The sequence below is a fragment of the Paenibacillus antibioticophila genome, assembly GCF_000455265.1.
GTDB lineage: Bacteria > Bacillota > Bacilli > Paenibacillales > Paenibacillaceae > Fontibacillus > Fontibacillus antibioticophila.
Genome location: NZ_HG005143.1, coordinates 151,608 through 209,278, shown reverse-complemented (window position 1 = coordinate 209,278; position 57,671 = coordinate 151,608). Strand labels below are relative to the sequence as shown.

The window sequence follows — 57,671 nt, the reverse complement described above, 5'->3', positions numbered from 1 at the left end:
ATGCATGGCGCAGAAGCTTTATACAATTAAGTATCCTGAGATGATATTGCTATACTCGTTTAGAGAAGTCGTGATAACATTAATCCATATTGCTATGTATGGCTGGGAAAAGGAAGAAGCTATATTATATGATTTTATGTCTCATCATTTCGGCGAACATTTAATAAATGCCAATGAAGAGAACAGGCATATTTGGTTTTTGTTAGAGCTGTACTTACAGCATAAAAATAAAACAATCATGGGAACTAATAAAGGGTTGTATTTAACGGTTAGAAGGAAGCTAAAAGAAGCGAATTTACGATTTGGCTCAATCCCGGAAGACCTGGACATCTATGATGAAGTGTTGAAGCATTGGACGACTGATCATATAGAGGAAATAGAACAATTAATTTCAAAAATGTCCCGGTTTCATTCTGTGTTAGCTTCTGAAATTGGACAGCTAGGTGAATTTGGCGATTTTAGATACGGATTTTATCCTTTTGAAATCCTATTCCTACTTCATGTTAGGAGAAAACAAGGATTACCAGTGCCTAATAAGCTGGACAATTTACTAATGAATACTCCAGAAGCTAAAGTGATGTTTGGAGATCGAGAGCCATATCCTGCATGGGACCCGGTGCTTAAACAGATTGATCAATTTTATCGTAAAAACTACCCTGAATATATTCCTAACAAGCATGGGGAGTTGTTTCAATAAAAGGGAGGAAACTGCAAGGCAGATCCTAGGATAGCGCAGCTTATATTCCCCTAAAATCCCAAACGAGGTGTAAGGTATGCAATCAAGCGAAGCATTTCATGCTGTTTGTGAACGGATTTCTTCAAAGTATACAAGTAACGGTTGGAAGTATGCAAAATCTAGGCACTGGCTTATCAAGAAAGATAAAAATCTAACATATAAGATTTATTTCTATACGAACTGGAATAATGTGTCTGATAGGAATGTAGGTTTTTACGGAGAAAGTGCTATTATTTTGAATAAATCAAAAAATAAAATCTTTCATATCAATACTCATGAATGCAATATCCCGGAGGGCAAACTTTACTGGAATGTTGCAGACCAGGAAAGCTGGAGTCGAGCCATAGCAGAGTTTACTGCTTGGTTAGATGAGGTATTTATGCCCATTGTTCATGAATGCACAAACAATCTGGAGAACTTTATTCGTCAAGTTGTTGCAGAAGGCTTTTATCCTTTAGGTGGGTATAAAATAGATATTCATTTTATTTTACTGTATGGTTCAAGGGAATTAGCGGAAGAGGCAACGAAAAGATTGTATGAGAGTCTGGAAGAACCAATCAAGCATGAATTCAAAAAGAATTATGAAAGTATGATACAGGGCAACGATCCAGTCAGTGCCTATGGTAGAAACATGATGAGAAATTACTCCAACTTTAGGACAATAATTGAAAATAAAATAATTGTAAATTTATAGTTCCAGATAGCTGTTAAATGGAAGACGAGAACATATAAATTTTAGGCAAGAAGGAGGAGTAGTGTGAGTACTATTGGAAACAAAATTTCTGCTATTAAAAAAATGCGATTTTTAGATCATGAAGATTATGAGATCGAAGACATCGTGAGATTATTAAATGAAGTAGGAGAGTCAGCAGATAATAACTCCATCATTGCATTGTGTGAACTTTTCCATGATGAGATATTTGAACCAGCAATTATCAGCGATTTAATGGAAACTATATTCTATATTGCTCAACGCCATGGGATCAGGGAAGGGTTATTGAAAGTCATTGAAGGAATGGAAACCATGAAGCCACATGCGCAAAAGTGTATGGAGAGACTGTTTAAGAGTATTATTGACTCAAGGAATTTAAGACAACCCTTTATAGATATACTTAGTCTGATCTCACCGCCCAAAAAAGAAGAAGTAGTCCAATTATTGAAAAATATTATTGAAAAACAATCAAAAGATTATCAAGATAAGCATAAAGCTTTTATTGATAATATGGAACAGAAGATTCACTATTTAAGGAAATTTGATACAAGTGCTAATTTAATAACCATTAAGGACCTAGATGAAAGTAAACAAAAATCGATACCAGATTCTTGGCATAGACTTTTTAGGGAGCAAGACATTAGAGTAAGAATCGATATGCTTCTGGAGATTTGGAAAAAATATGTTGGAAGGGAACTGAGCAATTTAATATTATATTTGACTGAAAATATTGATGATATTGAATTATTGGAAATAGAAGATAGTGATTCAAAAAGATATTCAATTCTATATACTATAAAAAAACCAAACGGTGGGGTAACCTACTATGAAGGGCGAAACCCACAAGAAGAATTTCATAACGATGAATTGGAGCGGAATTGGGATAAAATCCCTATAACCATTCAACAATTTTATGAAAATGTACATAATGGATTTTATTATTATGCAAGTGTATCGATGGGGTTAGTACCCTTGGAATTTGTAACTTTTTTAGGTGATGATGATTTGGATTGGAGTATTCTTGACGATCTTAAAGAACCTATTCAAATCGATTTAAACACCTCGTTTGGATTTTTTAGTAACGGAATGGGTTCTTATATAGCTATTGATTACAACAACTGTAATAATGGGAATGCAACTTTTTGGTCAGCAAAATTGCAGCCTGGATATAATATTCATTTTTGGGATCACGTTGATGAATGGATTGTTATTGGCTTTGAGTAATACGTAGAATTGCACAATGCGAGTTCCATTCGTATTGTGTTTTTTTCTCCCTTCTGATCTTTTATGATGGCAAAGCAACTCCCGATAAGTGCTAAATATCCAAAAATATAGGTTTGGAGGTAGTTAAAATATGCATGGATTACCAAAAATTATTGGCATCTCTATGTTTCCTAGTGTTGATTTGCAAGAGATAGCTGTAATAAACAATTTATTAAATATTTTTGAAACAAAAGATTATTTTAAACCAACCTTATGGGGAAATAGTGAGATGGTAAAACTGGACTACGACCGGGCTGAGATTAAGGAAAGGATAACTATGCAACAACCAAGGTTTTCGGAGTTGTACCTTCAGCGAACAGATTCAATAGAATATTCGGGGAGCTTTGATTTAATTTCAAGTTTTAGAGCTTATTTTGGCTTTGATTTTAAAAATACCCCCAAGAAGCTTTGGCCTGAAATCTATGAACTATCAGAAGTTATCGCGAGTATTATTAAGCCACGCTATGGAATTACTCACGGCTTTTGGCCAGTTTCTACACCATGGCAATCTGAACGTGATCGCATACACAAATGGATGAATTTTTGCTCTCAACCTGTTCCGGTTAACTTTGGGCCATCTGGTCCATTGGGAATGGGAACTCGAACTTATTTTAGTGGAGATATACTTGATTTGTTTCATAAAGAGACATTCTTAAATATACCTGCTGACGTTACAGAAACTGATTGGGGAGGTATTCGAGTTGATCTTGTAGCTAAGCCTTGGGAGGCAGATGTTAATGAGTTACTTGATCGCTGGATTTGTGTAATGGATTACATGGAGCAGTACGATGTATTTGCTATTCCCAACTTTAGTGAAAGTAAAAGATCAGTTTCATTTAATGCAAATAAAGCGTGGGAAAAATATTTAAAGAATTTACAAAGATTGAGACAGGGGGAGGAGTGAATGGCTGGTCAAGGAAGCGAAAGAGATGAAATACTCTTGAAAATATCACTTTCTATACATGAGAAAAATATTATCAAATCAATGGATATTTCAGAAATAGATCTTACTTTTGCCGATCTTTCTGAACTTATAGCTGATCAAATGATAGCTATCGGGGTCAAATTAAGAGCATCCTCTATGATGAGAACGTCCTTTCGTGATTGTAACTTCAGTTCGGCTGACTTTCAAAGTTGCAATTTGGAAAATGCTGATTTTGCAGATTGCTATTTTAGAGACACAGATTTCACTAAATCAATTATGAGATTTGCTAAAATTAAAATCAGTTTTTGTGATAGAGCGTGCTTTGATCAGGTTGATTTAACAGATGGGGACTTATATGACTCCATTTTTAATGGAAGTACATTTCGAAATGCAAATTTAACAGGAATCAATGCGAAATATGCATCCTTTAGAGATGTCGATCTTAGTGGGGCAAATCTTACTAATGGAAATTTTGAAAATGTAAGCTTTATTAATGCAAAGTTGGATGATGTGATTTGGGCAGGTGCAAATATAACGGGGGCTAGTTTTGATGAAGGGGTGCTGGAAAAGATCCAAGCTGAATTGTAGTCTAAATAAGCATTGTAATATGAAGCGCAACATCTATTGGCAATGAATAATTATTGCGGGAGGCATTACTCACTTGAAATTAGGTACCGGATACATAACCAAAAACAAGCTGTACATCATTTCAGCTTGTCACGATTTTTTCAGGCTTTATTATTATTGGCATCTCGGAAAATATTAAGGGACCAGCCATTCCGCGAATCCAGTTTGATTTCAATCTGAACGAAGAACAGCTAGGCAGCTTATTGTCCTTGAATGCACTCGGTTATCTTATTGCGTGTTCCTTTACAGCTATCCTGGTACGAAAATGGGGGATCAAGGCGACAAGTATCATGTCCTTCGCCTCCATGCTGCTCTCCGGGGTTTTCATTTTCTTGTCCCACACCTATCCGCTATTTGCAGGCTCCTATTTCCTCATGTATATCGGTAACGGTATGCTTGAGATTGCTCTGGCTATTTTGGGTGCTAGAATTTTTGTCAAAAATGTAGGTGCGATGATGAACCTGTCGCACTTCTTCTATGGGATCAGTTCGACCGTTGCGCCTTTGCTGGCTACCGGTGTCATGTCCGTCCAAGTCTTTGGACATACGCTGGATTGGAGGGGCATGTACCTGGTGATGCTCTCCTTATCCTTGCTTCCCATCCTTAGTGCATTGTACAGTAAGTTTCCGGGAGACGATTTGCCACTGGAGAGCCGAACCCCGTTCAAGGAGCTGACACGTGACCCGGCATTATGGTGGATGGTGCTCATCCTGTCCTTTGGCGTAGTATCCGAGCTTGTGGTTGGGGGCTGGCTGGTCAATTTTCTGGAGAAGGCGTACCATTGGGATACCGTCAAAGCATCTGGCCTATTATCGATCTTCTTCCTGCTATTCTCGGTAGGGCGGCTTGTGCTCGGCCCAGTGACGGACAAAATTGGCTTTACCCTGTCTCTGATTATATTCTCCGGTTTCTCGGCGGTATGCACATTTATCGCGATTGCCGGAGGGGAACGGTGGTCCTTCCTGTTTGCCGCCTCGGGGCTGGGCATCGCTATGATTTATCCAACGGTCATGGCCTTTATTGCCAAGCGCTATCCGCGAGGGAGCGACACGGCCATCACCTTTACCGTTACTTTGATGGGACTTGGTAGTGTGATTGGGAATTATCTGATTGGTTTTGTGATTGAGACGGTGAAGAAAATATATGGAGAAGCGACACAGATCGGTCTCTTGCGCGGGCTGCAGGCGGGTTATGCTTTTATTGGACTGTGCGCCCTTCTTTGTACGCTTTGCGGCTTTATTTTATATTGTTATCTCAAAAGACGCGGGGAACTGATTTAATCAAGCGGGATAGGAGGCGGCTTCTTGTATCGTATTGCGATTTGCGATGATGAAGAGCGGCAGCGGGAGCAGGTCCGGCAATTGCTGCTGGCCCTATCGGTCAAGAGCGGAATTGATTTTGAAGTCACGGCATTTGAGGCTGGCGAGCAATTGATCGAGTATTATGAGCGTGGTGGTGAACCGTTCCATATTTTTATTCTGGATATTGAAATGAATGGACGGAATGGAATAGAGACGGCCCGGAGACTGCGGGAGATGAAGCGGCAGAGTGAGCAGATCATCTTCCTGACCAGCTATCCGGAGTACATGCTGGAGAGCTTCGATGTCATCACGTTTCAGTATCTGATCAAGCCGGTGGAGCCTGAGGTATTTGAAGAGAAAATGTTGAAGGTATGCCGTTTCTTTCAGGAAAGTGAATCAGATATTCTGATTATCAAATCTGCGCATGAAGAAATTGTGCTTAGACAAGATGACATTATTGCCATTGAAGTCGTGAAGAGCTTAACGGTCAAGAATAAACTCAAATTCACGACCACACATGCCGTTTACGAAGGCAAGGGACTCATTTCTGGCTATGCCTCGGCGCTCAAGGCGGAACGTTTCCTGCAAATCCACCGCTCCATTTTGATTAATTTATTGCATGTGCATAAGTTTTCAGGGGGACAGGTGGTGATGTCGAACGGCATGCAGTTACCGATCGGCAGGTCCAAGATGAAGGAAGTCAAGGATGCCTGTACAAAATTTATGGTCTTGAAGGCGGAGTGAAGATGGACGGTATGCTGCTTTTTCTTAATTTGAGTGTGGTGCTGGTTATGGCCGTGCAGGTGAACTTCTACTTTAACTCCGTGTTTGGCAAGGAAAAGAGTAAACCGACGAAGAAATGGTTTGTTCTTCTCTTTCTTCTGCTGAATTTTTGGTATATGAGCGCCTACTTTACACCACTGTTGTCCTCCTTGATCGCCCTATTCGTCATCTTCTGTCTGGCGATGGGGTATGAAGTGGAGATGCGAATGAGGGTGATCTTCTCGGTGCTGTACGCTGTGCTGATCTCCCTCATTAACTTACTCTGTATGTATTTGCTCAATCCTTCGACCTCTGTGGCTCTGGACAATTGGGCGATCGTGCCGGAACGGGAAGAGATGTTGGTTGCCAAGATGAGTATTTTGCTGAGCTGTATGATCATGTTTGCCGTCGTCCAGATTATCCGGTTCGTTGCCAAACGCCGCAGCTTCCCCCTTCATTCACGCTATTACCTGATGTTTCTAAGCGTGCCCATCATCAGCATCTATCAAGTGAACGTGCTGTCTGTCTACAGCGAGAAGAACATGCATTACCTCATCTCGATCATTGGTTCCATTGTGCTGAATGTGCTGGTGGTTTATATACTGGACACCGTGATTGCCAGGTTTCAATTGTTGCATGAGAATGCCGGGCTCCAGCAGCAGATGGACTATCAGGATGCCAACTACGAGAAGACGGTGCATAGCTTCAAGAAGATCAAAAGCATCATCCATGATACCAACAAGCAGTTGCTTTATGTCGCTGAATGCATTGATCAGGGGCAGGTGGACGAGGCGAACCGACATATCCGGGTCATCCTGAATAAGGTGGAGCATGCCTACCACCGAGTGAACACCGGGAATCTGGTCGTCGATGCATTGGTGACGAATGCGCTGAATATTGGTCAGGAGAACGGTATTCGCGTGGACACGGAGCTTCGCTTGCATGATCGGGAGCTTGGCATTGAACGTTATGATCTCTGCGTCGTACTGGGGAATCTGCTTGATAATGCCGTAGAGGCTTCTAAGAAGGTAAGGGTCGCGCAGGATCGGCATATCCGGATCCAGATTCGTTCCAACAAATCTGCACTTTTGATTTGCGTCCGCAATTATGTAGACCGTGAGGTGGGCGATCTGAGTACCCAGAAGGCAAGCTCCGGTTATCACGGCTTTGGCTTGGTCAATATTGAGCGAATTTGTGAGAAATACGGCGGGCATATGACGATTGAATCTGCTAATCACACGTTTGACAACATGGTGATGATCCCTTTTTCAACCCAAGACTCCTCAGCCTAAAAGTGCTGTTCAGGGGTCTTTTTTTTCGTTTCGGGGTGTTTCCGTACTTCTCTTAGGAATCCATCCGTATAATCAGATTCAAGCTAAGGAATTTGGTTGGAGAAGAGAGGAGATCATCGTATGAATACATTAAAAAAGCTAGGCGCAGCTGCGATTGCAGCTCTGATGCTCGTTCTGCCGGCAGCTGGAGTTGGTGCAGCAGATCCTAAGGATGCCGGACTGGCTGAGCGCAAAGCGCGGGAAGCCGCCGAAGTGCTCGTTCGGGATTATGGCGTGAATAGCGTGCAATATGCGATTCGGGATCAAGGAAAGGTTGTGTTGTCGGGGGGACTTGGAGTCACCGCCGATGGGAAGCGGGAGGCCGTCTCCAAGGATACCATGTTCGGAATTGGTTCCGTAAGCAAGGTATACTCCACCGCAGCCGTACTCAAGTTGGCTGAGGCAGGGAAAGTGGATATTGACCGTCCGCTCACGGACTACATTCCTGATTTTCAAATGGCGGATGAACGCTACAAGCAAATCACAACCCGGATGCTCATGAATCATTCGGCCGGATTGTACGGGAGCCATTATAAGAACAGTATGCTGATGGCGGATAATGACTCGCAAACCTATGATACATTGTTGGAAAATCTGCGGAATGAGCGGCTGAAATCCGATCCGGGAGAGTATTCCGTCTATGCGAATGATGGATTTCAGTTGCTGCAGCTTCTGGTGGAACGGGTAAGCGGATTACGCTATAACGAATATCTGGACCGCTATATCAGCGCGCCCCTTGGGTTAACCTTCACCAAGACACCGCTGGATACATTCAATCGGGCCTCGCTGAGCCCAGGGCGGTTCCCTGGAATTGCCGGGGATCTACCGCATGAGAATCCAAATATACTGGGAACGGGCGGTATTTACTCTACTGCAGAAGAAGTAACTCTGTTCTCGGAGGTACTGACAGGTAAGCGTCCTGAGCTAATGACTGCTGCTTCTGCGTTGGCCATGCAAGCCAAAGAGTACCGCAAGGGCGTCTGGGTTGAAGACAAGACCAATACGTATGGCTACGGCCTGGGATGGGATTCCGTGGATCTTAGTCCATTTGACCAATACGGCATTAAGGCAGTGACCAAGGGGGGAGACACGATTATCTATCATTCGGCATTGGTTTCCTTGCCGGAAGAAGGCATGTCTATCGCGTTGCTGACCTCGGGAGGTTCTTCGATCTTCAACACGTTGGCGGCATCCAATATTATGCTGGCGTACTTGCAGGAGACGGGGCGAATTGCTGAAGTGCTGCCTCCGCCAACCTTCGAAGCGCCTGTGAAAGTAGATATGCCAAGCGAACTGCTTGAGTTCTCTGGTCTATACGGAACGGTAGGTTCAACCCTTAAGGTGAGCATAAAAGACGGTGAAATTGCTATGCCTGGATTATTAAGCGGCATGATTCCCGAACAGAACTATGTATATACAGGTGATGGAGAATTCACTAGTGAAGATGGCCGCACCTTGATTAGCTTTGATGAACAAACTAACGGACATACGTATATTCGTACCCGGGCCAACCTGGAATTTCCGGGGCTTGGCCAGACGCTTATGGCTTACTATGAATATCAAAAGCTGGGCGAGAACGTCCTGAGCCCCGAGGTATCCAAGGTGTGGCAGCAAAGAGACGGAAAAACGTATTATGCATTGGACGAGAAAATCAATTCCCTCTTTTATCTTGCCCCTCCATCCATCCTGTGGAAGCCAATCGTACTGGATGAGGGAGGCAGCTATGCCAATGGAACAAAGATCAAGGATGCCAATCATGCTGTTAATATCGCTGAAATCCCGGTGATGAACGGCCGCGATGCCTTTGATCTTAGCTTCCGGCAGCAAGACGGAGTAGAGTACCTGCTGGCAGATGCCCGCACTTACGTAAGTGAAGCGGCAGTGGGCGCCATTTATGGCGGGACGGCCTCCAGAGTCACGATTCCTGAATCGGGTTATGTGCGGTGGTTTAAGGTGGGTAGTGAGGCTGCTGGGAAAATGATGAGTGTACAGCTTCCGGCTGGCGGGGGATTCGCCGTCTATACGGCAGACGGAGCACTTGTGGAGTTCTCGGTAGCCAGTGGCAATCGGGCCGCGCTTCTGCCGGAGAATGGCGTTATCGTGTTCGGTGGTCAGGCGGGAGATGTGTTCGAGATCAAGTTGGCCAATAAATAGGGAAACATATCTTAGGCTGGCGGAACCATAGAAAGCAGCAAGTCCTGCGGGAGAGCCTCCTCCTCTCGCAGGACTCGTTTTTATATCCTATTAGACTGAGCAGCTTAATTAAACCAACGCACATCTCAGTTATAAATGAGTGTTACCTTGATATAAATAGCAGTTAAATTATACTTAGAGTGCTGTTATGAGATAATCTGGAAGGTGATTGATGTGGATACCCAGGCTTTTTTAGATAAAATCGTTACTCTTTTCAAAGATGAACTTAGGGAGAACTTGTTAGGGATTTATTTGCATGGATCACTAGCCATGGGGTGTTTTAATCCCATTAAAAGTGATATCGATTTTTTAATTGTGGTTAAAGAAAAGCTGATGCCAGCAAATAACTCCAGGATTGCACAAATAGCGTTGTCTTTGCATGACGAAATGTCTAAAGGGTCTAATGAGCGCGGAATAGAATTTACCATCATTTTGGAAAATTACTTAACGTCTTTTGTTTATCCGACACCTTTTGAGTTTCATTACTCTGATTATCACAGGGAGAAATATCGTGCAGATGAGAATTATCTTTGCGGGGGATTTGAAGATGAAGACCTGGCTTCTCAGATTGTTGTTGCATATGAGAGAGGGATAGCTCTATATGGAAAACCATTAAGCGAGCTTTATGAGCCGATTGACAGTAAATACTACCTTGCCTCCATTTTACAGGATGTGGAGGGATGTGCTGAGGAGATTGCTGACAATCCTCCTGCATATCTAACTCCTATGTACCTCACCTTAAATCTTTGCAGAGTTTTGTATTTCATAAAAGAAGGGAAGGTATCATCCAAACAAGAGGGCGGAGATTGGGGATTAAACGCTTTGCCCCAGGCATTTCACCCGCTGATTAGACAATGCCTGCATGAATATACCGGGACAGGCTGCGGAGAGACAGAACATAGTATTGTTGATCTACAGTCTCTGTTAGCATTTGCTGACTACATGATACGGGAAATAAATCAAAATTTATCATTACGCTAATAGAAGCCTTGCTTTTTTGTCGCTTGAGGTGTAAAGTGATAGTAACGAAGGGAAGTGAGCTCGATTGAAAAAGAATACGCTTAGTTCACTGAATTGGTTGCGCATTGCCCGCTTTACCCATCAAAGCAATTTGTTGTCCAATGAATTCCTGAAGCCATTTCATATCACTGCCGCTCAATTTGATGTATTGAATCAGATTGCCAGTTATCAGCCCATCATGCAGAGTCAATTAGCGATGAAGGCAACGGTGACGGAGGGCGGAATGTCCCGTATGCTCCAGCGGCTTGAGCAAGAGGGATATATCCAGCGTAAGCAAGAATGGAAGACGAAATGGATTTATCTCACGCCTAAAGGAGAAGATAAGATGAAGGAAGTCTTTGAGCACCAGCTTGCCTTTCAAACGTCGTTATTCAATGAATGCTTGACTGAGGAAGAGCAGAAATCACTATATAAGCTGATGTCTAAGCTGCAGAAGCATACGGAAAGTAAAATGGACACTTAGCATTGCATTGCCGGAGGCAAGCTAAGCTGCACATTTTTTTAACCCTATCACTTGACTAGTAAACCGAAACCGAGGAGGAGTAATCCATGTTTAAAATTCCAGGACATCATCACATTTCTATGATTACCAAAAACGCCAATCAAAATAGCCGCTTCTACCGGGATGTGCTTGGCTTGCGGCGCGTGAAAGTAACCGTAAACCAGGATGAGCCCTCAATGTATCACTTATTTTATGGAGATAAAACGGGAAGCCCGGGTACTGAACTATCCTTCTTTGAAATTCCACCGGTAGGGAATACTTATCGTGGCACCAATGCCATCACGAAGATCGGGCTGCTCGTACCCTCCGAAGCTAGTCTGTTGTATTGGAAAGCGCGCTTTGAGGAGTTGGGTGTGGAGCACGGAGAGATCACGACTTATGCCAATCACCCCGCTTTACTCTTTGAAGATTCAGAAGGGCTGCGAATGGCGCTAATCGTCTCTCATGGCACGAAGGTTGCGCACTGGCAGACCTGGGAGAAGTCAGAGGTCCCTGCCGAGCATCAGATTCAAGGGATGGGTCCGGTGGAAATCACGGTTCGGAGACTGGATAAGCTGGCGAGCACACTTACGGACATGTTTGGTTATACAGAGGTCAGCCGGACGGATGATGAAGCCATCCTTCAATCCATCAAAGGTGAGGCCTTTGGAGAAATCGTCGTGAAATATCTGGACGGTCCTTCGGAAAAGCCCGGTCGTGGCAGCATTCATCATCTGGCCATTCGCGTGAAGAACGACGAGGAGCTGATCTACTGGGAAGAGCAAGTGCGGGCACGCGGCTTCCATTCATCCGGCATTGTGGACCGCTTCTATTTTAAGAGCCTGTATTTCCGGGAATCGAACGGGATTCTATTTGAAATTGCAACCGATGAACCCGGCTTTACCGTGGATGGGGATGTAGACACACTTGGTGAAAAGCTGGATTTGCCGCCTTTTTTGGAAGAGCGCAGAGCAGAAATTGAAAATAACCTGATCCCGCTTGAGGATTAATAGGAGGAGAATATAATGAACCATCTTAAAGGAGTACACCACGTAACGGCTATTACCAGCAGCGCAGAAAAAAATTATGAATTTTTCACCTATGTATTAGGCATGCGGCTAATCAAGAAGACCGTGAATCAGGATGATATTCAGACGTACCATTTATTCTTTGCCGATGATAAAGGCAGCGCGGGAACGGACATGACATTCTTTGATTTCCCTGGCATTCCAAAGGGCACGCATGGAACCAACGAGATTTCGAAGACCTCCTTCCGCGTACCAAGCGATGCAGCGCTAACGTACTGGATGCAGCGCTTCGATCGGCTCAAGGTCAATCACAACGGGATCAAAGAGCAGTTTGGGAAAAAAGTGCTCGCGTTCACCGATTTCGATGACCAGCATTATCAGTTGATTTCTGATGAGCACAATACCGGCGTGGAATCCGGAACACCATGGCAGAAGGGCCCTGTTCCTTTGGAAAACGCGATTACCGGCTTGGGACCGGTCTTTGTCCGAATTGCAAACTTTGATGACTTTAAAGAAGTCCTGGAGAAGGTCTTGTTGTTCCGAGAAACCGCTAAGGAAGGGTCCTATCATTTGTTCGAGGTCGGGGAGGGCGGCAATGGGGCTTCGGTGATCGTAGAGCACAACACGTTCCTGCCTCCGGCGCGTCAAGGCTACGGCACGGTGCACCATGCGGCATTCCGGGTAGAGGATCGCTCCGTATTGAATGAATGGATTGAGCGAATGAGCAGCTTTGGCTTCCCGACCTCCGGGTATGTCAACCGCCACTTCTTTGAGTCTTTATATGCCAGAGTCGCACCGCAAATTCTGTTTGAATTCGCCACGGACGGGCCCGGATTTATGGGGGATGAGCCTTATGAAACCTTGGGCGAAAAATTATCGCTGCCACCCTTCCTGGAGCCCAAGCGCGCGCAAATCGAGAAATTGGTTCGTCCAATTGATACGGTAAGAAGCACCAAGGAGTTCATGAAGGAGTGATCCGCCGAAAACATTTGAAATTATCGGTTAGATTTAGTATGAATGACCGGCAGCATGAGGTAGACCATTTTATGGTATCTTAGTTATAAGAATCTGCGAATAGGAAGCAGAAAAAAATACAAGCTTGAGGTTCAGGGGAAGGTTGCAATGGCCAATATAAGTGATATTGCAAAGCTTGCGGGGGTATCCGTATCTACCGTATCAAGGGTTCTGAATCACAATCCTTACGTATCTGAAGCGAAGCGGATAGCCGTGCAGCGGGTGATCGACGAACTGGATTATACGCCAAACCGCTTGGCAGTCGATCTAATCCGCCAGGAAACGAGAACGATCGGCGTTATCATGCCATACAACAACAATCAGGCCTTTGATCAACTGCTTCACGGGGTACTTAATCGGTCGGTGGAGCAGGGTTACTCCGTGATGGTTCTGCCTACAAGGTACGATCCGGCTCAAGAGCTCAGCTGCTTGGCCATGCTCAAAAATAAACAGCTGGACGGCATTATTATCACCTCGCGTTCGAACGACTGGGATGCGATTATCCCCTACACGAAATATGGCGCAATCGTCGTATGTGAATATACCGATCACCCGGAGCTCGGCTGCGCTTATATGGATCGATATGCCTCCTTCGTGGACGCTTTTCAATTGCTAAGGAGCAGAGGACACGAACGAGTCGCATTTACGACGGCAAGAGGAACAGAGAGCAATAGTACGCAGCTGATCATCAGGGCTTATCATCATGTATTTGGTGATCTGCCGCCGGCGTATCATGTTACGGATTGTTACAGCATGGATGACGGGGAGAGAGCAGCCCGGCTATTGCTCGAATCTGATCTTAGGCCGACTGCTGTATATGCAAATGGCGATGAGGTTGCGGCAGGGATCTATCGATATGCATCGAGCCTTGGCTTGCGGGTGCCGGAAGATCTGGCGATCATGGGCCAAGAGAATCAGCCTGTCGGGATCGGATTACACCTGTCTACGGTTGATCATCAGCTGATACAGGTCGGTGAACAAGCCTTTGATCTATTGATCGGGAAATCCAAGGATAAGGTGGAGATTCCATACCGTATTATTACGCGGCAATCGATCTAGCTATTGACTTGAAATGCATTTCATACTTTAGCATGGAGATATTCTCTAATCACCAATCATGCTAAAGGAGGAACATTCATGTACACTGCCTGCATCTTTGACATTGACGGCACGCTGATCCATACGGAGCAAGCTGTGTTGGGATCTCTGCAGAAGCTTCTGAAGCAAAATTATGATCTGGAAATGAGCCAGCAAGATCTTGCCTTTGTTCTCGGGATTCCAGGGGCCGTCTCCCTGCGCCGGCTTGGGATTGAGTACATTGATCTTGCCAATAAAAGATGGAATGATCTGATGGAAGAGTATCGACATACGGTACATGTTTACGAAGGTGTCCGGCAGTTGCTCACTGATCTTAGAGAGCAATCGGCCCTTACCGGAGTAGTAACGTCGAAGACCTACCAGGAATTTTTGGACGACTTCGTCCCCTTTGGTCTCGTACACGATTTGACCTATGCTATCTGTGCGGATGATACGAATCTGCATAAGCCGCATCCTGAGCCATTGCTTAAGTTTCTCGAGATGTCGGGTGCGAGGGCGGAAGCGTCCATCTATATCGGAGATACGATTTACGATTATGAATGTGCGAGAGATGCCGGTGTAGATTTTGGGTTAGCATTGTGGGGGTGCAGGCAGCCCGACGCTATTCCGGCGAAGTATAAATTTGAACATCCGAGCGACATTCTTCCCCTGATAGAACGCCATTAATGAGTGAGCTTTTGTTCAGATACTTATATGACACAGTCCCGATGATCCTTTGATGAGATCACCGGGACTGTGTTTATTTCCCTAATTCCCTTTCAACAGCCGTCAAGGCTTCCGCGATGACCTGATGCATGTCGTAATACTTGTAGCCGCCCAATCTGCCGCCAAAAATAACGTCGGATTCCTGATCAGCCAACGCCTTGTACTGCTTGTATATCTCATTGTTCTTCTCGTCGTTAATCGGGTAATAAGGCTCCAGACCGGGCTTCCATTCGGTCGGATACTCCTCTGTGATCACCGTGCCGGCCTGGGTGCCGAATTCAAAATGCTTATGCTCAATAACCCGGGTGTAAGGCGTCTCCCGATCGGTATAATTCACCACGGCATTGCCCTGATAGTTGTCGGTCTGGCTCAACACCTTGGTCTCAAATTGCAGGCTTCGGTATTCAAGTACGCCGTATCTGTAATCGTAATACTGATCGATCATCCCCGTGAAGACAACCTTCTTCGCCGACTTCACAAGCTCCTCGCGCTGCTCGAAGAAATCAACCTGCAGACGGACTTCAGTTCCTTCAAGCATTTTGTCTACGATGACGTTATAGCCGCCCTTTGGTATGCCCTGATACTGATCGTTAAAATAGTTGTTATCATAGGTGAAGCGAACCGGCAGCCGCTTGATGATGAAGGCTGGCAGATCTCTGGCAGAGCGTCCCCACTGCTTCTCGGTGTATCCCTTAATCAGCTTCTCATAAATATCCGTGCCGACCAGCGAGATCGCCTGTTCCTCCACATTTTGAGGGTCCTTAATGCCGGCGGCCTGTCTTTGCTCCTCAATCCGTTGCTTTGCCTCCTCCGGACGAACCACTCCCCAGAGCTGGTGGAAGGTGTTCATATTGAAGGGGAGATTGTAGAGCTCCCCCCGGTAATTGGCCAAGGGGGCATTGGTGTAGCGGTTGAATTCAGCGAACTGATGGACATAGTCCCAGATCAGTTTGCTATTGGTATGGAAAATATGGGCGCCATATTTATGAACATGGATTCCTTCGATGTGCTCGGTGTGGACATTGCCTCCGGTATGCTCTCTCTTGTCGATCACCAGGCAGCGTTTGCCCCGCTGGCGTGCTTCATAAGCGAATACAGCGCCAAACAGGCCCGCACCGACAATCAAATAATCGTACATGGTGTAATCTCCTTCTCTTAACTTCCGCTCATAAAGGCGAACGCTTCTGCTTCCTGCTTATTTTTTTAGCGCTTCCAGCATATCTTTGATATGGTGATACATAAGCTGTCTTGCCTGTTCACTGTGCCGTTCTTCTATTGCAATAGCAATCAGGACATGGTAGTTGGAAGCCTTTGTTCTCATATGAGGCAGTGTGTTTGTATACTTGCGGCCTTCAGAGAGCAGCGGGAATATGGACTCCATCATCCGGAATAAGACAGGCTGTTGGGCAGACTCTGCAATTAGGCGGTGAAAGGCAAGGTCGGTATCCAGAAAAGGACCTCCCTCCTCCATTTGCAGCACCATATTATCAGCAAGCTCTCTTAATTGTTTAACCTCGGGGAGTGTGGCCCTTTCCGCACTTAATGCCGCTAGAGCAGGTTCGATAAGGATCCTTGCTTCGAGCAGCTTAACTAGCGAAATATCTCCAAGCTCCTTCAGGTTTGCAGTCGGATCCTCCAGTAACAAGGGGTCGTTCCTCACGTACATTCCCCGGCCATGCTCAATACTGATGTTTCCCTGGCTTTCCAGGGTTCGCAAGGCCTCTCTCACTGTAGAGACACCTACCCCCAGCTCTTTCGAAAGCTGTTGAAGAGTCGGAATGCGGGAGCCGGGGGGCCATTCCCCGCCAATGATCTTCTCTTTGATCTGATCTATTGTAGCTGTAAAGGCTGTCTTCTTCATCTCATCCATTTCCCCTGTTTGGTCTACTCTGTCATGTTCATTTTAGCATAACCTATTCGGTTTCTCCTCATAGAAATAAAGATTGACACACAAAACCAAAGGTAATATCATTACCTCAAAAAGATCATATCTATTATGGGAATAACTCATGAAATGTGTGTATTTTCTTATTTTCATTAAGTATTGATCATATCTATAGGAAATTAAACATGGAGAACAAAACAAAGATATGATCTATAACTAAAAGGAGGGATAAAGGTGGAGGTAGTAACCTTTGGCGAATCCATGGTGCTGTTCAGCTCGGATAAGAACCTGCCGCTGGAGTATGTTCACCAATTTAACAAGCAAATGGCCGGGGCCGAATCCAACGTTGCGATCGGGTTGGCCAAATTGGGACATCGCGTGGGATGGTTCAGCAAGCTGGGGGATGATCCTTTCGGCCGTTATGTGCTTCACCAAATTAGGGGATATGGCATCGATATATCAAGATGCCGGCATACCGGCGATGCTCCTACGGGCGTTTACTTTAAGGAGCAACGCACCAAGGGGAAGACACAGGTCTATTATTACCGGCGTCATTCTGCGGCAAGTATGATGCACCCGGATGAGCTGGATGAAGCGTATCTGGCGGGGTTTAAAATTTTGCATATTACAGGAATTACTCCTGCGCTGAGCCCGGATTGCCTGGCACTCACGCGCAAGGCCGTTGCATCAGCCAAGAAGCTTGGCTTGAAAATCGTTTTTGATCCCAATGTACGCTGGAAGCTCTGGGACAGTGAGGAAGCGGCCAAAGAAGTATTGCTGGAGCTGGCTGGCTCGGCAGACTACATCCTGCCCGGATTGGACGAGGGTGAGCTGTTGACAGGCTGCACGCAGCCTGAGGATATTGCCTCAGCTTTGTTAAAGCCAGGGGTAGCGGGCGTTGTCGTGAAGCTTGGCAGCAAAGGGGCGTACTTCCAGTCGGAGCAGGATAGCGGTTATATGGCCCCTTTTCCGGCAGAGGAGGTGGACCCCGTAGGAGCAGGAGATGCGTTTGCTGCGGGCTTCATCAGCGGGCTTCTGCATGGAGAAACACTTGAACAGGCCGTTCGCAGAGCCAGTGCCATGGGAGCGATCGCAGTAAGTGTTAATGGTGATGTGGAAGGACTCCCCAATGAAGCGGAGCTGCTGAATATGATGAAGGGTGATCAAGACTATCAAAACGTAAAACGATAGGAGTGTGGGGGAAGTGACGAAGCAAGAGCAATTGGACAAATTGATGAATTCAGGCATCGTAGCCGTTGTGCGAAGACCGCCGAGCGATAAGGTGCAGCTTATTACCGATGCGCTGGTAGCCGGCGGAGTGGAAGCATTGGAGATTACGGTGGATTCCGAGGGAGTCTTCGAGCTTATTCCTTTGCTGAAAGAGAAATACGGCGGGCAGGTGCTGGTCGGTGCCGGTACCGTAATGAATGCGAGAGTAGCAGAAAAGGCGCTTCAAGCAGGAGCGGATTTTATCTTCTCGCCGATCCTGGATGAAGCGACGATTAAAATAACAAATCGCTATGGACGTATCTCCATTCCAGGCGTGATGACCCCTACCGAAATTGCCAAGGGCTATGAATGGGGGGCGGACGTACTGAAGATTTTCCCGGGAGCAACACTAGGTGCCAGCTATATCAAGGAGGTCTCGGCACCGCTGGCGGGAATTCCGATGATGCCGACGGGCGGCGTGACGCTGGACAATGTAGCCGAATTTATTCACGCAGGGGCAGTGGCCGTAGGCCTGGGCAGCTCTCTGCTGAACAAGGCGGCGATTGCAGAAGAGAGATACGAAGATATTACGGAATTGGCTCAAAGGTTCAAAGCAGCAATTACAAGGGCTAGAGGATAAGGAGAGAATTATATGAAAATTACGAATTACAAGACATTTATCGTTCCGCCGCGCTGGTTGTTTCTCAAAATTGAGACGGATGAGGGAATTGTAGGCTGGGGCGAGCCGGTTATTGAAGGCAAGGCCCATACGGTTCAAGCCGCTGTAGACGAATTGATGGACTTCCTCATCGGCAAGGACCCGCTTCGCATTGAGGATCATTGGCAGGTCATGTACCGCGGAGGCTTTTATCGCGGAGGCCCGATTTTGATGAGTGCGATTGCAGGAATCGATCAGGCGCTATGGGATATCAAGGGCAAATACTTTAACGCCCCTGTATACCAATTGCTTGGAGGGGCCTGCAGAGATTCGATGCGCGTCTATTCCTGGATCGGGGGAGACCGACCTACAGAAGTAGGGCTGGCTGCACTAGAGAAGAAGAACGCAGGCTTCACAGCCATCAAGATGAATGCTAGCGAAGAGATGCAATATATTGATACCCATGACAAGGTGGACAAGGTTGTTGAGAGAGTAGCTGCAATCCGAAGCGCTGTGGGACCGGATTTCGGAATCGGCGTTGATTTTCATGGCCGCATCCATAAGCCGATGGCAAAGGTACTGGCCAAGGAGCTTGATTCGTTCCGTCTGATGTTCATTGAAGAGCCCGTGCTCCCTGAGAATAATGAAGCCCTTCGCGAAATCGCGAAGCATACCAGCACACCGATCGCTACAGGAGAAAGAATGTTCTCGCGCTGGAACTTTAAATCGCTTCTGCAGGACGGTTATGTAGATATCATTCAGCCTGATTTGTCTCATGCGGGCGGAATCACAGAATGCAAGAAAATTTTTGCCATGGCCGAAGCCTTCGATGTAGGGGTTGCCCCTCACTGTCCGCTCGGACCGATTGCGCTGGCGGCTTGCCTTCAGGTGGATGCCACGGCGCACAATGCTGTCATTCAGGAGCAAAGTCTCGGCATCCATTACAATCAGGGCAATGATCTGCTGGATTATATCGTCGATCCGAATGTATTTGCATACAATGATGGCTATGTCCAAATTCCCCAAGGACCTGGGCTTGGCATCACCGTGAATGAAGAGTATGTGATCCAGATGGCGCTTGAAGCTCCGCATCGTTGGAGAAATCCGATCTGGCGTCATCGTGACGGTTCTGTGGCCGAGTGGTAATTTCCACTTATCATCGATTTCAAACAAAATAACCCTTAATTCAAACAAGAATCAGGTTGAAAGCCTTTTCACATCCAGTAGAATGAATGTGTAACAGACTAAGCTGAATGATGAGTGAGGAGCATGATGATGATCGATCTGCCTAAGTACTGGGAAGACTTGAACGTGCTGCATAAGAACAGAGAGGCTGCGAGAGCTTACTACATTCCTTTTGCGGACGAAAAATCGGCACTGCAGCAGCAAAGAGGGCGCTCTCCTTTTTATAGAACCCTGAACGGGAATTGGAAGTTTAAATATCACGAGTCGGTTCAACAGGTTGAGGACGGGTTTTATGATGCAGATGCGGATGTGAGCGGGTGGGAGGATCTGCTGGTTCCATCCTGCTGGCAGGTTAATGGATATGATCAGCTGCATTATACGAATGTGAATTACCCTTTTCCTTGTGATCCGCCATATGTACCCAATGCGAACCCGGCGGGGCTGTATGTCCGAGAGTTTAACTTGTCCAAGGATTGGGAAGGAAAACAAAAGTACATCGTCTTCGAAGGCGTGAACTCCTGCTTCTATCTGTGGATCAATGGCACATGGGTTGGTTATAGTCAGGGCAGCCGTGTCACGGCCGAATTCGATATTTCGCCTTATGTTCAGGCCGGCAGGAACAAAATCGCTGTGATGGTGCTGAAATGGTGTGATGGCTCCTATATCGAGGATCAGGATATTTGGAGATTCTCGGGGATTTTCCGGGATGTCTATTTACTCGCAAGAAGCCCGCAGCATGTTCGGGACATATTTAATCGTACGGAATTGAACGCCGGACTGGATCATGCAACGGTGACCTGTGAGCTGGAGTCGATCGGGCATATTGAAGCTCAAGTCAAGCTGACGGATGCCGGAGGACAAATCATAACAAGCGGAGCATGCCAGGTAGACGGTACGGGCAGCCTCGTGCTTGAGGTCGAACGGCCCCAGCTGTGGTCCGCTGAAGCGCCTAATCTGTATCACTTGACTATTTCGGCGGGGGAAGAGGTCTTCTGCTTCTCGGTCGGATTCAGAAAAATAGAGATTACGGACGGCGTATTTTATATCAACCAGGTTCCGGTGAAGCTCAAAGGGGTTAACCGGCATGATTCTCATCCGGTATTAGGGCAGACGGTTCCGATCAATCATATGATTGCCGATTTGAAGCTGATGAAGCAGCATAACATCAACACGATCAGAGCCTCCCATTATCCCAATGATCCGAGATTTTTGCAGCTGTGCAACGAATACGGCTTCTATGTCATCGATGAGGCAGACCTGGAGTGTCACGGCGTGTTCCATGCTGTCGGAGATTTTAACATGCTGACCCGTCTTTCCGAGTGGAAGCCCGCTTTTGTGGAGCGTGCGATCCGTATGGTTGAACGGGACAAGAACCATCCGTCCGTCATTATCTGGTCCATGGGCAATGAATCCGGCTATGACGAGAACCATATGGCCATGGCCAGGTGGACGAAATCGCGCGACGCTTCCCGACCAGTGCACTATGAAGGCTCGGATCCGCGGCATTTCGGAAGCCCGGATGTCGAGGTGCTGGACATGGAGAGCCGGATGTACTCCTCTCCAGCCTACATTGAAGAGTATGCCAAGAACGAGAACAGCACGAAGCCGATGTTCATGTGTGAATACAGTCATGCGATGGGCAACGGTCCCGGCGATCTGAAGGAATATTGGGACGTCATTTATAAATATCCGAAGCTGATGGGCGGCTGTGTATGGGAATGGTCCGACCACGGTATTTTGACGGCCACGGAGGACGGTATTCCATACTACGCTTATGGCGGTGATTTTGGAGATGAGCCTAATGACGGAAACTTCTGTATCGATGGATTGGTGTCCCCGGATCGAATTCCGCATACAGGTCTGCTGGAGCTGAAAAAAATTATCGCGCCTGTTTCCTTTGAAGCGGTAGATTTGGCCAAAGGCATGATTAAGATCAACAACCTATATGATTTTATAGACCTATCACATCTAAGACTCTTTTGGAAGGTTGAAGAGGAAGGCATGCTTGTGGAGCAGGGGTATCTTGAATTGGGTGATATTAAGGCCCACACCTCAGAGAACGTGGAAATACCGTACCACTTCCCGCAGGCTGCGGCGGCACCGTATATATTGACCTTGTCCTGCAGATTGAAGGAGGATCAGCGGTTTGTACCGGCTGGACATGAAGTGACCTTCGAGCAGTTTGAGCTCCCGGTGGCACGGCTTGCGAAGGAAGCTGCGGCCCTCAGAAACAACGACATCGAGATGATGAAGCAGAAGGATCAGCTTATCATTGAAGGCTTTGATTTCAGGCATGTCTTTGATACGTACAAAGGCACGTTTGTCTCCTTGACCAAGCATGGGGTAGAGATGCTGAACAAACCGCTCGGCTTTAATATTTGGCGTGCCCCGATCGATAATGACCGGAAGGTCAAACGGCAATGGTACGAAGAGGGTTATGACCGGGCAACGATGCATGTGTATAAGGCAGAAGTCACCGAGCAGGACGAGACCAAAATAGCGATCAGCGTAGAATTCTCTCTTGGCGCCTATATTAAGCCCCCATTATTGCATGGGACTGCTTCCTGGAGCGTGGCTGGAGATGGCCAGGTGGACTTAAAGGTGGATGTGCGCGTACGTGAAGACCTGATCTTCCTGCCGCGCTTCGGGCTGCAGGTCACGATGCCGCCCGGGACCGAGGAAGTGGAGTATTTCGGTAATGGCCCTCATGAGAGCTATATCGACAAGAATCACAGCACCAGAAAAGGAAGGTATTTGGCTATGGTCGATAGCTTGTTCGTACCGTATGTCATGCCTCAGGAGAACGGCTCCCATGACGGGACGGAATGGGTGAGCGTAACCAATGAGCAAGGCATGGGCTTGAAATTTACGGGGCTGCAGCCGTTCTCGTTCAATGCCTCCCATTTTACGCCGGAGGATCTGACTGAGGCGCAGCATACGTACGAATTGAAGCCGCGGAAGGAAACCATTGTTCATGTCGATTATAAAATGAGCGGCGTAGGTTCCAATTCCTGCGGACCGGAGCTTCTGGATATTTACCGTCTGGACGAGAAGGAATTCTCCTTTGAAATCGCAATAGCTCCAGTGTTCAAGGAAGATGAATAAACGAACGGATCAGGTGTCTCCATGATTTCATGGGGACACCATTTGTTCAAATTAGCGAGTACTTTTGATATACTGGTTAAAAAAAATTGGCGGCTCTATTCGCAGCAAGAAGGTACAAGAATGAAGAACTTTTGGAGAAGATTACAGCTACTTAGAAATAACGGGAGCGTGCGTACCAAGCTGCTGCTTGCCTTTTTCATCGCAGCCGTATTGCCTGTGGGAGCACTAAGCTACTTCTCGTTTCATAAGTCCTCCGAGGTCGTGAATACGCAGTTCGGCAGTTACGGAATGTACGCGGTGGAGCAGTTGAAAATTCATATCGATAACGATCTTCGGCAGATGGATCAAATTACCGGCAATATATTAACGTATCTAATAGCTTCCTCCATTTATATTGAGGATGAGCCGCCTGCAACTTATACCCGATTCGTTGAAGAGCGGGACTTTCAAAATTACTTGAACTCATTAGGCAATAACCTGTATAAAGTGGCCGTGGTAACTCCTTCCGGAAGAATCATAGGCAACGACCTGATCGTCAGCGAGAAGCTGGCGAATTCGCCATTCTGGACCACCATCTCTGCCTATGAGCAAAGACACGTGTCCATCCACATTCCAGATTATTATTCAGTACAGAACGATGAATATGTGATCAGTCTGATGATGCCCTTAAAGAATGCATTCGGCTTACCCCATGGCAGCAAAATATTAATCGATATGAAAGCGGATACAGTGATCGAGGTCATTAAGTCGTTCGAAAAAGATACCCGCTCCCATTTGCAGATCATGGACCCGTCAGGGCAAACGCTGCTTCAGACCTCGACAGACTATGATCACCACGATGATGACATCGTCTGGTCCCGTTCCTTGGAAATGGAAGATTGGATTGTGGAAGCCAGAATCAAATATGCGGATTTTTATGAATCCTCCACAGTGATTTTACAATATTCCATTCTTATTTCAGCCCTGGCTATTTTGCTAGGTATCGCTATGGCGAGCTTTTTTTCATTCCGCTTTACAATGCCAATCAAGAAATTAGCTCATTCCATGCGCAGATTCGGGGAAGGCGATCTATTGATCCGAACTCCGGTCATGTCGAAGGATGAGCTGGGCTTTTTAAGCGAGAGCTTTAATAAAATGACGGAACGGCTTATTGCTTCGATGCATGAAATCACTCGTACCGAAAAGCTTAAGAGTGAGGCTGAATTACAAATTCTTCATTACCAGATTAATCCGCATTTATTGTTCAATACGCTAAATTCGATCCAATGGAAGGCCAAGCTGGCGCATCAGCCGGAAATCCATAAAATGCTGCAGCATTTGATTGTGGTGCTTGAGGGGAGCTTCAATTTTAAGCAGACACTGGTTCCATTAGAAAAAGAGCTTGATATCGCCTATCATTTTATTGAAATTCAGCGATATCGCTATGACGATGCCTTTACTTTTGATTTGGAAGTGGAGCCCGGGCTGGAGGAATGTTTTATTCCGCGTATGGTGTTTCAGCCTTTGCTTGAGAATATTTTCTTCCACGGGTTCCGTGATGGACAAGGAAGGATTAAGATGAAGGTGTATTCGGAGAAAAATAAGCTGTATATGGTGCTGGAGGACGACGGGATCGGCGTGAAGCCGGAGCATTTGGCATATATAGCGTCGGGCCGCAAGATTCCCGGCAAGCAAGGCGGACTGGGCCTTAGGAATGTGGATGAACGAATTAAACAGCACTATGGCGATAGCTATGGTCTCTCGATAGAATCTGACAGAAATAAGGGAACGAAGGTGACTTTATCATGGTTAAAGACAACAGTGGACATGCATCTTTAATTCAAGTGCTCATCGTGGATGACGAGCAGCTGGTACGTAAAGGTCTTCGTATGACAACGGATTGGGAGAAGCATGGCATGGTGGTGGTTGACGATGCGCCTAACGGCAGCGTGGGCTGGCAGAAGTTTGTGGAGTACCGTCCGCAACTGGTGATCACGGATATTGTTATGCCGGAGATGGATGGGATTGAACTGGCCAAAAAAATTAAAGAAGAGGCGCCGGATACGGCAATTCTATTATTAAGCTGCCATCGAGATTTCGTGTATGCGAAGAGTGGAATTCAGATCGGTGTCCATGATTATATCGTAAAGACAGACATGGATGATGAGCATATGGAGCTTGCTCTTGAGCGGATTCGTCAGCAATTTGATCAACGGGTACTCGCTCGCCAGACTGCCGCATGGGCAGGAGATTCCCCTTCTTCAGAAATGAAAAGCGACGGAGAGGAAGCACTGGGCACATGGCTGCATCAAAACGACTACACGGCCAAGCAACAATTACTCCAGAAGCTCAGAGCCGAATGGCATTGGATGCTCAAGAAGTGCTATATCCTGTTTTTGTATTTTCCTGAAGAAGAAGGGGGAGGCATGCAATCCCTTCGAAATTCATGGAAACATATTATGGCTGCTGGCGCTGGCCAAATCGATTTTTTGCAGATCGGTGACCGCACTGCTATAGTGGTCGCGCATCAGTCCTGTTTATCGCTCGTTCAATCCTCATTGGTAGAGATGCAGCTGAAGCATAGCGGACTGGCGTGGAGACAAAGCACGGTAATCAACGGTGAGGACGAATGGCTCCGTCAGGCCGAAGCCTTGTTCCGGTTATGGGGAATTGAAGCTAGCTTGGTGCTGCTGCAGGATACCCATAAGGAGGACATTATTAGAGCGATCGATTACATCGATCAACATCTGCAGGACGACCTGCGTGCGGCGGATGTGGCCTCGCAAATCGGCGTGAGCCGCAGCTATTTCAGCACGATTTTTAAGGAGGCTACAGGAAGCAGCATCATTTCCTTTATTTCTGAGCGCAGGCTGGAAAAGGCCAAGGAGCTGCTAAGCGCAACTACGATCCGTACAGAGGAAGTGGCTGAGAAGGTCGGCATTCAGGACGTCAAATATTTCTCCAAATGGTTTAAGAAAAGAGCCGAGCTTACGCCTGGCCAGTACAGAATTCAAACAAAATGACGCCGGATTCCAACAAAAATACTCCAATGCCCTGCCTTTTTGGGCATTTTTTTATTTATCGGAAAAGAGGACACTAATATAAAACATATGTCAGTATGAAAGCCCTTTCAGACATTTTAAGATACTAGTGAAAGAAGCGGTACACATCTAAGGAGGGTTACTAATAATGAGAAAGAAAAGTATAGCCTATTTGCTTATTGCTTGCTTAATGATTTCTTTGCTGGCTACGGCTTGCTCAGGCAATAAGAACAACAATTCCTCGGCGGCGGGACAAGGCAATGGCGACGAGAAGGTCAAGCTGGTAGTGTGGACCTGGGAAACGGCCAAGGATGGACTTGACCTGAATATGGAAGCGTTTCAGGCGAAATATCCGAACATTGAGGTTGAATTTCAGAATATGAAATCCACGGATTTGTATTCCAAATACTTGATCACCTCGAACACGGGAGATGCCGTGCCGGATATCATTACCGTAGAATCCACCAACCTGGCGCAAATTGTACAGATTGATTCCTTGCTGGATATTACGGATAAAGTAGCGCCTTACAAAGACAAGATGAGCCCATACAAGTGGGAGGATGCGACGAAGGACGGCAAAACCTACGCTATGCCATGGGATAGCGGCCCGGTCGTCATGTTTTACCGGAATGACTTGTTTGCTCAAGCAGGACTTCCAACCGATCCGGTTGAGGTATCCCAGACGATCCAGACCTGGGAAGATTATTACGAGGCTGCCAAGCTGGTGAAGGAAAAGACCGGTGCATTCATGTACGGAGACTCCAAAACGAACTCCAGCAACCGGGTATTTGAATCCATGATGTGGCAGCGCGGGCTGTGGTATTTTGACGACCAAGGAAAGGTAGCCGTGGATTCCCCGGAAATTCAAGAAATCGCGGATTACTTGATTAAGATGCAACAGGAAAATCTCGTGTACGATGCCCGTGCCAATACAGACCAATGGGGCAACGGAATCCGTGACGGACAGGTTGCAACCGTGGTAGGCGGATCATGGCATGACGCCATTATTGAAAATCAATATTCTCCGTCCGACAGCGGAAAATGGTCCGTAGCCATGATGCCGAAGTGGTCCAAGGACGACAAGTATTCGGGCGCCAACCAAGGCGGCTCCAACCTGGCTATTAACAAAAATTCCAAGCATCCGGAAGAAGCATGGCAGTTCATCGAATTTATGCTGGGCAGTGAAGAGAACCAGGTGAAAATGATGTCCGATGCAGGCCTGTTCCCGGCGATGATGATCGATAATAACCCGGCTATTGATGAGCCTTCAACCTACTTTAACAACCAAGCGATCCGCAAGGTTTATGCTGAGTCCCTGGCAAATACCTATCCGCTCGCCTATACTTCCGATTTCCCAATGGCTAACAAGCTGATGACTGATGTATGGGCCAAGGTATTCCTTAACAATTCAAGCCTTGAGCAGGCATTAAAGGAAATGGCGGACGAGCTTCGCAGCAAAACAAAAAGAGAATAGCGCATATTTCTGATAGGATTGGAGGGGACGATATGACATCCAGATTAAATAAGCAGTTGAAAATAGCTCCCTATATTTACATCTCGCCTTATTTCATCCTGTTCTTCGTCTTCTCCCTTTATCCCATTCTTTATTCCATCTACATCAGCTTTACGGACTGGAATGGGTCAGGCGAGAAGACGTTCATAGGCTTTGAGAATTATGTCCAATTGTTCGGGGACAAAAATTTCTGGTTATCCTTGTGGAACAGCTCGATCATCTTTTTAATGTATGTGCCCTTGATGCTGTTCCTCGGACTTATATTTGCATCGATGCTGAATTCCAACTGGATGGTAGGCAAAGGCTTTTTCCGGATGGCCTTGTTTGTTCCGAACTTTGTATCTGTCGTAGCGGTATCCTTCGTGTTCGTTCTGTTATTGAATACGCAAAATGGGCTTTTCAACAGCGTGCTTCGAAATATCGGACTCATCGATAATCCGATTCCATGGCTTGAATCGCCGTGGTGGGCCAGAATCTCGGTGTCGATCATGGTGCTCTACCGTTGGCTTGGCTACAATATGCTGCTATTAATGACGGGATTGCAAAATATTTCAAAGGATCTTTACGAGGCGGCTTACGTGGATGGAGCGACAAAGATTAAAAGTTTCTTCTTCATAACGATTCCGCTGGTGAAAAAAATGCTGTTGTTCTGCACGGTACTGTCCACCATTGGAACCTTTTCCTTGTTCACGGAGCCGTTCATTTTAACACAGGGCGGACCGCTCAATTCTACTTTAACTCCCGTTCTGATGCTGTATACGGAAAGCTTCCAAAACTTTAACTTCGGTTACGCGTCGTCGATTGCCGTCTGCTTCTTTATTCTGATGATGACAGTCTCGTTAATCCAGATGCGCGTATTCGATGATAAGGAATAGGAGGTGGGAGTGAGATGGAAAAAGCGATGAAATTGCAGCGTGTGAAGCATCACGAGGGGAAGCGCGGAATCCTGTCCGTAACCACCTTTATTATCATGACCCTGGTCTCTCTTGCGACTATGTTTCCCTTGTTCTGGCTATTCAGCTCTTCGCTCAAGGATATCAGCGAGATTTTCGTCAATCCGCCGATGTGGGTACCCAAGGTATTTCATTGGGAGAACTTCACAGAGCTATTTGTTAACCGCAAGTTCGGCATCATTACCTGGAACAGCTTCTTGCTCGCAACCACTTCGACGGTAATTGCCCTCGTTTTCTGCAGCTTGGCCGGTTTCGCATTTGCCAAATATCATTTCAAGGGGAAGAACTTCCTGTTCATTATGGTCCTGGCTTCCCTCATGATCCCGCATGAAGCGACCATGGTTCCTTTGTTCTCCATATATAAAGGAATGGGTCTGATTGATAATATTTGGGGCGTCATCCTGCCGGATTTAGCGAACGCATTTGGCATCTTCTTTATGCGCCAGTACTGTTCGGCACTTCCGGAAGAGATGCTGGAGGCGGCCCGCATGGACGGCTGCACCGAATTTAAGCTGTTCCGGCGGATCGTATTGCCTAACCTGAAGTCCGGCTTTGCCGGATTGGGGATTATCCTGTTCGTCAAGCAATGGAATAACTTCCTGTGGCCATCGGTCATTCTCCGTTCCCAGGAGAACATGACCTTGTCCGTTGCGCTTAAAGCGCTGGAGGATAGCAACAATACGCCATATCATCTGATTATGGCCGGTTCGGTGATCAGTGTCGTACCGCTGCTGATTATCGTCCTGATCTTCCAGAAGCAATTAATCGCAGGGATGATTGAAGGCGCCGTAAAAGGCTGATTGCCAGCCTATGGGATAGGTGCTTCAATTGCTCGCACAGCAGCATCATTTATTTGAACAGCGGCCTTGGTCCTTCATGTTGGACTAAGGCCGTTTTGTATTGTCCCGCTGGCGGCTGCGCACATACCGTCCCGGCGGCATCCCCTCCGACTTCGTGAATTGCTTCGTAAAGGAATAAATATCGCCATAGCCGAGACTTAAGGCAACGTGCTTAATGGTGAGCCCGGAGAGCAGCATCATTTTGGCCTGCTTCATCAGTTGTCCGGTGTGGTAGCGCTGGGGGGAGATCCCGGTGATCCGCTTGAACAGCTTCCTGAAATTTTCGTAACCCATATTTACTGCAGCTGCTGCTTCCTTTATCTCAAAATGGATATCGGTAGACCCGCTGATGAGCTGACAGGCCTTAGCTATTATCGCTTCATGGGGATCGCTTGGCGGGCTTTGGACGCTGTTATGCAGGCGGATCAGTAGCTCCTGGGCACTCATCAAAAGATAGGGCAGGCTTGCCTCGGTCGCCTCCTTAAGGGAGTCAAGCAACCCCGCGAATTCATGAACAAATTCGCTAGGATGCAGTGTCGTCACTTGCACCTCTTTGTCGGTCCTGAGAAGTCCCAACGATGTCAAGTAGTCATACACCGGATACCCGATGCTGATGTAGAACTCAATCCAGGCTCCATCCGGTTCGATTTCGGTAGAGTGCATGCGTTCGGGAAACCGTTGAACCAGATCGCCTGCTTGCATGGGCGTCACGGTGCCGTCCTCGGATAGGTAACGTCCGCTTCCTTGCAGGATCAAAATACAGCTGTAGTACCCGATTTTGAAATCATACTGGGAACGTTCCGCCGTTCTTTTCCGCATAAAGCCGCAGGATAAAATGCCTTGATCAAAATTGTCGCCGATGCACCGGTAGACGACATCGTTCTCCTTGATCTCTTCGTAATTCACAGAGGATCACTCCTACCAAAATGGATAAATGAAATACCATTACTGACATTTCAAGACACAGTATACCCTTATATTATTAGGGTGTGGGACATTGAATCAACACCAATTAGAACAAGGAGTGTGATTCCAGGAAATGAAGCTGAATCGAGAGTGGGAGAACCCGCAAATTACGCAAGTGAACCGGACGCCCATGCACGAGCCTTATGGAGTATACGAGTCCGTCGAGCAGGCCTTGCGCGGGGATCGCAGAGAGTCCAAATACGTAAAATGCTTGAACGGATCCTGGAAGTTTAAGCTGTACCCTTCTCCGGATCGGGTAACCGATGAATTCTATAGTCCGGAGTATGACGTGTCCGGTTGGGATTCGATTTCCGTTCCGTCAAATTGGGAGCTGTCAGGCTATGGCACACCTGTCTATACGAATATTTTGTATCCCTTCGGCAAGAAGGGGGAGAACTCCCGTCATGAAATCCGGCTAAAGAAGGATGAGTTCGTCCTGAATCCGCCCTTTGTTCCAGAGGATGATAATCTTACCGGATGCTATGTCCGGAGCTTTGACCTACCCGAGGACTTTATTGGCCGTGACGTCTTTATAGACTTCAGCGGCGTGGAATCTTGCTTCTATCTGTGGATTAACGGGAAATGGGCAGGCTTTTCGCAGGACAGCAAGCTGAATGCCGCCTTCGAAATTACGGATTACCTCCAACAGGGACACAACCGGGTAGCTGTCCAGGTGATGCGCTTCGGAGCCGGTACGTATCTGGAGGATCAGGACTACTGGCATCTGTCCGGGATCTTTAGGGATGTGTCGATTTATGCCAAGCCGCGCATGCGCATCCAGGATTACAAGATCGAGACGCTTTTTTCGGGAAATTATGAGCATGCGGAATTAGTTATAAAGGTCTATCCTAACAACCAGGCGGACCGCTACGGGGAAGCATATGCGCGCCTCTCGCTTTACGACGCCGATTTCATACTGGTTACGCAGTTTGAAACGCCGAAATTCGGAGACTGTGGATTCTACCTGCAAGAGAAATACGTGGCGAAGGTCCAGCAAGCTATTTCTAAGCCCCATTTGTGGAGCGACGAGACGCCCTATCTTTATAAATTGGTGCTGGAAATGATCGGCCCAGATGGCAACATCGTTGATATCGAGAGCGCAAATGTTGGCTTCCGCGAGGTTCAAATCGACAACAACGGGGTTCTCAAGATCAATGGTAAGCGCCTCCTGATCCGGGGCGTGAACCTGCATGCTTTTTGCCCGGAAACCGGACGTACGGTGTCAACCGACTATATGCGCGAGCAGATCAAGCTGATGAAATCGCTGAATATCAATGCTGTCCGAACGAGTCATTATCCTCATGCAATCGAATGGTACGACCTCTGCGACGAGCTGGGTGTCTATTTGGTGGATGAGACGAATCTCGAAACCCATGGCATCGGCGGTCAATTGAGCGAATCGCCGGTGTGGACTCATGCTTACATGGAGCGGGCGACCCGGATGGTGCTTCGGGACAAGAATCATCCGTCGATTATTTTGTGGTCCCTCGGCAATGAATCAGGATATGGGGCGAATCATGCGGCCATGTACGGCTGGATCAAGGAATATGACAAGACCCGATACGTCCAGTATGAATCTGGAAATCCGCCGGCCAATGTCTCGGATATCATCGCGCCGATGTATCCTCCCAAGGATTGGATTCTGGATATCATGGCTAACAGCGAGGACTTGAGACCCTTCATCATGTGCGAATACGCGTATGCAAAGAGCAACAGCAACGGGAACTTCAAGGAATTCTGGGATCTCATTCATAAGTTTCCTCGCTTCCAGGGAGGATTTATTTGGGATTTTCAGGACAAAGCACTTGTTAAAACGGCTCAAGACGGCAGCATGAAATATGTCTATGGCGGAGCTTTTGGCGAAGAAATTGTGGACCCGGCGCTGGATATGTGCCTGAACGGCATTGTTTTTCCGGACTTGACGCCGAAGCCTGCAGCTTATGAAATCAGGAATGTGCATTCGCCGCTCCTGATCGATGATTTCGAGTCGCCATATGATCCTCAAGGCACAAAAAAGTATCGGCTATTCAACCATTACACGCATCGGGACCTCAGGCATCTGAATATCCGTTGGGAATTGGTATGCGACGGGGCGGTTGTTGATAGCGGGCTCTTCCCTAAATTCAACACGCCGCCCGGGACAACAGAATGGATTGAACCGCCTTATGATGACTCCAAAGTGAACGGGGAAGCATTTCTTAACTTTTATGCGTTCCTGGACGAAGACACGTTTTATGCGGATAGGGGCTCCCGTATTTATGCCTGCCAGTTTGAGATCAAGGATTCGGTCCGGCGTCTTCATAACGGAGAGATTGAGCAGGGCAGCTTGACCTATGAGGAGACGGAGCAGCAAGTGCTGATTCACAATGAACATCTGGAGGTCGCCTTCTCGAAATACTCGGCAGAATTCACCGCAGTGCGTTATAAGAAGCGGAGTTACTTCACGGGCGGTGCCAATCAGTTTTATCGTCCACCTACAGGGATCGATGCCGGAATCCATCTGGAGTCTCCCAACTATGCAGATGAATGGAGAGCAATCGGGCTTCATCATCGGCAAAAAGAAATCCAGCATATCCGGGTGTATGCAGCATCCGCTTGCGTAATTATCGAAGTGCGCAGTCTTTACCATGGCTGCATTGAAGCAATAACAAGCTATGCGGTGGGCGGGAAAGGGATTGAGATTACCAATACCGTGGTGAATAATGCCAAGATCGATTCAATTCCGCGAATCGGTCTGAGCTTCGCATTTTCAAAGGACTGGAATCAGATTCAATGGTATGGGCGCGGCCCGTGGGAGAACTACGCGGACCGCAAGACGTCAGCGCTGATCGGGCTTTATGAGAGCAAGGTCGAGCAGCAGCATGTTCCTTATATTCTTCCGGTGGAATGCGGCGGCAAGGAAGATGTGCGTTATTTGTATGTATCCGCGTTGGATGGCCGGAAGGTTAAAGTAGCCGCGGCGGGTCATTTCCATTTCGATATTCATCGGCACAGTGTAGATCAGATTGACAGTGCGTCTTATGCGGAGGAGTTGGGCCTCTCCGATAGGGTGTACTTGAATCTCGATCACAAGCATGCCGGTCTGGGCGGGGATAACGGTTGGACGAAGACAATTCATGACGAATACAAAATTAAGAGAGGCATCTATACGTACAAAATGACGCTGGAGTTTTTGTAGCAAGGTCACGATTCATGTATTGAGCAGCTTCTTTCAGCGAGAAGAGGGTGTCTCAAAAGTAAAATTCAGTCACCCTTAATAACAAAATAGAGTGATATTCATATAAACATATAGAAACCAAGGGGATTTCTCATGCTTAGTCCCCTTGGTTTCTTGCGTCCACTGCGGCTTTTTTGATTAAATTATGAGCGAGGGAAAGCCAACCGACCTCCAAACTTACTTTTGGCAAGCCTCGAAGCTTTTTAGTCACCCACATCGGCAATTATAGTGACATTCTGCATTAAAATCGCCGCACGAGCCCTCCCATCGGCAATTTTAGTGACATCCTGCATTAAAATCGCCGCACGAGCCCTCCCATCAGCAATTATAGTGACATTCTGCATTATAATCTCCGCGCGAGCCCCCCATCGGCAATTATAGTGATATTCTGCATTAAAATCGGCGCACGAGCCCTCCCATCAGCAATTATAGTGACATTCTGCATTATAATCACCGCACGAGCCCCCCATCAGCAATTATAGTGACATTCTGCATTATAATCTCCGCGCGAGCCCCCCCATCAGCAATTTTAGTGACATTCTGCATTAAAATCGCCGCGCGAGCCCTCCCATCGGCAATTATAGTGACATTCTGCATTAAAATCGCCGCACGAGCCCCCACATCAGCAATTATAGTGACATTCTGCATTAAAATCGCCGCACGAGCCCTCCATCAGCAATTATAGTGACATTCTGCATTATAATCTCCGCGCGAGCCCTCCCATCAGCAATTATAGTGACATTCAGCATTAAAATCTTTGCCCCGCTCACAATCTAATAAAAGTAGAATTATATCCAATACCTGTCTCCTTATGCCTGCATATTACCGGACTTATAATATGTATGCGGTTACAAAAAACCGAGGATTCAATAAATAGGGGGAGGCAAAGTATGAAAAGTATGAAACGTGTATTAGCCGGAATTTCAGCAATCCTCATGATGACATCGGTGCTTGCGGCGTGCGGAGGGAACTCCAACAATGCGTCCAGCCCGAATTCCACTCCAGCCCCATCGACGAACAACGCGGCCGAGACGCCGTCCAACACGAGCGGCGAGAAGGTTACCATTAATCTCTGGAGCTTTACGGACGAAATTCCGAACATGACGACAAAATATTTGGAGGTCCATCCGGAAGCGAATGTAGAGTTCAAGACTACGATCATTGCAACAACGGACGGTGCTTATCAGCCGGCGCTTGACCAGGCGCTTGCTGCCGGCGGCAAGGATGCTCCGGACATTTACGCAGCTGAAGCCGCGTTCGTCCTGAAATATACCCAGGGCGATGCATCCGACTATGCCGCGAACTATGCGGACCTTAGTCTGGATGACCAAAAAGTGAAGGATGCAGGCATCGCACAGTATTCCGTGGATATCGGCAGCAAAGACGGTCAATTAAAGGCTCTTGGCTACCAGGCTACTGGCGGAGCCTTTATCTATCGCCGCTCGATTGCCAAGGATGTGTTCGGTACGGACGATCCGGCAACGGTGAAGAGCGAGGTTGGCCCAGGCTGGGATAAATTCTACGCAGCAGCCGCCAAGCTCAAAGCCAAAGGCTACGGCATTGTATCCGGTGACGGCGATATCTGGCATGCTATCGAGAACAGTTCGGAAAAGGGCTGGATCGTTGATGGCAAGCTTCATATTGATCCGAAACGCGAAGAGTTCCTTGATCTCTCCAAGAAGCTGAAGGATAACGGATACCACAATGATACGCAAGACTGGACGGAAGCCTGGTATGCGGATATGTCCGGCTCCGGCGCCCAGCCGATCTTCGGATTCTTCGGTCCGGCATGGCTGATTAACTATGTTATGAACGGCCAAGTGAAAGACACGGACGGTGACTGGGCTGTTACCGAGTCGCCGACAGGCTTCTTCTGGGGCGGTACCTGGCTCCTCGCTCACAAAGACGTGACGAAGGACGAAGCCAAGAAGCAGGCGGTTGCCGATTTCATCAACTGGGTAACGCTTGATTCCTCCGAGACCGGCCTTCAGTATTTCTGGGCAAACGGTACGATGAAGGATGGCGAGCAAGGCACGAAGGACAGCGTTGCCTCCTCCGTAGTGATGAGCAATTCCAATGGTGAGGTTCCGCTGCTCGGCGGACAAAACATGTTTGACGTTTTCGTACCGGCCAATGCGAACGCTTCCGGTAAGAACCTGACGCAATATGATGAGACGATCAACAGATTGTGGCGGGATCAAGTACGCGAGTACACTGCAGGCAACAAGAGCCGCGACGATGCGATCGCCACCTTCAAGCAGCAGGTTAAGGACCAGCTTGATATCGACAGCGAATAATTAGGAATAGAAGGGGCGGGGGGAGCTACCCCGCCTCTTCATATCAACAATTGGGGTGAGAGCATGCGCCGCAAAGGTGTGAACTACTCGAAGTACGGCTATATTTTTACCTTTCCGTTCGTCTTGGCATTTTTGATTTTTTCGTTATACCCAATCCTATATACCGCAGTCATCGGGTTTACCGATATGAAGGGACTAATTCCAAAGCCGATTCATATTCTGGATAACCCGTTTCAAAATTTCAAGGATCTTATCTTTGAAAATGCGTCCTTTAAAAAATCCCTGTTAAACACGGGGCTTCTCTGGATTGTCAACTTCGTTCCTCAGATTACACTCGCGCTGCTGCTTACGGCATGGTTCACGAATAAGCGGCTCAATATCAAGGGGCAAGGCGCGTTTAAGGTACTGCTATATATGCCGAACATTATTACGGCCAGTACAATCGCCATTCTGTTCAGCACGATGTTCGCCTATCCGATGGGGCCGATCAACAGCTTAGTTCAAATGCTGGGCTTGTCTGACGCACCGATCTTCTTCCTCCAGGATAAGACGACCGCACGGGGAATTGTGGCGTTCATCCAGTTCTGGATGTGGTACGGCAATACCATGATCATTCTCGTTGCAGGCGTGATGGGAATTAACCCGGCACTTTTCGAATCCGCAGCGATTGACGGAGCTAACGGGTGGCAGACCTTCTTCCGGATTACCTTGCCGAGTCTCCGCACGATTCTGCTGTTCACCCTGATTACGTCGATGATCGGCGGTCTGACCATGTTCGATATTCCGCAGCTGTTCCTTCTGGGTGGACCGGATGACGCCACATTGACAACGTCGATGTTCATCTACGGGCAGGCCTTCAAGGGAAGTTACCTGTACAACCGCGCAGCAGCGGCAAGTATGATCCTGTTCCTGATTGCTGCAGCGCTGTCCGCTGTTCTGTTTTACGTGATGCGGGACCGCGATGCGGCGCAAGTGAAGAAGGCGGAGAAACTGTACAAAAAATCGCTCAAAGCAACAGCAGTAGAGAGAGAGGTGTAACACATGGATAAACAACTGAAAAGCGAAGGAGCCTTCGGTCTGAAATTCAGCCGGACGATCATCTATATCATCTGTATCCTGTTGTCGCTCCTCAGTATTCTTCCTTTCTGGATTATGTTCGTCAACGCTACGCGTTCCACGGCTGAAATCCAGAGCGGACTCTCCCTGCTGCCTTCGACCCATTTTATGAATAACCTTCAAGTATTGCTTGATAAGAGCTTCGATCCGATTCAAGGCTTTATGAATTCCTTCATTATCTCGGGTTCGGCAACCATTCTGACGGTATATTTCTCGTCACTGGCGGCTTACGGATTGGTGACCTATGACTGGAAGCTGCGCAAGCCGTTCTTTACGTTCATCATGTGCGTCATGATGATTCCTTCTCAGGCAAGCGCGATCGGCTTCTATCAATTCATGTACAAACTGGGCTGGACGAACAGCTTCCTTCCGCTGATTCTGCCCGCCATTGCGGCGCCGGCGGTTGTGTTCTTCATGCGGCAATACCTGCTGGCTACACTGTCATTGGAGATCGTGGAGGCATCCCGGGTGGACGGCTCCAGCGAGTTCAAGACGTTTAACCGGATCATCCTGCCATTGATGACGCCGGCGGTTGCAACGCAGGCGATCTTTGCTTTTGTAGCGAACTGGAACAACCTGTTCATGCCATTGATTCTCCTCACCCAGAAGGAAAAATACACCATGCCGATCATGGTAAGCTTGCTGCGCGGCGATATCTACAAGACGGAGTTCGGCTCGATCTACATGGGGCTGGCCCTGACGGCCTTGCCGCTGTTCGTGGTTTATTTCCTGCTGTCCCGGTATATCATTGCAGGCGTTGCGCTTGGGGGCGTTAAGGAGTAGCGCGATTGCACATGATTGTTGTTAGTGCTGGGAGTTTAGTTGTCCTTATGCAGCTATGTTGCGAGTTTTATTGAGATCATGAGAGATAGGTGTATTTTATACATCTGAATGATCCAAGTCATGGAATTGCTGCGGTACAATGAATAAACCTTGTTAGGGGCTGCCTCGCGGTAGCCCCTTTTGCCTTGACTGGAAATCTAATCCATGGTCGTAGTAAAATATAGCGAATAGGAGTGATAGCTATGAACAATACGAAATGGTGGCAGACCGCCGTCATCTATCAGGTTTATCCCCGGAGCTTTCAAGATAGCGATGGTGACGGCATCGGCGATCTTCGGGGAATGATTAACCGATTGGACTATTTGGAGCAGCTTGGCATTACGGCGATATGGCTCAGTCCGGTATACAAGTCGCCCAACGACGATAACGGCTACGATATTAGCGATTACCGGGATATTATGACCGAATTCGGAACGATGGCCGACATGGACGAGCTCATTGAAAAGGCCAAGCTTCGGAACATCCGGATCATCATGGACCTGGTCGTGAACCATACCTCGGATGAGCATCCCTGGTTCATCGAGGCCCGTCAAGGAAAGGACAATCCGTACCGAGACTACTATATTTGGCGCGATCCGGTAAACGGCGGGGTTCCCAATTCGCTGCGCTCTTCGTTCAGCGGCTCGGCCTGGGAGTTCGATGAAGCGAGCGGCCAATATTTCCTGCATTTATTCAGCCGCAGGCAGCCCGACCTGAACTGGGAGAACCCCAAGGTTCGGCAAGAGGTCTGGGACATGATGAATTTCTGGCTGGATAAAGGCGTCGGCGGCTTCCGCATGGATGTCATCGATCTGGTCGGCAAGATCCCCGATCAGGAGATTACAGGAAATGGGCCGAAGCTTCATGAATACCTGCAGGAGATGCATCGGGAGACGTTCGGCAAGCATGATGTCCTGACGGTCGGAGAGACCTGGGGAGCAACGCCGGAGGTGGCGAAGCTCTACTCCAATCCGGATCGGAAGGAGCTGTCGATGGTGTTCCAGTTCGAGCATATCGGCCTGGATCAGCAGGAAGGAAAGGACAAGTGGGACTTGAAGCCTCTGTCCGTCAACGAATTGAAGCAGGTGCTGGCCAAGTGGCAGGTTGAGCTCGGGAACGAAGGCTGGAACAGCCTGTTCTGGAACAACCATGATCTGCCGAGAATCGTATCCCGGTGGGGCGATGACGGCAAATACCGGGTAGAGAGCGCGAAGATGTTCGCGATTCTGCTGCATTTGATGAAGGGCACGCCTTATATTTATCAGGGCGAAGAGATCGGTATGACGAATTATCCGATTAAAGATATCAGCGAGGCGCAGGACATTGAGACGGTCAATATGTATCATGAGCGTCTTGCCCAAGGCTATGCCAAGGAGGACATTATCGCTTCGATTAATACCAAGGGGAGAGATAATGCGCGAACCCCGATGCAGTGGGATGCGACGCCGAACGCCGGATTTACCAGCGGACAGCCTTGGCTGCACGTGAATCCCAATTATGCGGAGATCAATGTGGAAGCGAATCTTGCGGACCCGGATTCAGTCTTTCATTGTTACCGTAAATTGATTGAGCTGCGGAAAAATAACCCGATCGTGGTATGGGGTGAATTTGAACTGGTGAAGGACGTTCCCGAGGAAGTGTTCATGTACTTCCGCCGCTATAAAGGCGAGACCTGGCTGGTTACCGCTAACTTTAGTCCCGCACCGCTCACGCTGGAAATGCCGGAGATCGGCTCGGTCAGTGAATTCATTATCGGCAACTATGCGCGAGATGCCGCAGATTTTCAACAGCTGCGGTTGCAGCCTTATGAAGCGTTTGTAACGAAGCTTGCTTAAATACGGAACCGGACAATTCAGGAGAACGTGCTGAATTGCCCGGTTTTTTAGTCGGGTTTGGCATATCGAGTTAGCATTGTGGTTGTTATTTCTTGATGTAATCCGAGTACCTGTCGAGAAACTCCAGGGAATTCATATCATCTCTAAGGTGATGCCGCACCAGGGCGTCGATCTCCTCTGTATTTTTGTTCGCAATATGCTCCAGCATGAATTGATGCTCGCCCCAAATCTGTAGCAGCTTCCCTCTTTCCAGCATGTGCAGCTTGCGATACCGGACATAATGCACGTTGGACTGCTGGATTAAATCCCATAGAAACTCTCGGCCCGCCAATCGGAACATAGAGCTGTGAAATTGATCGTCCAGAGCCAGAAAGAGGTCAATCTTCTCTTCATCCTTGGCGCATGCCTTCTGCTTGTCCAGAATCTTCTTCAATTCCTGGAGGTCCTTAAGCGAGAGCTGGGAGCATAAGTCCTTCATGATTTCCTTTTCCAGCGCGCTTCGCAAGTAAATCATCTGCTCGACGGATTCCAGATCAATATAAGAGACAAAGTTTCCCCTCTTGGCATAGACATCAATATAGGATTCCAGCGACAATTGCTTCAGCACATCGCGCAGCGGTGTTCTTGATAGCTGGAACTGCTCCGCCAAGACGGTTTCACTCAGGATTGCACCGGGTTTTATTTTTAGCGACAGAATATCGTTCTTTAGCTGCTTCAGGATTTCTTCCTTCGTATACATTCCGCTCCTACCTTTGTATGGATTGAATTGAATACTAGTATACAACTACTTTCAGTTTGAGCAAAGCCTCTAAACCGATGTTAGCTTAAATCGCTGAAAATAAGTGTTAATTTATGCAATTGACAAATGAATGGAACTGCCATATGATCAAGAAAAACTTGTATACAAGATAATCAAATTCACTTTGGGAGGGCTCCGGTATGAACATGACTTGGAGATGGTATGGACAAGATAATGACAACATTACGCTGGATCACATTCGGCAAATTCCAGGGGTGACCGGGATTGTATGGTCCTTGCACGAAAAAGTCGCCGGTGAAGTATGGGAGATGGAGCGAATCCGGGAAGTCGCTGATCAGATTACCGGCAAAGGCTTCAGCACCGCGGTCGTGGAGAGCGTCAACGTTCATGATGATATTAAAATCGGGCTGCCTTCCCGCGATAAATATATCGATATTTATATTGACACCATCCGCAAGCTGGCGACGGTAGGCGTCAAGGTGATCTGCTATAACTTTATGCCTGTATTTGACTGGACGAGAACAGAGCTTTATAAGGAGCTGCCGGACGGATCCAACGCTCTGTTCTATGAAAAGGCTGCTATTTCAGAGAATCCTCGCCAGATGGTCGACAGAATTCTTCAAGGTGCGGGCAGCTTCACCATGCCGGGGTGGGAGCCGGAGCGGTTGGCGAAGCTGGATGAACTATTTGCTGCTTATGCGGATGTGACGGAAGAGAAGCTCTTCGATAATCTGAAATATTTCCTGGAACGGATTATTCCTGTTTGCGAGGAAGTAGATATTAAGATGGCGATTCATCCGGATGATCCGGCTTGGCCGATTTTCGGTTTGCCGCGGATTATCCGCAGCCGGGATACCATCCGCCGCATGCTGGATATGGTGGACAGTCCCTATAATGGTCTGACCTTTTGCACAGGCTCGCTCGGCACGAATCCGGAGAATGATCTCCCGGCCATGATTCGCGAATTCCATGATCGAATTCATTTTGCCCACATCCGCAATGTGAAGGTATTCGATAACGGAGATTTCATCGAGGTTTCGCATCGGGGAAAGGACGGCAGTGTGGATATAGCCGAAGTTGTCAGAGCCTACCACGAGAATGGATTTAAAGGATATGTCCGTCCGGATCACGGTCGTCATCTGTGGGGCGAGGAGAAGAATTGCCGTCCTGGCTACGGGTTGTATGACCGGGCTTTAGGGATTATGTATTTGCTTGGCGTTTGGGATAGCCTGGACAATGTGACCTCCAAAGGGGTGGAGTAAATGCTGCAACTCAACCGGACAGGGCTTGCGGACAGGGCAGCTTGGGAGGCAGCCGGCATCGAATTGCCGCAATTTGATCTTGAGGCCGTCGCGGATCGGACGCGGGCTAAGCCGCAATGGGTGCATTTCGGTGCGGGCAATATTTTTCGTGCCTTTGTAGCCAATGCCCATCAGAAGCTGCTGAATACCGGACGGGCGGATACCGGGATTATTACGGTAAAGACTTACGACTTTGAAAAGGCCGATAAGCTTAACAAGCTGTATGACAATCTGACGCTGCTGGTTCTGATGAATGCGAAGGGCGAGTTCCGGAAAAGTGTGGTTGGAAGCGTCGCGGAAGCGCTTGTAGCGAATAAAGCACGGCCGGAGGATGATCGCCGGCTGATTGAGATCTTCGAGAACCCGAGCCTGCAGATGGTCAGCTTTACGATTACAGAGAAGGGGTATGCCTTGACCGGACCTGACGGCGATTACCTCGATAGGGTCAAGGAGGACTTCAAGAATGGCCCTGAGCAGCCTGTCCATGCCATGGGCATTGCCGCTTCGCTTGCTTATCGCCGTTACTTGAAGGGACAGTATCCATTAACCTTCGTCAGCATGGACAACTGCTCCCATAACGGGGACAAGCTGAAGAACAGCGTGGTGGCTATGGCTCAAGCCTGGGCCGCAAGGGGACTGGTGGAAGCCGGGTTTGTCGACTATCTTCAGGATGAAGCAAAAATTACGTTTCCGCTGTCCATGATCGACAAGATTACGCCGCGTCCTTCGGAGAAGGTTCAGGCGATACTGAGCGAATCCGGCCTGGCTGATATGGAGCTTACGGTGACGTCCAAGCATACGTATACAGCGCCATTCGTAAATGCCGAAGTGAGCGAGTACTTGGTTATTGAAGATAAATTTACGAATGGACGTCCGCCCCTGGAGGAAGCCGGAGTGATTTTTACGGACCGGGACACCGTTAACAAGATCGAGACGATGAAAGTGACCACATGCCTCAATCCGCTGCATACCACGCTTGCCGTTACGGGCTGTCTGCTCGGCTATACGTTGATTGCGGATGAGATGAAGGACCCCGTGCTGCGGCGGTTCGTTGAAATCATCGGCTACGAGGAAGGGCTGCCGGTCGTGGTAGACCCCGGCATTATTAATCCAAGGACATTTCTTGATGAGGTATTGCAGGAGCGGTTCGCGAATCCGTACATTCCGGATACGCCCCAGCGGATTGCCACGGACACCTCGCAAAAGGTAGGTATCCGCTTCGGGGAGACCATCAAGGCTTATGTGCGAAGAGCGGACCTGAACCCTGCCGGTTTAACGGCTATTCCGCTGGCAATTGCTGCCTGGTGCCGTTATTTGCTCGGGGTGGATGATGAGGGGCAGCCGTTTGCGCTTAGTCCGGATCCGCTGCTTGAATCTCTGCAAGATCATCTGCACGGCGTTCGTCTGGGAGATTCGCATGCCCCAGGGGTTCGCCATATTCTAGAAGATGCCCGGCTATTCGGTGTGCAATTATATGAAATTGGCCTTGGCGAGAAGATTGAAGCGATGTTCCATGAAATGCTGTCAGGCCCCGGGGCCGTGCGGCGCACATTGGAGAAGTATGTGAATTAATGGCTTCGACTAAGTTAAATTGATGATTGTATGTGCCGGGGCAACGTGTGAATCGAATATAGCAGAAGCCGCAATGCTGCAGATAGCCTAAGGGTGTCCTGGATCCATCGTCGATGGTGAGGGACACCCTTTTCACTAGAATCAAATCTCGCGATACAGCATCTCCATCCCCTTCCTTAACTCCTCCTCCGAGCTGTAGGCAAAGGATAGCCGAAGATGATGTGCATCCTGTGCTCCGTAAATATAGCCGGGATGAATAAGCACCTTCTTCTTCAGAAGCCGCATGAACAGTTCCTTCGTAATGACAGGTTCATGAAATCTCAACCAGATGTAGAATCCTCCCTGCGGACTTTCCCAGGAAGCTTTGCTCTCAAAATATTGCTTTAGCAAAATCTCCATAAGCTCTGCACGCGACTGCAGCTCAGCTCTTAATCGCCGCACGTGATTTTCATATAAGCCCGTGCGCAGCCAGTGCTCGACAACGAGCTGGGAAAGGGCGCTTGAGCCGTAGTCCATCTGCATTTTAATGTCCGAGATCCGCTGAATGACCGGCGCCGAGGCGATGACCCAGCCAATTCGCAGCCCGGGACTGAGCGTCTTGGACACGCTGCCGATATAGATCACCTGCCCGGAGTGGTCGAGGGATTTCATAGCGGGAGCCGCAGGCTCGAAGCTCAGCTCGAAATAGACGTCATCCTCGATGACGGGGAGCTTTTCTGCTGCACATAACTGGTACAGAGCGTTCTTATCCTCCCAGGTCATACATTCCCCTGTAGGATTATGGAGGGTCGGAATCGTATAAAGGATGGCTTGTCTGCGTCCGCGAACCTTCCGGATATGCTCGGCTGTGTATTGATCAGCTGAAAGTCCGTGCAAATTCATGCCGAAGGATTGAAAGGGCCGCACGGAATTCAAATAAGAATATTCGTGTTGAAGGACTAGCGATCCGGGCTCCAGCAGGCCAAGCGCAATCAGCTGCAAGGCTTGAAGCCCTCCCGAGACAACGCAAATATTTTCGGGCGTGGTAGTGATCCCTCTCTTTTTCACATAGTCGCAGATGGCTTGTCTCAAAGTCTCACTGCCTTGAGGAGAAGAATATCCGAGTGTCTTTCCGTCCAGAGGCAACGAGCCGAGCGAGGCTTGAATCTCGTTAACCGGGAGCAGGGAAGGACTCAGCTCGCCTGTTCCTAATCGAATTACGGAAGCGTCCTGCTCGAATTCATTGATCAGCTGGATGGTCTGGTAATTGGATTTATGAATGCTTGCTTCGATATATTGCTGCCAATTCGGCAGCCTTTGCTTGACGAGAAGATGCCAGGAATCGTTCGCGACGAAGGTAGCCGATCCTGTCCGGGAACTCAGCAATCCGTCCGCCTTCAACTCGTCAACCGCTTCTTGAAGTGTACTGCGATTGACGCCTAACGATAGCGCCAGCTTGCGCTGCGGAGGCAGCCTGGTTCCCGCCGGCCATTCCCCGCTTTGAATTTGTCCAATCATCCAATCCTTGATTTGAGCAGCTAAGCTTAGATGCAGCGAGCGGTCAGGCTGCCAGCTCATAGCGATCCCTCCTTGCATAATTGGCTGGGTAATTACCCATCCAATTGGACCTGTTCTCTATTTATATCATGACTATGATAGAGAAGGAAGGAGTTGAAGGTATGGAACCAGTATTCCATGGCATTATTTTAGCGCTGGGGCTGATTTTACCTTTAGGTGTGCAAAATGTGTTTGTATTCTCGCAAGGCATCACGCAACCCAAGCTGATCAAGGCATTCCCGGCGATGATAGCCGCAGCGGTCTGTGATACGGTATTAATTGTCCTGTCTGTTATGGGACTGTCTCTTGTAGTGATGCAGTTTGAGTGGCTCAGGCTTATGCTGCTTATCGGCGGAATTATATTTCTGCTCTATATGGGGACAATGATTTGGAGCTCGAATGCGGTGACAGGTCTGGATGATAAAGAGGCGCTGCCGCTAAAGAAGCAGATTTTATTTGCCTGCTCCGTCTCGATCTTGAATCCGCATGCACTGCTGGATACGGTTGGCGTCATCGGAACAAGCGCAGTCCAATACAGCGGTCAGGCCCAAGTGTCCTTTATGCTGGCATGCATAGCCGTCTCCTGGCTCTGGTTTCTTGGACTCATTATGACGGGGGCTGCGTTCAAGAAGATGAATCTCCCTTACAGCGTATTTGTACTGTTCAACAAGTGCTCTGCCGTCTTTATCTGGGGGACGGCGCTGTATCTGCTGGTATCGGCCGTGGGCATCTCCTCTTAGGCACCTACCCAATACCTGACGCATATTGTAAGGTGACAGTATTCAGGGAAGAATCGGAAAGGAAGTGGATGTGTGACTGCAAGAGAATTGAGATATTTTGCCGGCGGGAATACGGCCAGGGGCTTTTACTCTTTGTTTGAATCCAATCTGAAGGATCTCCAGCGTTTATTCATTTTGAAAGGAGGTCCCGGCACCGGGAAGTCCACGCTGATGAAGAGCATTGGCAAGGAGTGGCATGAGCGGGGCTACGATGTTGAACTGGTCCATTGCTCCTCCGACGCCGAATCTCTCGACGCGGTGATCATTCCGGCATTGGGAGCCGGCGTAGTGGATGGTACGGCACCTCATGTGATCGAGCCAAAGGCTCCGGGAGCCGTTGAAGAGTATGTAAATCTTGGAGAAGCATGGGATTCCCGTGCTCTGATCGGACAAAAGGAACAGATTTTTCTGATCAATCAAAAGGTTGCCGATGCCTATGCTGCAGCTTACAGCAAGTTTGCCGAGGCGCTCCGAATTCATGACCAATGGGAGCGGATTTATTATGCCCAGATGGATTTTGAGCAGGCGGATCAATTGACCAGCCGTATGCTGCAGCAATTGTTCGGAGATCATCGGCTTGAGAAGCGCTCGATCGTCAAGCATCGGTTTCTGGGGGCGGCTACGCCTGCCGGAGCGATTGACTTTGTGCCGAATCTGACGGAGGGCCTGACGCGCCGTTACTTTATAAAGGGCCGGGCAGGCACCGGCAAATCGACCATGCTGAAGAAGATTGCAGCTGAGGCGGAGAACCGCGGCTTTGACGTTGAAATCTATCATTGCGGATTTGATCCGAACAGCCTGGATATGGTTATTGTCCGCGAGCTGAATTTCGCGATTTTTGACAGCACCAGTCCGCATGAATACTTCCCGGAGCGGGAAGGAGATGAGGTCATTGATACTTATGCTGCCAGCGTGAAGCCGGGAACGGATGAACGTTATGCGGAGCAGCTTGCAGAAGTGAGCTCCCGGTATAAGGAGAGCATGAAGGACGCTATAAGCCGTCTGGCGGAAGCGAAGCGGTACCGCGACGAGCTGGAGGGGATTTATGTGTCTGCGATGGACTTCTCCAAAGTCGATCTGTTGGGCAATAGACTCCGGGAGGAATTGGCGGCTTGGGCTGACGGGTTGCTCTCCTGACACTCTTTCCGTCTCCTCCAAATTCTGATATGTTGAAGAAGAACATGTTAGAGATGAAGGAGGCGGGCCATGCTTAAAGCAACGGTGCATATCGCAGTTCCAACGGCTTTTAATCAGGATGAATCGTTAAATGTGGAGGCGACGCTCGCGCATATCCATGATTTGCATCGTCAAGGTGCTCAGTCTGTGCTTGTTAGCGGTTCAACAGGAGAGCAGCATAGTATGAATCTTGAAGAGAAGCTGATGCTGCTTCAAGCCGTGACGGAGGACAAGAAGCTGTGTGGTCATATGGAGATCATCTTTGGGGTTGCCTCCATCCGGGAGACCGAAGCTGTGAAGCTGGCGGCAGCGATCCGGGGCACGGGAGTGGCTGGAATTCTATTAGGCTACCCGCCCTATATTCTTCCTTCTCAAGCGGAAGCGGTGCGATATTCAGAGAAGATCGCGGAAGCGAGCAATAAGCCGGTGATCCTCTATAACAATCCCAGAAGAACCGGATTTGATCTGTCCGTGGATGCTATTTTGCAATTAAGCCGCTTGGAACAGGTAATTGGGATAAAAGAAGCAGGCGATCCGTCGAAGGTCGAGTTTTTACGAAGCAAGATCGATAAGGAGTTTTACTATTATGCCGGCGGGGATACGGGCTTGGAGGATAAGGTTAAGCTCGGATTTAATCGGCTGTCCTCTATGGCGGGTAATGTGTATCCTGTTGAAATAGCAAATTGGTTTGGAAAGCTGCTTTCCGGCGAGCCCGTTACCCAGGCTGAGAGAGAGCAAATGAGCAAGCGGATTGATGAGGTCTTTTCAGGAGCTCCACTCCTTCGTTTGAAGGCAGCCATCCAGTCCAAGGGCATTTCTATGGGGATTTGCCGCAGTCCGTTAGGCAACAGTGTCGACAACATCCTTTAAGGAGTGGTTCTTTTGCTAGAGCAGCTGACAGGTTATGGTCTTTCGAAAAAAGGAGCTGTCGAGGATTATCCGTTTGGTCCTGAAACGCTAGTATTGAAGGTTGGCGGCAAGATGTTTGCGCTGCTGAGCCAGACTGATGCTGGCGAGACCCATATATCCTTAAAATGCGATCCTGTGATTGCCGCGAATTTGCGGGAGCAGCATCCTTGCGTTCAGCCGGGATACCATTTAAACAAGACGCACTGGAATACCGTAGTGGCGGACGGAAGTCTGCCCATGAGTGATCTGCAGGACATGATCGATCATTCCTATGAACTGGTGCTCAACTCGCTGACAAAAGCGGCGCGAGAGGCTGTCTTGCTTCGCATCGATGGTAAAGCCTGAAGCAATGATGGTCTGCCGGGATAAATACCGGGAAGAAATAAGGTTCATATCTATGAAAAGCAAGACGCCGTATTCTGTCTGCCGTCAAGACGGGATACGGCGTCGTTTGCATTTAGATGTGCTCTGCATTGACGAAGCAGTGCAGGTGAAGCGGGGACAGCACCTTTAACCCTTCGCCGATTTCAAAATCCCGGTCAGCCGCCAGTTGTTGTCCTAATTCCTTGAAATAAATATAGTAAAGGCCAAGCATTTCTTCCGACAATTGGCTTTTATGCAGACGCATAGCATCGAATTTCTGCTCGTAATACGGGGTAATGTCAATAACGGTATTCGGTTTGGAAGTGAAGTAGAAGCCGATGGCGGCGGGCTGCCATGGCGTTGTCTGCGTGCCCTTTGGATAGGAAGGCAGAGAGCTGCTAATGACTGCGTGTGCCGCCGCTCTTCCGGTGACGATATGATCATAGTGCGCTTCGTAATTCAACCAAGGATCCGGACAGAATACCGCTTCCGGCTGAACCTGACGGATGACCTCGGCTATTTTTTGAGAGAGTGAGGGGATGTCCTGAAGGGTTCCGTCCTCATAGCCAAGTGTATAAAAGAAGGATGCCCCCAGATGTCTGCCCGCTAATTCCGTCTCTTGTACTCTTGCTTCGGCAATCTGTTCATGAGACAAGCTAGCGTCCAGTGCGCCGAGATCGCCGTTTGTGATCGTCAAATAGTGGATCTCACAGCCCCTTGCAGCGTAGCTGGCGATAATTCCCCCCATGCCAATTTCATTATCGTCGGGATGAGGCTGAATGCACAGGATTTTCCGGCAGTCGGCAATGTCAGGCGGCGCCAATAGCTTGTTGATTTCGTTCAGCGATGAGTTCATCGTAAGATCGCTCCTTTGTATGGAAATGGGTGGATGGAACGTACAATTCTCATGACATGCTCATGGATCACCCTGAAAGGGTAGTTCTCCTTCTCTCCAACTCGTCCTGGACATGGATGCGTTGCTGCTCGGTAATTCCATAGAACAGTACAGGAATAATGGCGGCGGCAAAGCACAGGGCGGGGAGCATCAGCATCATGAAGCTGAGTCCGTTTTGCAGCTGTGCGGTAACGGGCTGATTTTCCACATAATGCAGCAGACCCAGGCCTGCGCCGATCATCATCCGTGACACAGCCCCGCTAAATTTAGAGATGAAGGTATTGGTCGAGAAGACGATGCCCTCGCCGCGAAAGCCGAGTCTCCATTCGGAATAATCAATCGTATCAAGCAGCATGGAGGTGCTGACCACGGTCGCCATTCCGCAAAAGAAGAAGTTGAAGCCGAGCATAATCAGAATAAGAACGGGATTCTGCTGACCTAACAAAAATGTGATCGTACATGAAAGACAACCGAAAAGACAAGAGAAAATATATAGTCTTTTTTTAGGAAAACGATGAAGCAGCTTCGGTGTAGCTCCCATCCCCAGAATCATTCCAACCACCAGACTAATACCGATTTTCATTACAAAGCCGGCATCCTGCCACACATAAATAACGTAATACAGCTGAATCCCTTGCATTAAATTAATGACTAGATTCATAACGAGCAGGGAGAAGAGCAGGACAAGCAGAGGTTTGTTCTTATAGACGGTCTGAATATTACGGCGAAAAGAGATGCGTTCCACCGGAGGGGCAATCCGCTCTCTGGAAGTATAGCCGGTAAGAAAGATCAGGACTGCCGCGATAACGCCGATAAGGATGGCAGAGAGTAAATAAGCGCGCGAGTTCCGTTCCCCGCCAAAAGAAAGCAGGAGCTGGATCCCGCCAATCGTGATCACGACAACCCCGAGCATCCCGCCGATTTTGCCCAGAGTCACCAACAGATTCCGCTCTTTAGGCGCCGTGGAGATCACGGAGGATAAAGCCCATAATGGGGTGTCGCAGACGGTGTAGAGCATGCCCCAGAGCAAATAAGCCGCTGCGGAAATTGCGAGTGTAGCGCCAGGCGAAGCACCGAAGTCCCAGAAACAAAGGACGGTTGCCGCAGCAATCAGCCAGGGGGCGAACAGCAGGTAAGGGCGGAATTTTCCCCATCGGCTTCGCGTTTTGTCGGCAATCATGCCCATCACCGGGTCCAGACAGGCATCGACGATGCTGGCAACGACGAGAATGAGACTGGCGGTGGTAGCCTTTATGCCGAGCAGGTCGGTGTAGAAGAAGAGGATATAGGCGGACATGAAGCTGTAAAGCATGTTTTGCCCGAGCAAACCGCCGGAATAGAATACTTTCTCGCGTGCCGGGACCCTTTCCTCCATGATCTCAGATCACTCCTTGTTTTTGTCTGATATATACCTCGATCTGGAAGGAATGTCAAACGGTTCTTTCCTGCTAAATCTTCTACCCTGATCTCGGTGAACTTTCCCCCCTGCTGGATCGTATTTCACGCTATGATGTATAAATGGGGGCTCTCCAGGCTCCTGAATCTTACAGAGGTAGTTCAAAAAGTCACCTTTTGATCACGAAGTATTGCAAGGAGTCATGTAGGTTCTGCCTACACTCCGTTCCTCCTTCTTCGGGTTCTCGCAACCTTCTCGGTGCTGAAAACCTGACTTTTTGAACTCGCATTTATGGGGGAAGTAATCAGGAAAGGGTGAAGCTTACGGACAGAATCCTTAGGCGGCTGAAAAATATAACATTCAAAAACCGGATCATCTTCATCTTTCTTATCAGCAGTTTGGCGCCGTTCATCTGCCTTGGCTTCATCTCTTTTTATACGATTGACTCGATTATCGGCAATAAAGTGGAGAGTGCCTTGCAGAGTAATCTGAAGCAGGATTTGATGACTCTTGAGAATGCGCTGAGCAATATGAGCCATGTCTCCCAGCAGCTTGCATACGGGGTCGGAACGAACCGGCTGTTCGAGCAGCTTGCGGCCGGGCAGGAGCCCTACGAGCGGTTGAGGCTTGCTAACGAGCTGCGCAGCGAGCTGAATATCATTACCTTTTCTAATCCCAACGTGGGCTTGGTGCTGTATTATTATCCCGATAAACAAGCCTATCAATATGAGAACTTCAGGGTACGAGGGAGCTTTGAGCCTGACAGTCTGCCGGTGCTGTCCACGTATCCGGAGATCACCTACTTCGGCCCGCACACCAGTTATAATGGCTCGATTAACCAATATGTCTTCAGCATCATGCGCAAGGTGAATCTTCCGGATCAGAATGTTTACCTTTATATTGAATCCGGACGTAATGCGCTTAAGTCGTTGTTCGCGCCGCAGAATCAGAAGGACAGCTCCCGAAGACTGCTGCTTCTTAACGATGATGGTGAAATCGCTTTCAGTGAGGTACCGGATAAATTCCCGGTGAACACGATGTTTCCCGGGGGGAATCCCGAGACGACCTCCGGTTACTCCGGTAAGTACTTCTGGAACCGGGAGATCAGCAATCAGGGCTGGAGTATCGTATCCGTCTTGCCCGAGCATGAGCTGAAGCAGGAGCGGAACCGCTGGCTGATTCAGATTACCGGCATCTTTCTCATTTTTCTTCTGGTGACGGTACTTATGGCCTGGGTGTTATGGAAGATGGTCTACCGGCCGCTGGATAAATTCCACCGGGAGATTAAGTCGTTAATACATTCCGATGTAACGGTACAGACGGAGCAGACGTTTATCCCGGAATTCGACTATTTGCTCTATCAGACCCGCAGCATGAAGGGGAAAATATGGGCTCTTTATAATGAAATCGAGCAGAAGGAAAAGCGAAGGGCTGATCTTGAGGTAGAGAAGCTGCTCTACCAGATCAATCCTCATTTTCTGATGAACACGCTGGATACGGTGCACTGGCTCGCACTTATGAATGGCCAGACGGAGATCGACAAGCTGGTGCTCAGTTTGAACAAGCTGCTCTATTATAATTTGGGCAAAATGGGAGAGGCCTCGACGATCGGAGACGAGATAGAGGCGCTTAAGGAGTATTTACAGCTTCAGCAGATCCGGTACGACTTCCAGTTCGATGTGGACCTGGATATTGATGAGCAGTGTCTGGCTTTGCCTAGCCCGCGCTTTTTATTGCAGCCTTTGGTTGAGAACGCCTTATATCACGGGGTTAGCGATGATGGATATATCAATGTCAGCGCAAGGCTGCAAGGGGATGTCCTCGTCATTGTCATTCAGGATAACGGGGAAGGCATGACTCCCGAGAAGATAGCCAGTCTGTTGCATGACGACAGCAAGGAAAGTCATAAGGTCGGGATGGGGATCGGCATGAAATATGTGAAGAGAATTTTGAGAGCCAATTACGGCGATTCGGCAGGGTTGTTCATCAAGAGCGACCTGGGCAAAGGAACGGTAGTTACACTTCGGCTTCCGATCAACGGCAGGGAACAGAACGGGGGTGACTGACAGGATGATCAGGGTCCTGATTGTAGATGATGACAAGCTGGTTCGGAAGGGACTTATCTCCGCGATGCCCTGGCACCAATTTGAGATGGAGGTTGTCGGAGAAGCCAACAATGGCGAGAACGCTTTGAAATTCATGGAATCCAATCCGGTGGATCTTTTGATGACCGATCTTTCCATGCCGGTGATGTCAGGGATTGAGCTGATGAGAATCGTCCGGGAGCGCTACCGTCAAGTCAGGATTGTCGTCCTGACGCTCCATCAAGACTTCGAATACATTCAAGAAGCGCTGAGGCTCGGGGCGATTGATTACATTGCAAAAATTCAGTTGGAGAAGGAGCAGTTCGAGGAGGTGCTAGGCCGGGTCAGCCGGTTGATGAAGCAGAAGGAATCAGGTTCAACCAGGCCGGATCCGGATAGCAGTTGGGAGAGGGAAGGCATAACTACCCTGCAGCTCTGCTATACTCTAAATTCATCCGGGGATGTGGCGGAGTCAGGCCAGGTGCCGCCCTCCGCTGTTGAAGCGGAGCCCGGGGTCTGGTATTGGCATGCTGAGGAAGCTGAGGACGGGAATACGGATGCTGATGCGGAATATCAGCCTGGACCCGGTGTGGCCCGGGTCACGCTGACCGGGCTGGAGGGGCTCGATCGCAAGACGATTCTTCAGGTCATTCGTTCCTATAAGAAGCACGACTTGTTCTATGACTATGAACCCTTCTCCCCGGTGCGTTATGTGGATGCAAGGGAACTGGTGAATCGGGATTCCGCGGAGCAGAGTCCTTCCATGGATTCCATCAGAGACCGTTGGAGCGGAACGGAATGGATTTATGAGGACCAGCTATTTTATAAGCTGTTGCTGGAATTGAAGGGAATGAGACTCCCGTCGGTGCGATTGATCCGGATTTTCATTTCACTCTCGGATGAATGGAACCGGCTGTACAGGCCAACCTTGGAGGAACCCATCACGATGGAGGATTACTATCCTAGCTGGTATAGCTTTGAATTGTGGCTGGCAGGGGCACGGGATCAGATTCGGCTGGCAGGAGCGAAACAGCAAATTTCGCTTGAGATCCGCAGCAGCCTGGATAAAGCGATGAATCTTGCGCGTCAGAATCTGAGCCAATCGATCTCCACCGGTGAGATCGCTCAGTTGGTGAATATGAGCAGCAGCTATTTCAGCCAATGCTTCAAGCAGTACACGGGCCAGTCCTTTGCGGATTACGTCCGTGTCACTCGCATGGAGCAGGCGAAGAGCTTGCTGCGTAATACGTCCCGAACAATTCAATGGATTGCTGAGCAATGCGGTTATAACGATGAGAAATATTTCAGCCGGTTATTCCGCGAGCAGGTCGGCCTGCTGCCCAGCGAATACAGGCAGCAGGCTTCTTCCTCCGGGCAATAGGCCAAGGGTAGAGAGGCGCACGAAATGTAGGTAGACATTTCGTGCGCCTTTTTTTCTCCTATATTGAGAGACGAATAACGCGCGCGGAGCTTTTTTGCAGCGATAGAGCGCTGATAGAGCGCTTGAACAGGGATGGATGCGGGCAGGCGCAACAAGGCAATAAGGCTTTGTATGATTTTTCGTGCAAATCTAGCGTGATTAGCTCTTACCTGAGGGAATTTGTACGGTTTTTCGCACAAAACTTGCACGTATCGGCCATGCATAAAGGAATTTGTATGGTTTTTCGTACAAAGGGCACCGACAAGGCCCTTTTGACGAAGGCTTTTATACGAAATTCCGCACAAAATCAGCGTATTCCAGCGTAAGCGGAACTCATCTCCTGTCAACCTGGACTTGGTGTTCTATCAACGGGTTGAAGGTATTTTGTCACACAGGACGAGGTATGAAATCTATCGCCAGTATCCGCAGAGTTGAGTCCAATTAGCGTCAAATTCTCTACCCTGATCAACGAAAGCTCTCTATCCCTCGCATCGATAAGCCCGTGCTATAGTGAAGTCGTCACAAGAAGTAACCATCCTAAAGGGGGAGCAAAATGAAAAAGCATTTGTTATTATTGCTTTCGGTCATTCTCGTAGCGATGAGCCTGTCCGCTTGCGGCGGCGGTAATAAGAATGCCGGGGGCAACGCCTCGAACAGTCCCGATGCATCGGGCGGCAATAGCGGAACGAACACGCCGGTGGTGGAAGAAGTGGCGGACCCGTTCGCGAAGTTCGACGAGCCTACCGAGATTTCCGTCGGCCGGGGCATCGACCCGAACTACAAGTTTGACGGCACAGATACGTCAGAGGACAACGTCTACACCCGCTGGCTCAAAGACAAATACAATATCGTCGTCAAGCATGCCTGGGAAGCGGCTAACGGCACCGATTACCAGCAAAAGGTCAGTCTGGCGATCTCCAGTAACGATTTGCCGGATGCAATGATCGTCAACGAAACTCAGCTGAGACAAATGGTGAAAGCCGGGCAACTGGCCGACCTGAAGGAAGTCTATGAGAAATACGCGAGCCCGGCTTTGAAAGCGGTTTACGACTCCAACCCCGGGCTGCTGGACAGCGTCACCTTTGACGGCAAGCTGTATGCCCTTCCGGAGACGACGCTTCCTTCCGCTCCGCTGACCTGGATCCGTAAGGACTGGCTCGACCAGCTGGGCCTGGAGCCGCCGAAGACGCTCGAGGACATTGAGAAAATCGCCCAATCGTTCATCGATAATAAAATGGGCGGTGAAAATTCGATCGGCATAGTCGGCACGCAGCAAGGCGGAACACTCTATTCTACCTTTTTGAACTCGACGGATCATTGGTATAACTTCTCCTCGATCTTCTTTGCCAACGGCGCCTATCCGGGGATTTGGGTGAAGGATGCAGACGGCAATGCCGTGTACGGCTCCACAACACCAGAGACGAAGGAGACGCTTGCCCTGATGAGAGATTGGTATGCCAAGGGCATTCTTGATAAAGAGCTGGGCGTACGCAAGAGCACAGGCGAGGTTGTGGCAAGCGGCCAGACCGGTATTTTCTTCGGGCCTTGGTGGTCCGCCTATAACAACATTCCTGACAATATCAAGAACGATCCGAAGGCCAACTGGAGAGCCTATGCCGCTCCTCTCGATGCTTCCGGCAAGTTTAATTCCAACTCGGCCACAGGCAGCAGCTATCTCGTAGTCAGCAAGAATTACAAGCATCCTGAGACCGTCATCAAGATGACGACACTCCATCAATGGGGCAAGGATGAAGAATATCAGACCCTGACCGCAGGCAAACAAATGACCTCGCAAGAGGTGCCGTTGTTCCTGATTCTGGGTGCCGGTGACCAGCTTGAGTATGCTGTGAACTCGCTTCGCGACTACCTTGCAGGCAAAATGACCTTGGAAGACTTCGACAATAACAACTATGGCTGGGCCTATGAAATGGCGAACCATGCTCTGAATGTCAAGAAAGATCCGATGGATAACTATGATATCGAATACTGGGATCAAGAGACCGATGCCGGATTCTTCACTCACCTGTACGCCCACTTGAATGGCGGTTCCGCCTTCGTGGATGCCGATATCAACTGGGTACGCAGTATCGCCACGGCTCAGACCAAGACGATGGAGTCCAGATGGACCAACCTGAAAAAGCTCGAGGACGAGACATTCCTGAAGATTATTATGGGCAGTACCGATCTGGATTCGTTCGATACCTTTGTGGAGAAATGGAAGGATCAAGGCGGCGACAAAATCACTGAAGAAGTGAATGAACTTAAATAGGTTGATTCTTCGTCAAGACGGGTACCTGGTACTCGTCTTGACATCCTAATAAGGAGATATGAAGCATGCTGAACAAAGGCTTTAACAGACATTATTATCTGATGCTGCTGCCGGGTCTGATCTGGCTTTTCTTTTACAATCTGCTGCCCATGTACGGCATTCTGACGGCGTTCAAGGAATTTAATCCGGGACTTGGCATTCTGAAGTCGCCTTGGGTCGGGCTGGAGAATTTTCAGTATATGTTCGAGCTTGACGATAGCAAGCTGATTTTCAGAAATACGATCCTGATCGCCTTTTCGAAAATGGTAGGCAACCTGCTCGTTCCGCTCGCCTTTGCGCTGATGCTGAATGAAGTGAAGCATAAGCTATTTACCCGGACGGTGCAGACTGCGGTGTATTTGCCCCACTTCCTCTCCTGGGTCATCGTGGCCGGAATGATGCTGGATATTTTCTCTTATAACGGCCCGGTTAACTCGCTGTTGGAAGTGTTAGGCGTACAGCCGATGATGTTCTTCACAAATGAAAGACTGTTTCCGGCCCTCCTGGTAGGAAGCGATGTGTGGAAGGAATTCGGGTTCAATGCGATCATTTTCTTCTCGGCGCTGACCTCGATCAATCCGGAAATGTACGAGGCGGCCGCCATCGACGGGGCTTCTCAATGGAAGCGGCTGACGAAGATTACGATCCCGAGCATTTTGCCGGTTGCCGTTCTGCTCGCTACGCTGAGTCTCGGCAACATTCTGAATGCCGGATTCGACCAGATTTTCAACCTCTACAACCCGTCCGTCTATTCGACAGGAGACATTATCGACACCTGGGTGTATCGTGCTGGCCTGATCGATATGCAATACGGGCTTGCCACCGCAGTAGGCTTGCTGAAATCGGTGGTCGGATTTGTTCTGATAACAGTCTCTTACAGTCTGGCGTACCGGTTCGCCAACTACCGGATTTTTTAAGACAAAGGATGAAGTCATATGGTTACCGAACGTTCGGCGTTATCCCGATTGTTTAACGGCTTGAATGTCGTTGTATTGATTCTGACCATGCTGCTGTGCCTCTTGCCGGTGTGGTATACCCTGTCCATCTCACTCAGCGACAAAGCTGCGGCTGCGGCAGGGACTGTATTTTTATGGCCCAAGGGCTTTACCTTTGATTCGTACAGAACCATTGTGAATGACAGCCAGTTTCTGAGGTCCTTCTTCATCTCGGTGCAACGGGTCGCTTATGGCTCGGCCATCTCGTTCTTTGCGATTCTGTTAATGTCGTATCCGCTTTCGAAGACGTCGAAGGAATTCCGCCCGCGAAACATCATCATGTGGCTGCTGATCTTCGTCATGCTGTTTAACGGCGGACTTGTTCCATGGTATTTGACGATGAAATCACTGGGCATGATCA

At 48.5% G+C, this 57,671-nt stretch carries 47 protein-coding genes (2 of these 47 cut by a window edge); 40 read left to right on the top strand and 7 right to left on the bottom strand.

Going from position 1 to position 57,671, the window contains the following annotated elements:
- From TX85_RS23670 to TX85_RS23600, 15 genes are all read left to right on the top strand, one after another.
- Positions 1 to 697 carry the 3' portion of a hypothetical protein gene (locus TX85_RS23670; RefSeq protein ID WP_044482380.1) on the top strand. Its footprint begins 278 nt before the window's first position, so the window shows 697 of its 975 coding nt (coding positions 279-975); its start codon lies beyond the left edge, outside the window; it ends in the stop codon at positions 695 to 697.
- Positions 698 to 773: 76 nt separating this feature from the next.
- Entirely contained in the window at positions 774 to 1,430 is a 657-nt protein-coding gene (locus TX85_RS23665) for a hypothetical protein (RefSeq protein WP_044482379.1), read from the top strand.
- Positions 1,431 to 1,958: 528 nt separating this feature from the next.
- Positions 1,959 to 2,672 carry a hypothetical protein gene (locus TX85_RS23660; protein ID WP_044482471.1) on the top strand — a complete coding sequence of 238 codons (714 nt, stop codon included), beginning with the start codon at positions 1,959 to 1,961 and terminating at the stop codon, positions 2,670 to 2,672.
- Between the two features lie 130 nt (positions 2,673 to 2,802).
- Positions 2,803 to 3,615, top strand: a complete 813-nt coding sequence (locus tag TX85_RS23655; protein ID WP_044482378.1) for a hypothetical protein — start codon at positions 2,803 to 2,805, stop codon at positions 3,613 to 3,615.
- The gene (locus TX85_RS23650; RefSeq protein WP_044482376.1) at positions 3,616 to 4,224 is read left to right on the top strand and encodes a pentapeptide repeat-containing protein; all 609 of its coding nucleotides are present in this window, start codon (positions 3,616 to 3,618) and stop codon (positions 4,222 to 4,224) included. It abuts the gene before it with no gap.
- A 134-nt stretch (positions 4,225 to 4,358) separates the two neighbouring features.
- Entirely contained in the window at positions 4,359 to 5,543 is a 1,185-nt protein-coding gene (locus tag TX85_RS23645; protein WP_044482375.1) for an MFS transporter, read from the top strand.
- A gap of 24 nt (positions 5,544 to 5,567) precedes the next feature.
- A complete protein-coding gene (locus tag TX85_RS23640) occupies positions 5,568 to 6,308 on the top strand; it encodes a LytR/AlgR family response regulator transcription factor (protein ID WP_044482374.1) in 741 nt (246 codons plus the stop codon).
- 2 nt (positions 6,309 to 6,310) lie between these two features.
- Positions 6,311 to 7,618, top strand: coding sequence for a sensor histidine kinase (locus TX85_RS23635; protein WP_044482373.1), 1,308 nt, complete (start codon positions 6,311 to 6,313; stop codon positions 7,616 to 7,618).
- Between the two features lie 120 nt (positions 7,619 to 7,738).
- Complete coding sequence (locus tag TX85_RS23630; RefSeq protein WP_044482372.1) at positions 7,739 to 9,811, top strand: serine hydrolase domain-containing protein; 2,073 nt, start codon at positions 7,739 to 7,741, stop codon at positions 9,809 to 9,811.
- Between the two features lie 204 nt (positions 9,812 to 10,015).
- Entirely contained in the window at positions 10,016 to 10,831 is an 816-nt protein-coding gene (locus TX85_RS23625; protein WP_316244906.1) for an aminoglycoside adenylyltransferase domain-containing protein, read from the top strand.
- A 64-nt stretch (positions 10,832 to 10,895) separates the two neighbouring features.
- A complete protein-coding gene (locus TX85_RS23620; RefSeq protein WP_044482370.1) occupies positions 10,896 to 11,333 on the top strand; it encodes a MarR family winged helix-turn-helix transcriptional regulator in 438 nt (145 codons plus the stop codon).
- Positions 11,334 to 11,419: 86 nt separating this feature from the next.
- Positions 11,420 to 12,361, top strand: coding sequence for a ring-cleaving dioxygenase (locus TX85_RS23615; protein WP_044482369.1), 942 nt, complete (start codon positions 11,420 to 11,422; stop codon positions 12,359 to 12,361).
- 15 nt (positions 12,362 to 12,376) lie between these two features.
- Positions 12,377 to 13,354, top strand: a complete 978-nt coding sequence (locus tag TX85_RS23610; protein WP_044482368.1) for a ring-cleaving dioxygenase — start codon at positions 12,377 to 12,379, stop codon at positions 13,352 to 13,354.
- Between the two features lie 147 nt (positions 13,355 to 13,501).
- Entirely contained in the window at positions 13,502 to 14,452 is a 951-nt protein-coding gene (locus TX85_RS23605; protein ID WP_044482367.1) for a LacI family DNA-binding transcriptional regulator, read from the top strand.
- A gap of 78 nt (positions 14,453 to 14,530) precedes the next feature.
- Positions 14,531 to 15,157 carry an HAD family hydrolase gene (locus TX85_RS23600; protein WP_044482365.1) on the top strand — a complete coding sequence of 209 codons (627 nt, stop codon included), beginning with the start codon at positions 14,531 to 14,533 and terminating at the stop codon, positions 15,155 to 15,157.
- Between the two features lie 73 nt (positions 15,158 to 15,230).
- Here TX85_RS23600 and glf read toward each other — a convergent pair whose 3' ends face one another.
- Positions 15,231 to 16,334, bottom strand: coding sequence for a UDP-galactopyranose mutase (gene glf, locus TX85_RS23595; RefSeq protein ID WP_044482363.1), 1,104 nt, complete (start codon positions 16,332 to 16,334; stop codon positions 15,231 to 15,233).
- A 57-nt stretch (positions 16,335 to 16,391) separates the two neighbouring features.
- Positions 16,392 to 17,057 (bottom strand): FadR/GntR family transcriptional regulator, encoded by a 666-nt coding sequence (locus TX85_RS23590; RefSeq protein ID WP_044482361.1) that lies wholly within the window; start codon positions 17,055 to 17,057, stop codon positions 16,392 to 16,394.
- A 258-nt stretch (positions 17,058 to 17,315) separates the two neighbouring features.
- On the opposite strand from TX85_RS23590, the gene TX85_RS23585 reads away from it, so the two are divergent.
- The 9 genes from TX85_RS23585 to TX85_RS23545 all read left to right on the top strand — a co-directional run bounded on the left by TX85_RS23585 (position 17,316) and on the right by TX85_RS23545 (position 29,524).
- Positions 17,316 to 18,272: a sugar kinase gene (locus tag TX85_RS23585; protein WP_233500847.1), complete on the top strand. Its 957-nt coding sequence runs from the start codon at positions 17,316 to 17,318 to the stop codon at positions 18,270 to 18,272.
- 13 nt (positions 18,273 to 18,285) lie between these two features.
- Positions 18,286 to 18,930 (top strand): bifunctional 4-hydroxy-2-oxoglutarate aldolase/2-dehydro-3-deoxy-phosphogluconate aldolase, encoded by a 645-nt coding sequence (locus tag TX85_RS23580; protein WP_233500846.1) that lies wholly within the window; start codon positions 18,286 to 18,288, stop codon positions 18,928 to 18,930.
- Positions 18,931 to 18,942: 12 nt separating this feature from the next.
- Entirely contained in the window at positions 18,943 to 20,094 is a 1,152-nt protein-coding gene (dgoD, locus tag TX85_RS23575; protein ID WP_044482360.1) for a galactonate dehydratase, read from the top strand.
- Positions 20,095 to 20,217: 123 nt separating this feature from the next.
- A complete protein-coding gene (locus TX85_RS23570) occupies positions 20,218 to 23,238 on the top strand; it encodes a glycoside hydrolase family 2 TIM barrel-domain containing protein (protein ID WP_316244909.1) in 3,021 nt (1,006 codons plus the stop codon).
- Between the two features lie 120 nt (positions 23,239 to 23,358).
- Complete coding sequence (locus tag TX85_RS23565) at positions 23,359 to 25,056, top strand: sensor histidine kinase (protein ID WP_044482357.1); 1,698 nt, start codon at positions 23,359 to 23,361, stop codon at positions 25,054 to 25,056.
- Entirely contained in the window at positions 25,023 to 26,240 is a 1,218-nt protein-coding gene (locus TX85_RS23560) for a response regulator transcription factor (protein WP_044482356.1), read from the top strand. Before TX85_RS23565 ends, TX85_RS23560 begins: the two co-directional genes overlap by 34 nt.
- Before the next feature lie 166 nt (positions 26,241 to 26,406).
- Complete coding sequence (locus TX85_RS23555; RefSeq protein ID WP_044482355.1) at positions 26,407 to 27,732, top strand: ABC transporter substrate-binding protein; 1,326 nt, start codon at positions 26,407 to 26,409, stop codon at positions 27,730 to 27,732.
- Positions 27,733 to 27,764: 32 nt separating this feature from the next.
- Positions 27,765 to 28,646, top strand: coding sequence for a carbohydrate ABC transporter permease (locus tag TX85_RS23550; RefSeq protein ID WP_044482354.1), 882 nt, complete (start codon positions 27,765 to 27,767; stop codon positions 28,644 to 28,646).
- A 14-nt stretch (positions 28,647 to 28,660) separates the two neighbouring features.
- Complete coding sequence (locus TX85_RS23545; protein ID WP_044482353.1) at positions 28,661 to 29,524, top strand: carbohydrate ABC transporter permease; 864 nt, start codon at positions 28,661 to 28,663, stop codon at positions 29,522 to 29,524.
- Positions 29,525 to 29,608: 84 nt separating this feature from the next.
- On the opposite strand, the gene TX85_RS23540 is transcribed toward TX85_RS23545, so the two are convergent.
- Positions 29,609 to 30,469, bottom strand: coding sequence for a helix-turn-helix domain-containing protein (locus tag TX85_RS23540; RefSeq protein ID WP_044482351.1), 861 nt, complete (start codon positions 30,467 to 30,469; stop codon positions 29,609 to 29,611).
- Between the two features lie 133 nt (positions 30,470 to 30,602).
- Between TX85_RS23540 and TX85_RS23535 the strand changes: the two genes are divergently transcribed.
- The 5 genes from TX85_RS23535 (at position 30,603) to TX85_RS23510 (ending at position 39,816) form a co-directional block, all read left to right on the top strand.
- Positions 30,603 to 33,707 (top strand): glycoside hydrolase family 2 TIM barrel-domain containing protein, encoded by a 3,105-nt coding sequence (locus TX85_RS23535; RefSeq protein ID WP_044482350.1) that lies wholly within the window; start codon positions 30,603 to 30,605, stop codon positions 33,705 to 33,707.
- A gap of 929 nt (positions 33,708 to 34,636) precedes the next feature.
- Complete coding sequence (locus TX85_RS23525) at positions 34,637 to 36,043, top strand: ABC transporter substrate-binding protein (protein ID WP_081671861.1); 1,407 nt, start codon at positions 34,637 to 34,639, stop codon at positions 36,041 to 36,043.
- 63 nt (positions 36,044 to 36,106) lie between these two features.
- Complete coding sequence (locus tag TX85_RS23520; RefSeq protein ID WP_044482348.1) at positions 36,107 to 37,081, top strand: carbohydrate ABC transporter permease; 975 nt, start codon at positions 36,107 to 36,109, stop codon at positions 37,079 to 37,081.
- Positions 37,082 to 37,084: 3 nt separating this feature from the next.
- Complete coding sequence (locus tag TX85_RS23515) at positions 37,085 to 37,942, top strand: carbohydrate ABC transporter permease (RefSeq protein ID WP_044482347.1); 858 nt, start codon at positions 37,085 to 37,087, stop codon at positions 37,940 to 37,942.
- A gap of 242 nt (positions 37,943 to 38,184) precedes the next feature.
- Positions 38,185 to 39,816: a glycoside hydrolase family 13 protein gene (locus tag TX85_RS23510; protein WP_044482346.1), complete on the top strand. Its 1,632-nt coding sequence runs from the start codon at positions 38,185 to 38,187 to the stop codon at positions 39,814 to 39,816.
- Positions 39,817 to 39,901: 85 nt separating this feature from the next.
- Here TX85_RS23510 and TX85_RS23505 read toward each other — a convergent pair whose 3' ends face one another.
- Positions 39,902 to 40,555 carry a GntR family transcriptional regulator gene (locus TX85_RS23505; protein WP_044482344.1) on the bottom strand — a complete coding sequence of 218 codons (654 nt, stop codon included), beginning with the start codon at positions 40,553 to 40,555 and terminating at the stop codon, positions 39,902 to 39,904.
- 200 nt (positions 40,556 to 40,755) lie between these two features.
- On the opposite strand from TX85_RS23505, the gene uxuA reads away from it, so the two are divergent.
- The gene (gene uxuA / locus TX85_RS23500) at positions 40,756 to 41,838 is read left to right on the top strand and encodes a mannonate dehydratase (protein ID WP_044482342.1); all 1,083 of its coding nucleotides are present in this window, start codon (positions 40,756 to 40,758) and stop codon (positions 41,836 to 41,838) included.
- On the top strand, positions 41,839 to 43,449 hold the full coding sequence (locus TX85_RS23495; protein WP_044482341.1) for a mannitol dehydrogenase family protein: 1,611 nt from the start codon (positions 41,839 to 41,841) through the stop codon (positions 43,447 to 43,449). It begins immediately after the preceding gene.
- Between the two features lie 141 nt (positions 43,450 to 43,590).
- On the opposite strand, the gene TX85_RS23490 is transcribed toward TX85_RS23495, so the two are convergent.
- Positions 43,591 to 45,006 carry an aminotransferase-like domain-containing protein gene (locus TX85_RS23490; protein ID WP_044482340.1) on the bottom strand — a complete coding sequence of 472 codons (1,416 nt, stop codon included), beginning with the start codon at positions 45,004 to 45,006 and terminating at the stop codon, positions 43,591 to 43,593.
- Between the two features lie 101 nt (positions 45,007 to 45,107).
- Here TX85_RS23490 and TX85_RS23485 point away from each other — a divergent pair, with 101 nt between their 5' ends.
- The 4 genes from TX85_RS23485 to TX85_RS23470 all read left to right on the top strand — a co-directional run bounded on the left by TX85_RS23485 (position 45,108) and on the right by TX85_RS23470 (position 48,194).
- On the top strand, positions 45,108 to 45,725 hold the full coding sequence (locus tag TX85_RS23485) for a LysE/ArgO family amino acid transporter (RefSeq protein WP_044482339.1): 618 nt from the start codon (positions 45,108 to 45,110) through the stop codon (positions 45,723 to 45,725).
- A gap of 72 nt (positions 45,726 to 45,797) precedes the next feature.
- Positions 45,798 to 46,901 carry a PRK06851 family protein gene (locus TX85_RS23480; RefSeq protein ID WP_044482338.1) on the top strand — a complete coding sequence of 368 codons (1,104 nt, stop codon included), beginning with the start codon at positions 45,798 to 45,800 and terminating at the stop codon, positions 46,899 to 46,901.
- 69 nt (positions 46,902 to 46,970) lie between these two features.
- Positions 46,971 to 47,810 (top strand): dihydrodipicolinate synthase family protein, encoded by an 840-nt coding sequence (locus TX85_RS23475; RefSeq protein WP_044482337.1) that lies wholly within the window; start codon positions 46,971 to 46,973, stop codon positions 47,808 to 47,810.
- Between the two features lie 12 nt (positions 47,811 to 47,822).
- The gene (locus TX85_RS23470; RefSeq protein WP_044482336.1) at positions 47,823 to 48,194 is read left to right on the top strand and encodes an MmcQ/YjbR family DNA-binding protein; all 372 of its coding nucleotides are present in this window, start codon (positions 47,823 to 47,825) and stop codon (positions 48,192 to 48,194) included.
- 112 nt (positions 48,195 to 48,306) lie between these two features.
- Here TX85_RS23470 and TX85_RS23465 read toward each other — a convergent pair whose 3' ends face one another.
- Positions 48,307 to 49,068 (bottom strand): PIG-L deacetylase family protein, encoded by a 762-nt coding sequence (locus TX85_RS23465; protein WP_044482335.1) that lies wholly within the window; start codon positions 49,066 to 49,068, stop codon positions 48,307 to 48,309.
- A gap of 67 nt (positions 49,069 to 49,135) precedes the next feature.
- A complete protein-coding gene (locus tag TX85_RS23460; protein ID WP_044482334.1) occupies positions 49,136 to 50,482 on the bottom strand; it encodes an MFS transporter in 1,347 nt (448 codons plus the stop codon).
- A 419-nt stretch (positions 50,483 to 50,901) separates the two neighbouring features.
- On the opposite strand from TX85_RS23460, the gene TX85_RS23455 reads away from it, so the two are divergent.
- From TX85_RS23455 to TX85_RS23435, 5 genes are all read left to right on the top strand, one after another.
- Positions 50,902 to 52,569 carry a sensor histidine kinase gene (locus TX85_RS23455; protein WP_316244905.1) on the top strand — a complete coding sequence of 556 codons (1,668 nt, stop codon included), beginning with the start codon at positions 50,902 to 50,904 and terminating at the stop codon, positions 52,567 to 52,569.
- Between the two features lie 4 nt (positions 52,570 to 52,573).
- Entirely contained in the window at positions 52,574 to 53,968 is a 1,395-nt protein-coding gene (locus tag TX85_RS23450; protein WP_044482332.1) for a response regulator transcription factor, read from the top strand.
- 592 nt (positions 53,969 to 54,560) lie between these two features.
- Positions 54,561 to 56,276, top strand: coding sequence for an extracellular solute-binding protein (locus TX85_RS23445; RefSeq protein WP_044482330.1), 1,716 nt, complete (start codon positions 54,561 to 54,563; stop codon positions 56,274 to 56,276).
- Between the two features lie 65 nt (positions 56,277 to 56,341).
- Positions 56,342 to 57,232: an ABC transporter permease gene (locus tag TX85_RS23440; RefSeq protein WP_044482329.1), complete on the top strand. Its 891-nt coding sequence runs from the start codon at positions 56,342 to 56,344 to the stop codon at positions 57,230 to 57,232.
- Positions 57,233 to 57,250: 18 nt separating this feature from the next.
- Positions 57,251 to 57,671, top strand: partial view of a carbohydrate ABC transporter permease gene (locus TX85_RS23435; RefSeq protein ID WP_044482328.1) — the beginning only. The gene runs 464 nt beyond the window's last position; the window shows 421 of its 885 coding nt (coding positions 1-421); it begins with the start codon at positions 57,251 to 57,253; its stop codon lies beyond the right edge, outside the window.

Bases quoted from the DNA above. Each gene is read 5' to 3' on its own strand.
- TX85_RS23665 (WP_044482379.1), top strand. From the start codon at position 774: ATGCAATCAAGCGAAGCATTTCATGCTGTTTGTGAACGGATTTCTTCA.
- TX85_RS23660 (WP_044482471.1), top strand. From the start codon at position 1,959: ATGGAACAGAAGATTCACTATTTAAGGAAATTTGATACAAGTGCTAAT.
- TX85_RS23655 (WP_044482378.1), top strand. From the start codon at position 2,803: ATGCATGGATTACCAAAAATTATTGGCATCTCTATGTTTCCTAGTGTT.
- TX85_RS23650 (WP_044482376.1), top strand. From the start codon at position 3,616: ATGGCTGGTCAAGGAAGCGAAAGAGATGAAATACTCTTGAAAATATCA.
- TX85_RS23635 (WP_044482373.1), top strand. From the start codon at position 6,311: ATGGACGGTATGCTGCTTTTTCTTAATTTGAGTGTGGTGCTGGTTATG.
- TX85_RS23630 (WP_044482372.1), top strand. From the start codon at position 7,739: ATGAATACATTAAAAAAGCTAGGCGCAGCTGCGATTGCAGCTCTGATG.
- TX85_RS23615 (WP_044482369.1), top strand. From the start codon at position 11,420: ATGTTTAAAATTCCAGGACATCATCACATTTCTATGATTACCAAAAAC.
- TX85_RS23610 (WP_044482368.1), top strand. From the start codon at position 12,377: ATGAACCATCTTAAAGGAGTACACCACGTAACGGCTATTACCAGCAGC.
- TX85_RS23605 (WP_044482367.1), top strand. From the start codon at position 13,502: ATGGCCAATATAAGTGATATTGCAAAGCTTGCGGGGGTATCCGTATCT.
- TX85_RS23600 (WP_044482365.1), top strand. From the start codon at position 14,531: ATGTACACTGCCTGCATCTTTGACATTGACGGCACGCTGATCCATACG.
- glf (WP_044482363.1), bottom strand. From the start codon at position 16,334: ATGTACGATTATTTGATTGTCGGTGCGGGCCTGTTTGGCGCTGTATTC.
- TX85_RS23590 (WP_044482361.1), bottom strand. From the start codon at position 17,057: ATGAAGAAGACAGCCTTTACAGCTACAATAGATCAGATCAAAGAGAAG.
- dgoD (WP_044482360.1), top strand. From the start codon at position 18,943: ATGAAAATTACGAATTACAAGACATTTATCGTTCCGCCGCGCTGGTTG.
- TX85_RS23570 (WP_316244909.1), top strand. From the start codon at position 20,218: ATGATGATGATCGATCTGCCTAAGTACTGGGAAGACTTGAACGTGCTG.
- TX85_RS23565 (WP_044482357.1), top strand. From the start codon at position 23,359: ATGAAGAACTTTTGGAGAAGATTACAGCTACTTAGAAATAACGGGAGC.
- TX85_RS23560 (WP_044482356.1), top strand. From the start codon at position 25,023: ATGGTTAAAGACAACAGTGGACATGCATCTTTAATTCAAGTGCTCATC.
- TX85_RS23555 (WP_044482355.1), top strand. From the start codon at position 26,407: ATGAGAAAGAAAAGTATAGCCTATTTGCTTATTGCTTGCTTAATGATT.
- TX85_RS23550 (WP_044482354.1), top strand. From the start codon at position 27,765: ATGACATCCAGATTAAATAAGCAGTTGAAAATAGCTCCCTATATTTAC.
- TX85_RS23545 (WP_044482353.1), top strand. From the start codon at position 28,661: ATGGAAAAAGCGATGAAATTGCAGCGTGTGAAGCATCACGAGGGGAAG.
- TX85_RS23535 (WP_044482350.1), top strand. From the start codon at position 30,603: ATGAAGCTGAATCGAGAGTGGGAGAACCCGCAAATTACGCAAGTGAAC.
- TX85_RS23525 (WP_081671861.1), top strand. From the start codon at position 34,637: ATGAAAAGTATGAAACGTGTATTAGCCGGAATTTCAGCAATCCTCATG.
- TX85_RS23520 (WP_044482348.1), top strand. From the start codon at position 36,107: ATGCGCCGCAAAGGTGTGAACTACTCGAAGTACGGCTATATTTTTACC.
- TX85_RS23515 (WP_044482347.1), top strand. From the start codon at position 37,085: ATGGATAAACAACTGAAAAGCGAAGGAGCCTTCGGTCTGAAATTCAGC.
- TX85_RS23510 (WP_044482346.1), top strand. From the start codon at position 38,185: ATGAACAATACGAAATGGTGGCAGACCGCCGTCATCTATCAGGTTTAT.
- TX85_RS23505 (WP_044482344.1), bottom strand. From the start codon at position 40,555: ATGTATACGAAGGAAGAAATCCTGAAGCAGCTAAAGAACGATATTCTG.
- uxuA (WP_044482342.1), top strand. From the start codon at position 40,756: ATGAACATGACTTGGAGATGGTATGGACAAGATAATGACAACATTACG.
- TX85_RS23495 (WP_044482341.1), top strand. From the start codon at position 41,839: ATGCTGCAACTCAACCGGACAGGGCTTGCGGACAGGGCAGCTTGGGAG.
- TX85_RS23490 (WP_044482340.1), bottom strand. From the start codon at position 45,006: ATGAGCTGGCAGCCTGACCGCTCGCTGCATCTAAGCTTAGCTGCTCAA.
- TX85_RS23485 (WP_044482339.1), top strand. From the start codon at position 45,108: ATGGAACCAGTATTCCATGGCATTATTTTAGCGCTGGGGCTGATTTTA.
- TX85_RS23475 (WP_044482337.1), top strand. From the start codon at position 46,971: ATGCTTAAAGCAACGGTGCATATCGCAGTTCCAACGGCTTTTAATCAG.
- TX85_RS23465 (WP_044482335.1), bottom strand. From the start codon at position 49,068: ATGAACTCATCGCTGAACGAAATCAACAAGCTATTGGCGCCGCCTGAC.
- TX85_RS23460 (WP_044482334.1), bottom strand. From the start codon at position 50,482: ATGGAGGAAAGGGTCCCGGCACGCGAGAAAGTATTCTATTCCGGCGGT.
- TX85_RS23450 (WP_044482332.1), top strand. From the start codon at position 52,574: ATGATCAGGGTCCTGATTGTAGATGATGACAAGCTGGTTCGGAAGGGA.
- TX85_RS23445 (WP_044482330.1), top strand. From the start codon at position 54,561: ATGAAAAAGCATTTGTTATTATTGCTTTCGGTCATTCTCGTAGCGATG.
- TX85_RS23440 (WP_044482329.1), top strand. From the start codon at position 56,342: ATGCTGAACAAAGGCTTTAACAGACATTATTATCTGATGCTGCTGCCG.